The organism is Agrobacterium sp. ST15.16.055 (genome assembly GCF_027956555.1).
In the GTDB taxonomy this organism is placed as follows: Bacteria; Pseudomonadota; Alphaproteobacteria; order Rhizobiales; family Rhizobiaceae; genus Agrobacterium; species Agrobacterium salinitolerans.
Genome location: NZ_JAQKGN010000004.1, coordinates 286,025 through 343,695, shown reverse-complemented (window position 1 = coordinate 343,695; position 57,671 = coordinate 286,025). Strand labels below are relative to the sequence as shown.

Here is a 57,671-nt window from a genome sequence, read left to right as displayed (position 1 = left end):
GCTCACCGGCCTGTCGATCCCGTTTTGCCGCAGCGCCACGACGGTCGAGCCGGAGGCCGGACGTTGCAGCCAGTGGAGCGGAAGCGGGTCGACGCTGTCACTTTCGACCGCGCGCGGCGAAAGCGGCTTAGGCGCTTCCCCGGCGTAGGCGGCGGAAATACCTTCCAGCAGGATTTGCGGCGAGAGGACTTCGCCGAGTAGGCCGTGGACCAGAAAAGCCAGCAGGATTTCTCCCTCGCTTAAAAGCACGACGGCCTGAAACGGCGGATCGGTTTCGGCATCGAAGGGCCTTGCCTGCAGGTCGTGCAGCAAGGTCAGGGCCTCGCCCGCCGATGGAACATGCAGCAGTTGCACCATGGATGCGGACGGGGCTTCGATGCTCTTCGCCAGAGTGCCATCCTCGCCGAAGGCAAAGCGTGCACGAAGCTCGGGCCAGACCTCGCAAACCGTCTTCAGCGCCGAGGTCAGACGCAGCAGATCGCACTCTTCACCGATGCGATAGGCGAGAAGGGCGCGGAAGACCTGATCGGGATCCTGAAACTGCTCGAACCAGACCCGTTCTTCGTATTGGCTCGGCGGGTTTGCCTCCCCCCTGTCGAAACTCTCTTCGATGCGACGTGCGAGCATACGCGTATTGTCTGCTGCCATGGTCCTCTCCTTGGAATATACGGGAATCGCGCTCCGGCGCGAAACGTGCTGTGTCGTGGGATCAACGTCCCGCGCGCGACCGTTCGATGAGCGCCTGCCATGCGGCAAGCGTGGGCCGCCGGGTCAGATCCTCATAATCGAGCCGTGTTCCGGCAAGCTGTGAAAGCGGCGACATCAGCCGCATGAGGGCAAGCGAATGAAGCCCGCGACCGAACAGGTTGTCCCCCGGTTCGATGTCGCGCACCTCATCGTCGAGAACGCTGGCGATAAGGGCCTTGAGTTCCGTCATCATCGTTTCCGCCTCCGGCATGGCGTCAGCCGCGATTACCGGTTCATTCATCGAAATGATCGTGAACGCCGCTGGCGCCGCGCCGCCAGTAACCGGAAGCGCGGGTCCATTTTGGGTTGGCGCCGAATTCTTCAACCAGAAGGGCGCGAACCTCCTTTGCAGCCTTCGATTCGCAGGCGACCCAGCTGAAGAAATCGCCCTTCGGCAGGTCAAGCTTGCGCAGAGCGCCCGCCAGCGCGTCGTGGTCGGTTCCGTTCTCCGTCTTTTGTGTCACCCAGACGATAGACGCATCCGCCTTCGTCGTGAGCTCCAGCCGGTCGGCATCCGTCTCGACCTCGATCAGCGCCACGACGCGGGTGCCTTCAGGCATTTCCTCCAGCCGCCGCGCCAGCGCCGGAAGGCCGGTATCGTCGGCGATCAGCAAGTGCCAGTCATAGGTGAAGGGAACGGTGAAAGAGCCGCGCGGACCGGCGATCCACGCTTTGTCACCCGCTTTGGCGGCTTTCGCCCAATTGCTGGCGGGGCCGTCGTGATGGGTGGCGAAATCGATGGCGAGTTCGCCCTTTTCGGCGTCGAAGCTGCGCGGCGTGTAGTCACGCGCCAGCGGGCGCGGCGCGCCTTGCGGGAACTCAATGCCGTTCGGGCCGATCACCGGCAGGCTCGGTTGGGTTTCACCGGGCTGGGCAAAGAACATCTTGACGTGGTCGTCAAAACCGAGGCTCACAAAGCCCTCCAGTTCCGGCCCGGTCAGGACGATGCGGACCATGGACCGGCTGAGCTTTTCGACGCGCGCGACATTGAGTGCGCGCAGCGCGACGGCGTGGCGATGGCGTTTTGGCGTGCGGTCCGGTGCTGCGGAACCTATCGTTTCTGGCATGCTCATGCTGTTGTCTTTCCTGGGATATTGCCGATGGGGTCGGCGGTGTCGCTGTCCCGGGTCGGCGGGCCGGACGATCGCGCGTTGGAATTTTCCGGCGAGCGATCCGGCCTTGTTGCGTCAAGATACGCGAACCATAACAGGCGGTTTCCGCTGTCGCAATATAACTTTCTCTAAAAACTCAAGTTTATATCGCCCCAGGTTTTTGCTGAATTGCCGCTGGCCGATCAGCGGCGGCTGGCCCAGCTTTCCACTTCATCCAATGTGTGCAGGGCGCTCGGAATGGAAGGCGTCGTGACCCTGGTGGAATCGAGGAAAACGATCCTTTTCTCGCGCGCGGGTTTTACGAAACGCTCCCAGCCGGGAATGATCTTTTCGAGGGCGGCGCGCGTTCCGGCCTCACCGCGGGCGGGGCTGGTATAGCTGTTCATCACCACCAGCAGGTCGGGATTGAGCTTGCCGAAGGCATCGGCGCTGAGCGGCATCATCAGGGTCGAGCCCATTCCGCCCGAAGAGGCGGCGTTGTCGATCTTCAGGCGGGTATATCCCAGATCCTCCAGCGCCTGCACCGCGCCGGACATGTCACCCACCGCATTGATCTGGTCGGTCAGCAGGATCGCGAGATAGGTCTTGCCCTTGATATCGTCGCCCAGCGTCTTTTTGACCGTGGCAAGCTTCGTGTCATAGGTCTTCCGGCGCTCGGCAAAGACATCGCTTCGCCCGACCAGACCGGCAAGATCCTCCTCCACGCTGAAGCCATAGGCTTTGCCGGCGCTTGCCTTTTGCAGATAGACGGGTGCGACGGTGGAAAGCTGTTCGGCCTTGCCGCCATCCATTTCCGTGGCGACGATCAGGTCCGGTTGCAGCGCCCGCAGCTTCTCGAGATCGATCTGTCCGACAGCGCCGAAACCCTTCGGTTTCGTGCGGCCTTCACCGAGAACGGTGTCGACGAAATCGACGGCGGTGGCGAATTTGCCGTCGCTGTTGCGGCCATAGGCGCCAACCACATTGGCGCCGAGATCCATCAGCGGCACGCCGAGCAGCGGCTCGTGCATGACGACGATACGCTGCGGCTTTTCCGGAACGGAGACGGTGCGGCCGGCGGCATCGGTCACGCTGCGCTCGGCGGCGAGACTCGTTCCGGCGGCCAGAAGTGCGGCGATGAGGATGGCAATTCGCATGGCATTCCCTTTATTCGATGTCTTCAGTGGCTATCGGTTCTGCGCAGCGCCTGTAGGCGCAGCGTGAGGATGAAAAGCGGCACGCCGATCAGCGTCAGCGCAAGGCCGATCGGCATCGGTGTATCGGCGACAAGCCCGCGCGACAGCGTATCGGCGGTGACGACCAGAATGCCGCCGGTCAGCCCCGACAGGAAAAGCCTGGCGCGGCCGACGGCGGGCGAAACGAAAGTGGCGAGATGCGGGGCGATGACACCGAGAAAGGTCAGCGGGCCAACCGCTGTAACGGAGGAAGCGCTGAGGATCACCGCAAAAACAATGACGAGCGGACGCGAGTGCCTGACCGTTTCCCCGAGTGCCATGGCCATTTCATTTCCGAGATCGAAGACGGCAAGTGCGCGCCCGATGAGGAAAATGCCGGCAAGGCTTGCGGCAAAGAGCGGCGCGAAAACGGTGATGGTCGGCCAGCTTGCCTGAAACAGCGAACCCGCCATCCAGTCGGCCAGCGACAGCGAGGTTTCCGCCGGCGTATAGAGCAGAAGCACCGAGGAGACGGAGGAGAGCGCCGATTCAATTGCAATGCCCATCAGCAATATGGCAAGGCCGCTTGAGCGTTCCCGCCCGACGAGCGCGATGAGAAGGAAGGCGACAGCCAGACCGCCCCCGACCGCCGCAAGCGCCACCAGCGTCTTGGGGGCCGTCGGCACCAGCACCAGAAGCAGCATGATGGTGGTCATCGACCCCTGGCTCAGACCGAACAGGCCGGGATCGGCGAGCGGATTGCGGGCGACGGATTGCAGCATCGCGCCCGCCAGCGCCACGCTCCAGCCGGCCATGAAACCGATGAGGATCCGCGGCAGCCGCACCGTCCACAGCGCATAGGCCTGATCGTCGCCGAGATGCCCGCCTACCAATCCGCGCAGGAGATCGGCGAGGCCCGTTTCGGTATTGCCGAGGCTGACGGACAGGGCGGCCAGCGCCAGTGCCAGCACCATCAGCGCAAGGCCGACTTTCAGATTGCCGATCCTGATCTGCAGGCCACTCGGCAGCCGCAGCACCGCTTTGCCGTCGGTGGCGAAATGCCGTTTCATGACAGCCCCCTTGCCGAAGGCGACAGATAGAAGCGCTTGACGATGACGATGAAGACGAGGCCGCCGAGCAGGTCCATGAACAGCCCGGTATTGACCACATAGGGTGCAAAAAGGGTTTGCGCGCCAAGATCGGCCAGCATGCAGAGGCCCGCGCCGACAAGCGCGGAGGCCGGCAGGGCAAGCGTGAAATTCACGCCGACCAGCGGCCGGATCATATGCGGCACGATGAGGCCGACGAAACCGATGGGGCCGCAGATCGCCACCGCCGAACCCGAGGCCAGCATGGTGGCGAAGAGCGCGACCCGGGAAATGCGCGTGACATTCACACCGGCGGAAGCGGCCTTTTCGGTGCCCAGCAGAACCAGCGTCAGCGGCCGGGCGATCGCCCACAACATGACGAGCGCAATCGCACCGACCCACCAGAAATCGGTGAGCCGCTCGGCATAGACGTGGTTGATATTGCCGCCTACCCAGCTCAGGAATTCGGCACGGCGTGTGGGGTTGGAAAGAAGAAGGGCGTTGGTCACGCCGATCAGCAGCATGGAAACCAGCGCGCCGGAAAGTATGAGCGACAGGCCGCGCGGATCGTTTGCCCGCCCGGCGAGACGCGCGACGACGAAGCAGGCGGCAAAACCGAAGCCGGCGCCAACGAGCGCCGCAAGGCCCTGTATTTCCGGAGAGACATCGAACACCAGCGCGCCGGCAATCACAAAGAGCGTCGCGCCGGCATTCAGTCCCAAGGTAGAGGGCGAGGCGAGGGGATTGCGTGCAAGCCCCTGCAGCACACAGCCGCTGACGGCCGTCGTCGCCCCCACATAGATCGCAATCAACGAGCGTGGGATCTGCTGATAGAGAAGCACCGACTGCTCATAGGTATCGGCCTCGCCGCGCCAGAGCGTCGCCACGATTTCGGCCGGCGGCATGTCGCCAGACATGACCAGCAGATTGATGGCGAGGATGGCGGCCAGCAGCAGCGCGGCGGCGAAAATCAGCGTTATTTTCGGGGTCATGCCGGAATGGCCTGTTCCTGCCGCTCCAGCCGGGGCACGCAGATGAGCCGCCCCTGCCGGGAGAAGATATCGGCTTCGAGATCGAAGACCTCGGCGACATTTTCGGGCGTGACCGTTCTTTCCACCGGCCCGGACGCCACAACCCGCCCGGCTTTCAGCATGATGACATCGTCGGCGAAAGTGGCGGCGAGGTTGAGATCGTGCAGCACGACGATGACGGTCTTGCCATGCCTGTCCGACAGTTCGCGCACGAGGCCGAGAACGGCATATTGATATTTCATGTCGAGATGATTGACCGGCTCGTCCATCAGGATCACGTCCGTATCCTGCGCCAGCACCATGGCGATGAAGGCGCGCTGGCGCTGGCCGCCGGACAGCGTGTTGACCTGCGCTTTCGCCTTGTCTTCCAGCCCGACGGTCTTCAGCGCCTCGGCAAAAAGCGCGCGGTCGCGTTCGGTCGGTCCGCCCGCAAGCCCGTAACGGGCGTAACCGGCAAGCTCGATCAGCTCACCGAGCGTCATATAGTCAGGGCAATGGCACTCCTGCGGCAGATAGGCGACGCGCCGCGCCAGTTTCCGGCGTCCGATCTCGCCGATCGAGCGCTCGCCAAGTCTTATTGCCCCCGACGACAAAGGCACGAAACCCATGATGGTCTTCAACAGCGTCGACTTGCCGCAGCCATTGGGGCCGACCAGCGCGGTGACGCGGCCTGCTCTGAAACGGGCGGAAAGCCCCCGCAGGACGGGAACATGTCCATAGCTGGCGTGAAGGTCCGTGGCGTCAAGCACCGGATACAACTCCTGTTATTCATGCGCCCATGCGTCGAGACGCCGCACGGTCGTTATAAGTATTTGAATTTCAATATCGAACTCGTGGAAAAAGCATGTCTTTCCAGCGGGCGCGACGGTGTGGTCTTGAAGCGACACTAAACTATAGTAAAACTCTCCACAAATCGAAATTTGCCGATTCAACGCGCGGATTTCCTGCCGGTTATTTCAGTCGAGGTGCATCATGTCAGTCACAGCCAAGCTTCATGTCGGCATGTCGCTGGCCCCAACATGGCTCAGCGGCGAAGCCTGGCGGCGCGCGGACAGCGATATAAGCGGGGTGTTTTCCAGCGATTATTTTGTGGATCTGGCGCAGCGCGCGGAAGCCGCGCATGTGGATTTCGTGTTTCGGCCGGATACGCTTTTTCTGCGCACCGAGGGGCTGGAGACCGGCGGCGGATTTGCCAGCATGGACCCGACCATGCTTCTTGCGGCCATTGCACGGGAAACCAGCCATGTCGGGTTGTTGTCCACCGTTTCGACCACATTTCTGCCGCCCTATGTGGTCGCCCGCCAGATCCAGTCGCTGAACTGGCTGAGCAATGGCAGGGCGGGGTGGAATATCGTCACGGCGCTTGACGGGCACGAAAATTTCGGTCTGACAGAGATGCCTTCGCCGCAGGAGCGTTACGAGCGCGCCGCCGAATTCACGCAGGTGGTGAAAGCGCTATGGGCGAGTTTTCCGAACGAAGCTCTCAAACTCGACCGGGAAAGCGGGCGGTTCGCCGATTCTTCGCTGGTGCATCCGGTGGCGCATGAGGGCAGGCATTTCAGCGTCAAAGGCCCGCTCAACCTGCCGGCCCATGCCAGCCGTATTCCGCTCGTGCAGGCGGGCGCCTCTCCCGAGGGCCGCGATTTCGCTTCGTCGGTGGCCGATGCTGTCTTTGCCTCCACACCGGACATGCAGGCGGCCATCGAACTCAGGGCGGATTTGCGGCGGCGTGCCGAGGGCCACGGCCGCAACCCCGACGGGGTGAAGATGATGCCGGGCCTCAGCCTCTATCTGGCGGAGACCGGCAGGGAGGCGCTGGAACTCTTTACGGAGACCCACGCCCGCGCCAACCGCTCCCGCGCCTTTGCCTCCATTCGCGATATGACGGGTCTTGATCTCACGGACTGGCCGCTCACGCGGATCGTTACCGCCTCCGACCTGCCGCCGCCGCCCGAGACACCGCGAAGCCGCACCCATGCCGGCCTGCTGCGCCGGCTGATCGAGCGGGAGACGCTGAGTGTTGCGGAATTATTGCGGCGTCCGGAAGTGATGGGGTCGGGCCATTGGCAGATCATCGGCACCGTTGAAGATGCCTTTGAGGCCATCCGTGAATGGGCGGCTGCCGGGGCGATCGACGGTTTCGTCGCGGTGCCCGGAGGTTCGGTGGCGTCCATGCGGCTGGTGCTGGAGCGGCTGTTGCCGAAGCTCGCCGATGCCGGGCTTTTCCGCACGGCCTATTCCGGCCGCACCTTTGCGGAACATCTGGCCGAATAGGCTTACGCGCCGCCGGATTCGGCCGTCGCCTGTCCGGCGGCTTCGATCAGCCGGGAAAAATGCCGTTCGGTCTCAGCGGTTGCGACAAAGGATACGGTGGTGACGACACAACAGAGTTCGCCCTGTGCGTCGAAAACCGGCGCGGCCTTGCCCGTCAGGGCGGAGAACAGATGTTCATTGAGTTCCGCGCCACCCGCTTCGCGGATGGTTTCCAGAATGCCGGCATCGGGACGGGAGCCGCGAAAAGCGGCCGGTTGCAACCTGCGCACGGCGGCGATCCTGTCCGGCGGCAGGTAGGCCTGGAAAACCAGCCCGCAGGCGCTGTTGTCGAGCGGCAAAACATCGCCGAGCGCCACGGTGCTGATGGAAAAGCTAGCGCTTCTGGCCCATCGCACCACGGTCGGGCCGCGTTCGGTCCAGATCGCCACGCCGCAGCTGGCGCCGATCCTGGAGGCAAGCGCATTCATCTGGCGGCCGGCGGTTTCGACCGGATTGATTCGCCTGAGCGCGCTGATGCCTATTCCGAGCGCCGCGGGTCCGAGATCGTAACTACCGCTTGCGGGATCCTGTATCACTAGTCCTTCCCGCACGAGGCTCTGCATATAGCGATGTGCGGTGGAGCGGCCGGTGCCGGCGCGTTTGGCCAGTTCGCCCAGGGCAAGCGCCGTATCCGATCTGGCAAGCAGATTGAGAAAACGCGCCGCGATCGACACTGACTGAATGAGGGCCGAGCGCTTTTCGCCCTCGTTTTCCGGCAGATTGTCCGTATCGTCATCCATGGCGTTCAAGCCCGTTCCCCCGTTTTGTTGAGCATGCCTAACGCATCGGGCCGGAAATCGGAATCGATTTCTGCGGACGGAATTATGCTGTTCCCTTTCGAAACGCTGCGGGTGCACAAGCGGCGGCGGGTAAACTTTGTTGTAAATATGGCACATCCCGTTACGGAAGCCTTTTTGTCCGCAATACAGAACGCATTCTCTATTGCGAAACGGATAACGCTTCCGTTACTTGAAGATGACTTTAATACTCATGTTTATTAGGGGTTTGTGATGGGGTTCAGTTCTAACGGTCGTTTGATGAGCGGGGTCAGCGCTCTGACGCTGGCGACATTATTTGTGACGCCGGTTCTCGGTCAGGATCAGCAGGCTGATGCGGCGGGCACCACCGTCTTGAAGCCGATCGTGGTGACCGGTGAAAAAGTGGCGCGCGACATGAAGAACACGGCGTCGTCCGTCTCTGTCAAATCCGCCGAGGAAATCAGAAAAGAAAAGACCGGCGACCCGACCGTATCGGAAGCGATCAAGGATATTCCGAACGTCGTCTACACCGACAATGTCAGCGCCCCGATCATTCGCGGTCTGGATACGCAGGGCCCGAATACGGGCGCGACGGCATTTTTCGCCGGCACCGTGCCACGCGCCACCATCAATGTGGACGGCCACTATCTCGGTTATAACGAATTCATCTATGGCGCGACTTCCATCTGGGACGTTGAAAGCATCGAAGTTTTCCGCGGCCCGCAGACCACCTCGCAGGGCGCCAACGCCATTGCCGGCGCGATCGTCGTCAACACGAAGGATCCGACATTCACGCCGGAAGCCTCCTATCAGGCGGAAATCGGGAATTACCACCAGAAGCGGGCCTCATTTGCGCTTTCGGGTCCGCTCGTCGAGGATCAGCTGGCGGCGCGTCTGGCGGTTGATTATTCCGGCCGCGACACTTTCATCGACTATATCAATTCGGGATTCGCGCATGCGGGCACGGATCAGGACTTCAAGGAGTTCAACGCGCGTTTCAAGCTTCTGTGGGAACCGCCGGAGATTCCCGGGCTGACGACCAAGCTTACCTATTCCTATAATGCCGCCAACCGACCGAGCCAGGAAGCGGCGTCGCGTCCTTTCGAGGATCTCAATCACGTCACCACCACCATGCCAAGCTGGAGCCAGAACACCCACACCGGTATTCTCGACATCAATTATGATTTCGAGAACGGCGTGAAACTCTTCAACCAGACGCAGTTCTCCGCTTCGGACGCCAGACGCCGGGTTGGTGTCGTGAACAACGGCGATGCGGATATCGACCAGACGAACGCTTCTCACGAAACACGCGTGACTTTCGGTGACCAGGAAGACGTGCTGAGCGGTGTCGCGGGTATTTATTACGCGCATAGTCAGGCTGACGAGCTTCTTCGACTTACAGGGCGATTTAACAATAGTCTTTCGACGTTCGACGACACCAAGGACAATCTCGGCATCTTCAGCGAGCTGAGCTATCGTCTTACGGACCAGTGGACGCTGACCGGCGGCCTGCGTTACCAGACCGACCGCATCCAGCGTTCGGGTCGCTCGGTTTATTCAGCCCGTGCGGTGGATTTTGACGAGACCTTTTCCGAACTGCTGCCCAAGGCATCTCTCGCTTATGCGATCAATGACGACTGGACCGTCGGCGGCATGATCAGCCGTGGTTATAATCCCGGCGGTATTTCGCTGAACATCTCGTCGGGACAATGGTTGCCGTTCGAGAAGGAAACCATATGGAATTACGAGCTTTATACACGTGCGAAAATGCTGGATGACCGGCTGACGCTCAACGGCAACCTGTTCTACATGGACTACAAGAACGCCCAGTACAATATCCCGGTCGTCATCTCATCCGGCATCACCCAGTCCTACACCATCAATGCGCAGAAGGCGCATGCTTATGGTCTGGAACTCGGCGCCGACTATCAGGTTCTCGACAATCTGACGCTGAAGGCGAGCGCGGGCGTGCTGAAGACCGAGATTGATGAGATTTCCAGCAATAACAGCTATGCCGGAAATGAATTCGCGAAATCGCCCGGCTTCATGTTCAGCGTCGGCGCGAGTTGGGATGTGACAGACAAGTTCACCGTCTCGGGACAGGTGCGCCATATTGACGGCTATTATTCCGACACGGCCAATACGGCTGCCTATGCCATCGATCCCTATACGATCGCCGATGTGCGCGCGAGCTACAGGTTCCAGGAAGAGATGGAGGTTTATGCCTATGTCAAGAACATCTTCGACGAGCGTGCGCCCACCTATATGCAGCAGAACCGCGGCATTGGCGGCATCGAGGCCAGCATGACTGAACCGCGCATGTTCGGCGTCGGTATTCGCGGCACGTTCTGAGCGATTGCCGGATTTGAAAAGCAAAAGGCCTTCGAAGTGATCTTCGAAGGCCTTTTTTTGATGAAACGACGCGGAGAAAGCCTTAGAAAAACGCCTGAATGCCCGTCTGCGCCCGGCCGAGGATCAGCGCGTGGACGTCATGGGTCCCCTCATAGGTGTTGACCGTCTCTAGGTTCTGGGCGTGGCGCATGACGTGATATTCGATCTGGATGCCGTTGCCGCCATGCATGTCGCGCGCCTGGCGGGCGATATCCAGCGCCTTGCCGCAATTGTTGCGCTTGACGATGGAGATCATTTCCGGCGCCATCTTGTGTTCGTCCATCAGTTGGCCGACGCGCAGCGACGCCTGAAGGCCGAGCGCGATCTCGGTCTGCATGTCGGCGAGCTTCTTCTGGTAAAGCTGCATGCCGGCGAGCGGCTTGCCGAACTGCTTGCGGTCGAGACCATATTGCCGGGCGCGGAACCAGCAATCTTCCGCCGCACCCATGACACCCCAGGAAATGCCGTAACGCGCACGGTTGAGGCAGCCGAACGGGCCTTTCAGGCCAGAAACATTGGGCAGCAGCGCGTCTTCGCCCACTTCCACGCCGTCCAGAACGATCTCGCCGGTGATGGAGGCGCGCAGCGACAACTTGCCGCCGATCTTGGGCGCGGAGAGGCCCTTCATGCCCTTTTCGAGCACGAAGCCCCTGATCTGATTGTCGTGGGCTTCCGATTTCGCCCAGACGACGAAGACATCGGCGATTGGCGCGTTGGAAATCCACATTTTCGAACCGCGCAGGCGATAGCCACCGGCAATCTTTTCAGCGCGGGTCTTCATGCCACCGGGATCGGAGCCGACATCCGGCTCGGTGAGGCCGAAACAGCCGATCAGCTCGCCGGAGACGAGGCCGGGCAGATATTTCTTCTTCTGCTCGTCCGAGCCATAGGCGAAGATCGGATGGATGACGAGCGAGGACTGCACGCTCATCATAGAGCGGTATCCGCTGTCGATCCGCTCAACTTCACGGGCGACGAGACCGTAAGCCACGTAACTTGCATTGGCCGCGCCGTATTCTTCCGGCAGGGTGACGCCGAGAAGGCCGGTGCGGCCCATCAGGCGGAACAGTTCCGGTTCGGTGGTCTCGGAAAGATAGGCTTCGGAGACACGCGGCAAGAGTTCTGATTTGCCGAAGGCGGCCGCGGCGTCGCGGATCATCCGCTCGTCGTCGTTCAGTTGGTCTTCGAGCAGAAAAGGGTCCTGCCAATTGAATGCTGCGTGTTCGCTCACGTGATGCCTCCGGATTTGCTGGCCGGATTATTGGTATTCGAGCCAGTCGGCACAAGCCATGTTTACTCATTTTTGCATTACATATAGTAATGGCTCATGACGTCTCTCAGCCGTAAACTCCTGCCCTCCACCAGCGCGCTCGCCGCCTTCGATTCCGTGGCCCGGCTCGGCAGCTTTTCCGCCGCCGCCGATGAGCTTGCCCTGACGCAAGGGGCGATCAGCCGGCAGGTTATGTCACTGGAAGAACAGCTTGGCGTGCGCCTGTTCGAACGCGGCGCACGCGGGGTTGCACTGACGACCGAGGGCCGCGCCTACGCAAAATCGATTGCCGCAGCCCTTGGCGAGATACGCTCCGCATCGTTGCACATCATGACCAAAACGCATGGCAATACGCTGAATCTTGCCATGCTGCCCACTTTCGGCACCCGCTGGCTTTTGCCGCGTATCCCGGATTTCGTGACGAGCCACCCCGAAATCACCATCAATTTCGCCACACGCATCGGCCAGTTCGACTTCGAGCGCGAGCAGCTGGATATGGCGATCCATATCGGTCAGGCCGACTGGCCGGGGGCGGAAAGCACCTTTCTGATGCATGAAATGGTCGCACCGGTGTGCAGCCCGCAATTCCTCAGCGCCCATCCCGTGGAAAAGGGAGAGGATATCGCCGCCCTGCCGCTTTTGCACATGGCCTCGCGGCCGGGCGCATGGGGCCACTGGTTCGAAAGCCTCGGCCTGTCACTCGCCTTGCCGCAGGGCATGCGGTTCGAACAGTTTTCCAGCGTGGCGCAGGCCTGTATCGCCGGACTGGGCGTGGCGCTGATGCCGCTTTTCCTGATCGATAACGAGCTGAAATCGAAACAACTGGTGAAAGCCTTCGATCATCAGGCCAGAAGCCCCAGCTCCTATTATGCGGTGGCGCCGCTTTCGCGCGCCAATCACGTTCCGGTCGTGCTGTTTCGTGACTGGCTGGTGCGGCAGGTGGAAGCTTACCGCATGGCGAATAGCGACGACCCACAAAAATAATCGCACTTTTTTCGGGCAGTTAGACTTTATGCCCGGGTTTTCGCCGATTTTGTCCTCCACCGGACTCGACAGGGCGGCCTTGCTCTATTATCGTGATTAAACGTTTAATCAGCCTTTCCGGAACATTATGGCGTCGTCACGGCCTGCCACCAATCTGAGCGCGATAGCAGCGGCACTCGGCGTGTCGGCGGCAACCGTGTCCAATGCGCTGTCGGGCAAGGGCCGCGTTTCGCCGGAGTTGGTGGAGCGCATTCGCAAGACGGCAAGCGAGCTGGGCTACGTGCCGAGTTCAGCGGGCAGGGCGCTTCGCACCGGCAAAAGCGGTGTTCTGGGGCTGGTGCTGCCGGATATTGCCAATCCTCTCTTTCCGCAGATCGCGCAGGCCATCGAAAAGGCGGCCGTCACTGCCGGTTACGGTGTGCTGATCGCCGACTCGCGCGGTGAAATCGCCATGCAGACGGATGCGATCAACCGGCTGGTCGAACGCGGTGTGGATGGCATGGTTATCGTTCCCCGCCGCGGCACCCGCATTGCCGATGTCGATTGCCCCGTCGCGGTGATCGACAGCCCCTCGACGCCCGGCAACACGGTCGCCGCCGACCATTGGGATGGCGGCCGGCACGTCGGCGACTATCTGGCCGGGCTTGGCCATCGCAAGGTGGTGCTGGTGGGCAAGAACCGCGATTCCAACGTGCAGAACGACCGTCTCGGCGGCATTCGCGATGGTCTTGGCAAGGCTTGCGTGACGCAGACGCTCTGGGTGGACGCTATTGAAAAGGCTGACGGTGCGGGTTGCCGGCTTGGTCTTGCAAAGAAGGTTGCCGAAGGGTTCACCGCCTTTGCCGCCGTCTCCGATCTGCATGCGCTGCGCGCGCTCACCGAATTGCAGCGCGAGGGCATCGAGGTGCCGGAAGAGGCCAGTGTCACCGGCTTCGACGATCTCATCTTTTCCGCCGTTGTCACCCCGCCGCTCACGACCATGCGCATGGATATGGGCCGCATCGCCGATCTCGCTGTCGGCGCGCTGCTGCGCGCGATCGACGGCGCGGGCGAAAACGGCGTCGCCGTCGATGTGGCGGCGGACATGTCGAAAGTACCGATGGCGCTGATCATGCGCGGCTCCACCGGCAAGGCAAAGCATGATGCGATTGAAGCCAAAAAAACGACAGCAGGAGAACTCACACCATGAAAAAGATCATTTTTGCATCGGGCGCCGCCCTGATGTTTACGATGGGCGCCGCGCAGGCGCAGGACAAGACGCTGACGATTTCCGTCTACGCCTTCGCGCAGGACGAATTCAAGGAACTGGTCTATACGCCGTTCGAAAAGCAATGCGGCTGCAAGCTGGTCGTCGAGACCGGCAACAGCGTCGAGCGTCTGGCCAAGATGGAGGCCAACAAGGCCAATCCGGTGGTCGATCTCGCCATCGTTTCCATGGCGGATGCGCTGTCGGCCGCCCGCAAGGACCTGATCCAGAAGATCGACGCGTCCAAGGTTCCGAATATCGAAAAGCTCTATGACATCGCCAAGGATCCGAATGGCGACGGCATGAGCGTCGGCGTCAATTTCTACGCCACGTCAATCGTTTACCGCACCGACAAGATGAAGATCGACAGCTGGGCCGATCTTTTGAAGGACGGTATCGTCGACCACGTCGCTTTCCCGAATGTCACCACCAACCAGGGCCCGCCGGCGCTCTATATGCTCGGCAAGGCCATCGGCAAGGATACGGCCGATCTTTCCGGCGCTATCGAGGCCGTGGGTGAAAAGAAGGACGATATCGTCACCTTCTACGTCAAGTCGTCGCAGCTCGTGCAGCTGATGCAGCAGGAAGAAATCTGGGCAGCCCCCATCGGCCGCTTCTCCTGGGCGCCTTTCACCAAGCTCGATCTGCCGCTTGCCTGGGCAACACCCAAGGAAGGCCAGACCGGCGGCATGAATGTGCTCGTGGTGCCGAAGGGCACGAAGAACGAAGATTTAGCGTTGCAGTTCATGGATTTCTGGCTCTCGACCGATATTCAGAAGGCGCTGGCCGAAAAGCTGGTGGACAGCCCGACCAACAGGGAAGTCAAGGTTTCCGAAGAGGTGGCGAACAACATCACCTATGGCGACGAAACCGCAAAAAGCCTGCAGCTCATTCCTTCCGACGTAACGCTCGATAACCGCGACAAGTGGCTGTCGGAGTGGAACGCGAAGGTCGGTCAGTAAGGCCTTCACCGTTTGGAATGGGGCATCGTCCGGAAGGGCGGCTCCATTCCCGGAAAAGCGGTTCGGTCGTCCCCTGACCGCTTTTCCACCTTCCAATTTCTCAGGCCGGTGCGTCCGGCTGCCGTAACAACCGGCTTTGAGGCCGTTCAGGGAATAAACCAATGTTTCAGAACCGGGCCGAAGCGCTGGCGCTTGCCTTGCCCGCCGCAATTTTCGCGGCGGCGGTCTTTCTCGTGCCGGTCTTCATCCTGCTGTCGGAGGGGTTTCGCACCACTGACGGCTGGACATTGTCGGCCTATGCCGCCTTCTTTTCCGATCCGCTGAACCAGACGGTTTTCCTGCGCACGCTGAAGCTCGGCGCGCTTGTCACCGTCGTGTCGGCGGTGGTGGGTTATGCGGCGGCTTTTGCCATCGTCAACCTGTCGTCGGGCAAGAAGGGCCATGTGGTCAATCTCGTCGTGCTGCCGCTGATGATCTCGCCGGTCGCCCGCACCTATGCCTGGATCGTCATTCTCGGCAGAACCGGCATCGTCAATCAGGCGCTGCAGGCGGTGGGGCTGAGCGATGCGCCGATCCGCATCCTGTTTTCCGAAACGGCTGTCTTCATCGGCCTTCTGCAACTCTTCCTGCCGTTGATGATCATCTCGCTCATCAGCGCGCTGGAGAATATGCCGAAGGATACGATCGCGGCCGCCCGCGTTCTCGGTGCGAACTGGTTTCAGGTGTTCTGGAAGGTTATCCTGCCCCTCACCAAGGAAGGGCTGGTCGTTGGCGGTACGCTGGTCTTTACCGGTTCGCTGACGGCCTATATCACGCCCGCCATTCTCGGCGGTTCCAAGGTGCTGATGCTGGAGACCCTGCTTTACCAGCAGGTGACGGTCTCCAACAATTTCGTTGCCGCCAGCGTCATCGCCTTCATCCTGATCGTCATGAGCTTTGCCGCCAATATCCTCTTGAAGCGCATCGCCACCGCGAGGAACAAGAAATGACCCGGCAGCTCTTCATTCCGCTCACGCTCCTTCTTGTCGTCGGTTTCCTGATCGGGCCGTTTCTCATCATCGTTGCGGCCTCGTTTTCGGCCGGCGATACGCTCGCCTTTCCGCCGCAGGGCTTTTCGCTGAAATGGATCGCCAAGGTCTTCACCGTCGAAAGCTTCCGCGAAAGTTTCGCCATGTCGATGTTCCTTGCCATCGGCGGCACCTTTGCGGCGCTCATCCTCGGCATTCCCGCCTCCTACGCCATGTCGCGCTACAAGCTGCCTTTTGCTGAAACCGTGCGCACCATCGTTTCCGCGCCCATCATCGTGCCCGGCATCATCGTTGGTCTGGCGCTGCTGCGTTATTTCGTCGTGCCCTTCGGCATCGGCATCACGCTTGCCCTGTTTCTCGCCCACACAGCGCTCATCCTGCCTTATGCGGTGCGGGTGGTATCGGCCAGCCTCAACAATCTGCGCTCCGATATAGAGGAGGCGGCGGTGCTGCTTGGCTCGTCGCGGCTCGGAGCATTTTTCCGGGTGGTGCTGCCGAATATCCGCGGTGGTATCCTGTCGGCTTTCATCCTCGGTTTCGTGACGAGTTTCAATCAGGTGCCGGTGTCGCTGTTCCTGTCGGGTCCCGGTGTGCGCACGCTGCCCATCGACATGCTCGGTTACATGGAAATCGTCTTCGATCCTTCGGTGGCCGCACTCTCCTCGCTGCTCGCCTTCCTTTCCATCGGCATCGTCTTCATGGCCGAACGTTTTCTGGGGTTCTCCCGTTATGTCTGACGCAAATTACCTTTCGCTCCAAAAAGTCTCGCTCGCCTATGGCGGCAATGTCGCCGTCAAGGACCTCGATCTCGATATCCGCAAGGGCGAGCTGCTCGCGCTTCTGGGACCTTCCGGCTGCGGCAAGACCACGACGATGCGCGCCATTGCCGGGCTGATGCCGGTGGCCGGCGGACGCATCGATCTCGATGGCGCCGATATCACTCGCGTTGCCGCAAACAAGCGCGCCGTCGGGCTGGTGTTTCAGTCCTATGCGCTCTTCCCGCATCTGACGGTTTACGAAAACGTCGCCTTCGGCCTGAAACTCAAGGGCATGAGCGGCAAGGCGCTGGAAGACAAGGTCGCCTCCGGCCTGAAATCGGTGGGCTTGTCCAGCTTCGCGTCGCGCAAGCCGGCGGAGCTTTCCGGTGGCCAGCAGCAGCGCGTTGCGCTGGCGCGCTCCATGGTCATGGAACCAAAGGTGCTTCTGCTCGATGAGCCGCTCTCCAACCTCGATGCCCGCCTGCGCCTTGAAATGCGCACCGAATTGCAGCGCGTGCAGAAGGAAACCGGCGTGACGATGATCTTCGTCACCCATGACCAGATCGAGGCGCTCGCGCTTGCCGACCGTATTGTCGTCATGAAGGGCGGCAAGATTGAGCAGATCGGCACGCCGGAAGAGATTTATAACGCGCCGGTTTCGTCCTTCGTGGCGGATTTCGTCGGCTTTGAAAACATCTTCGCGCTTGATGGCGGCGCGTTGAAAACCGCAAACGGCACAACACCGCTTACCGGACCAGTCCCTTCAGCATCTGGACTGGCCTGGCGGCCGCGCATGGTCACCCTCGGTTCAGGTCCTTTCCAGGGAACCGTGCGCGGCACCTCCTTTGCCGGCAACAGCCGCGAATATCTGCTCGATACGCCGCTCGGCCCCATCAAGGCGGAAACGGACGCCGCCTTGGCCGCCCACGCCATCGGCGATACGCTCGCCTTCGACCTGCCGGTTGACAAGGCGGCGAGCCTCAAGGTGTTCAGCTGACCATGGGTGTGTGGATCGATACCGATATGGGCTTTGACGACATCGCTGCCATCATGGTGGTGCAGTCGGCAGGTCTTGCCATCGACGGCATCTCGCTGGTCTTCGGCAATGCCACGCTGGAAGCGGTCTCCGGCAATGCCGCGGGTGCGGTTGCGGCCTTCGGCTGGTCGATGCCGTTCCATCAGGGCCGCGCCATGCCGGTTCTGGGTGCGCTGGAAACAGCGCAATCGATCCTGGGCGAAAGCGGCATTCCGACCGTCGGGCAAAGCCTGCCGGAGGCGCCGGCTCTGCCGAAAAGCGATGCCTTTGCAGCACTCTGCGGCTGGCTGGAGGGGACAGGCGAGAAGCGTATTCTCGCGCTTGGCCCGCTCACCAATATCGCCGCCCTGTGCCTTGCCCGGCCGGATCTTGCCGCCAGAATTTCCGAACTCACCTGGATGGGCGGCGGCGTGACGAGCGGCAACCACACGGCCTCGGCCGAATTCAACGCCTTTGCCGATCCGGAAGCGCTGGCCATCGTTCTTTCGCACGGCCTGCCGTTGCGCATGGTCGATCTGGACGCCTGTCGCAAAGTCACCGCGGGAGCGGCCGATGTAGCGCCGATCCGTAACGCCGGCGGTAAGAATGCCGGGCTGATCGCCGATTTGCTGGAAGGTTTCATCGGCATCGCCGCCAGCCGTGGCAGAGCCGCCATGGCGCTTTACGATCCCGTGGCCGCCGTCGGCTTTACCTCCGGTCTCATCGGTTGGCGTCATGCGCGGATTGATGTCGAGCTTCAGGCGACGCTGACGCGCGGGCGAACCGTGGTCGAGACGCGCGCTCAGAAAGCTCAGGCCTTCAACGCGCATTTCGCCGAGACGGTGGATGCCGAAGGTACGAAGACGGCGGTTCTCGAGGCGCTGCGCCGGGAGGCCGCCCGATGAGTGCGAACTCTTTGACAACCGAGCCTGCCGATCTCAACGACGACACGCTGCGCGCCCGTGCGGTCGCCGCCGCACGCGGTGATGCGCCTTTCGACATTCTCGTCACCGGTGGAACTCTGGTGGATGTGGTGACGGGAGAGCTTCGCGCCGCCGATATCGGCATAGTCGGCCCGCTGATCGCCAGCGTGCACGAGCGGGCAAGCCGGAGCGATGCCGCACGGATCATCGATGCGGCAGGCGCCTATGTCTCGCCCGGCCTCATCGACACACATATGCACATCGAAAGCTCGATGATCACGCCGGCCGCCTATGCGGCGGCGGTTGTCGCCCGCGGCGTTACCACCATCGTCTGGGACCCACATGAATTTGGCAATGTGCATGGTGTCGATGGCGTGCGCTGGGCGGTGAAATCAATCGAGAACCTGCCGCTGCGCGCCATTCTGCTTGCCCCGTCTTCAGTGCCGTCTGCGCCCGGTCTGGAATGTAGCGGGGCGGATTTCGATGCTGCCATTCTTGCCGATATCCTGACATGGCCGCAGGTCGGCGGTGTCGCGGAAATCATGAACATGCGCGGTGTCATCGAGCGCGATCCGCGCATGAGCGGCATCGTGCAGGCCGGGCTTGTCTCGCAAAAGCTGCTCTGCGGCCATGCGCGTGGCCTGAAAGATGCGGATCTCAACGCCTTCATGGCGGCGGGCGTCTCCTCCGATCACGAGCTTGTCTCCGCTGAAGACCTTCTGGCGAAGCTGCGGGCAGGGCTGACTATCGAGCTGCGTGGCTCGCACGATCACCTGCTTCCGGAATTCGTGGAAGCGTTGAATGCGCTCGGCCATCTTCCGCAGACGGTGACGCTCTGCACCGACGATGTTTTCCCTGACGATCTGCTGAAGGGCGGCGGGCTTGATGATGTGGTGCGCCGCCTTGTCGGTTACGGGCTGAGGCCTGAATGGGCGCTGCGTGCCGCCAGCCTCAATGCCGCCCAACGGCTCGGCCGCCCCGATCTCGGCCTCATCGCCGCCGGTCGCCGTGCCGATATCGCCGTCTTTGAGGATTTGAGCGGCTTTTCAGCCCGTCATGTTCTCGCCAATGGCCAAGCAGTTGCGGCAGGTGGCCACATGCTCGCCGATGTCCAGGCCTGCGATGCGACAGCCCTCAAAGGTTCGATGAAGCTGCTGCTGCGCAAGGCCGATGATTTCCGGGTCGCCTCGGAAGGGGCAAAGGTGCGCCTCGCCACCATCGACCGCCCGCGCTTTACGCAGTGGGGCGAGGCGGATGCCGAAGTGAAGGACGGTTTCATCGTTCCGCCCGAAGGCGCGACGATGATTTCCGTCACCCATCGCCACGGCATGGCCGAGCCGATCACCAGAACCGGCTTCCTCACCGGCTGGGGAAACTGGAACGGTGCCTTCGCCACCACCGTCTCGCATGACAGCCACAACCTCACCGTTTTCGGCGGCAATGCCGATGACATGGCGCTCGCCGCCAATGCGGTGATAACGGCAGGTGGCGGCATGGCTGTCGCTTCCGAAGGCAAGGTCACCGCAGTTCTCCCGTTGCCGCTTTCAGGCCTCGTTTCCGACGCCCCGCTTGAAGACGTGGCAAAGGCTTTCGAAGTATTGCGCGAAGCCGTCGGCAGGGTCGTGGAATGGCAGCCACCCTATCTTGTCTTCAAGGCCTGCTTCGGCGCCACGCTCGCCTGCAATATCGGCCCGCACCAGACGGATATGGGCATTGCCGATGTGTTGACGGGCAGGGTGATGGAGAGTCCGGTGATACGGGTGCGATGACCTTTTGGCTGTTCGAGTTAGATTTCAAAGCTGATTTTGGAGCCTAATCAACTACAAGTGCCAAATCATCGGATGTCAAAACGTTATGGCTTTGAGCGGCGTCTTTAATCCTCTGTCGTAGCGACGGAGCGATACTCCCATGATGTCGCTCTTCATCTAACAGTGCTCCACTCACCAGCGTCGAACGGATTGTCAACAGATTCGTTGTGTCAACAAACGAGGTGTGATTCAGAAAATGCGCTTCGAAATTCGTAATAGATACGGCGAGTTCGCGCGCTTTGCGGAATTGAGGCGGTTCACTATTTACAAAATAAAACCGGTTCGTTGCCGGACAAATGCATATGCAAAACTTATCATGGGGATTGGGTATAAAATCGCAATATATACGTAAAACGTCCCATTTCTGCATATCTCAACCTGTGCAACTCGAAGTTGCAATCAGGTGTTTTTTTGCGATTTCTGGATTGTCTAGGTCGTTTAGCCAGATTTCCACATTCATCTCGTTCGCTGCTGTGCCGACCCGTTCCCAAGCCTCGATATATGCGGGATCTTCGTGTGAAATTTCTTTAAGCTCGCCAAAAGACAGATGGCCGTATTTGTTGACTGCATCGGCAAGATATTCACGATCACTTCCAGATAGTAGAGGTGACGGCTCTGTTCCTTTAGGATACACATGCTGCTTGTTGCCATTTACTTCAATGACGACTCGCTCTTCTAGGCGATCTGCAACTTCATCTGGATATTCGCCATTCAATAGATTACGCACGGCAGATGGAACGGGACCGTGTTCCATCGCTACGTATCTGTCCCCAGTTATGGGACGTCCATAATCCATGATGTGTTCGCGATCTGCAAAAAACAGAAGCTTGCCGATGTAATATTGCGTCATTCCTGGCTTTTGCTGGGCCAGAAACTCAATTGCATCAACTGTTTTTTGCCAGTCGAAATTAAAACGTATCATTTTTCCACCTGATAACGCAGATCATGCGCCAGGCCGATTATTATATGAAATTTGTGACCAAAGCACGAACTTTCCAGCAATGTATTCGTGACGAATGGTACGGTCTAGAAGACGTGAGAGAATTTCAACAAATCTCACTCCGCCGCCAGTTCCTGCTCCACCAGCGTCGCCCAGAACGCCACGCCCGGCACGATGGCCGCATCGTTGAAGTCGTAGGAAGTGTTGTGGTGCAGCGCGCCGTCCACGGCCGGGCCATTGCCGAGCCAGACGTAGCAGCCAGGGGCTTCGCCCGCGAAAAAGGCGAAGTCGTCGCCGGCGGTCGAAGGCGGGAAGGCGGTGCGGGTCTTGTTGCCGAAGACGGTTTTTGCGGCGCGCAGCGCCCGTTTCGTCGCGTCCGCCTCGTTGATGACGGGTGGAATACGGCGGATGAATTCGTAATGCGCCTCGATGCCGAACATTGCCGCCGTGCCCTTTGCCAGCCGGCCGATTTCCGCTTCGAGCTGGTCGCGCACATCAGCCGCATAAGCACGCGCGGTGCCGCCGATTTCGACGAGATCGGGAATGACGTTGAGCGCCTTCGGGTCACCCGCCTGCACCGAACAGGCGCTGACGACGGCCGGCTGCAGCGGATCGACGACGCGGCCGACGATGGTTTGCAGCGAGGCGAGGAAGGCGCCGGCCGCCGTTACCGGGTCGCGGCCGAGATGCGGCTTGGCGCCGTGGGTGCCGATGCCCTTGAAGGTGACGCGCCAGCTATCGGAAGAGGCGAGCTGCGGGCCTTCCACCACGGCCATTTCGTCAACGCCCAGCCCCGGCATGTTGTGCAGGCCATAGACCGCATCGCAGGGAAACAGGGTGAAAAGCCCGTCCTCCACCATCTTCTTCGCGCCGCCGCGGCCTTCTTCGGCGGGCTGGAAAATGAAATGCACGGCGCCGGAAAAATCACGGGTCTTTGCGAGGTAACGCGCCGCACCCAGCAGCATGGCGGTGTGGCCGTCATGCCCGCAGGCGTGCATCTTGCCGGGAAATTTCGATTTGTAGGGCCGGTTGGGAACTTCCGGCATGGCAAGGGCATCCATGTCGGCGCGCAGGCCGATGCTGCGGGTGCCGTTGCCCACCTGCAATGTGCCGACCACGCCGGTACCGCCAAGACCGCGATGCACCTTCAACCCGGCCCTTTCGAGAAGATCGGCGACGATTGCGCTGGTTCTTTCCTCTTCGAAGCCCAGTTCCGGGTGCGCGTGCAGGTCGTGGCGAAGCTCCGTCAGGAATGGCAGGTCCTCGCCGATGCGGTCCAGCAGTCTCATGGGCGGCTTGTCCTTGAATATGGGAAAAACCCGCGTCATAGGTGGGTTCGTCCGAATGCCTGTTGCTTTGTTTCCTTCTAGCTGAAAAAGCCAATGAAATGAACCCGCAGCATGTTGCGGTTGTTAAAATGCCTGATGTGAAGAACCGGGTTGGCGTGGCTGAAAAATGTGAGCGCTTTTCGCCGCCCCGCTCCTGAAAGGAAAAGAACGATGCCGTCATCCGCATCGCCCGTCGTCCCATCCCCCGCCGCGCCTCATGAGTTCTGGCAGGATATACTTCCGCCCGCCACCGTCGATACGGCCGGTCCGCATTCCACCTTCTTTCCGGCGGAGCTGGATGACGGCCGGCAGATCTGCCTGCCGATAAGGCCGCTGGCGGATGGCGAGCATGCGCTTGCCTCGCTCATCGTCAATCAGGCTTCTTTTGAGGTGCTGGAGGTGCTGGCGGCCGATCTGGCTGCAAAACTTCTTCCCTTCAAGCCCGATGTCGTCATCGGCCTGCCGACGCTGGGGCTGACGCTTGCCGCCGCTGTCGCCAGGCATCTTGGCCATTCCCGTTACGTGCCGCTCGGCACCTCGCGCAAATTCTGGTATCTGGAGGAACTGTCGGTGCCCATGTCCTCCATCACCACAAGGCAGGAAAAACGGCTCTATATCGATCCGCGCATGCTGCCGCTCATCGAGAACCGGCGCGTGGCGCTGGTGGATGACGTGATCTCCAGCGGCAGTTCCATCATATCGGGTCTTTCGCTTCTCGCCGCCTCCGGCATTCGGCCTGCCGTCATTGGCGCAGCCATGCTGCAATCGGATCGCTGGCGGGAAAAAATCGCCGCTTTCGGGCCGGAGTGGCCGGAGCGGGTGAGGGGTGTTTTTTCAACGCCGCTGCTCACCAAAGCGGAAGGCGGCTGGCGCGCCTGACGAAACGCAAATTCCGCCAAAAGGCAAGTGGTGATAATTTCACCGCTGCCTAATTTGTGTCTTGCGAAGCTTTGTGAGATCGGCCTAAGATTACCGCCGACAGACAATAGCGGTCGGCGAATGGTGCGTCGGTTTGCTTTCGCTCGGTGTCATCCCGGCGTCTGCCCGCTCCCTTTGTTCTTGCCGGTTACTGGAATTTCTTCCCATGCATGCAGTGTTCGACGGTCATAATGATGTGCTGCTTCGGTTGTGGCGCAACAGCAAGGCCGGCGCCGATCCGGTGGCCGAATTCAAGAACGGAACACGCGAAGGCCATATAGACGGTCCGCGTGCAAGGGCAGGCGGTCTTGGCGGCGGCATCTGCGCCATCTATATCCCCTCCGGCGATCTCATTCTTCAGGAACCGGACGACAGCGGCCATTACAACACGCCGCTCGCTTCACCGCTGGAGCGCCAGCCCTCACTCGATATCGCCATGGAAAAGGCGGCGATTGCGCTGAGGCTGGACCGCGCCGGCGCCTGGCGGCTTTGTCGCTCCACGGCTGATATCCGCAAGGCCTTTGCCGACGATATTTTCGCTGCCGTGCTGCATATGGAGGGCTGCGAGGCTATCGGGGCCGATCTCGACGCGCTGGAGGTTTTTTACGCCGCCGGCCTGCGTTCGCTCGGCCCGGTCTGGAGCCGGCACAATATATTCGGCCACGGTGTCCCTTTCTCTTATCCCATGTCGCCCGATACCGCGCCCGGTCTCACCGATGCCGGTTTCGCGCTGGTGAAGGAATGTAACAGGCTCGGCATTCTCATCGATCTCGCGCATATCACCGAAAAAGGCTTCTGGGATGTGGCGAAGACCACCAACCAGCCTTTGATCGCCAGCCACTCCAACGCACATGCGCTCACTCCCGTCGCCCGCAATCTCACCGACAGGCAGATGGACGCTATCAGGGAAAGCGGCGGTCTGGTCGGCCTCAACTATGCCGTGACAATGCTCAGGCCCGATGGGCGTGACATTGCCGATACGCCGCTCTCCGACATGGTGCGCCATATCGATTACATGGTGGAACGTATGGGCATCGACTGCGTCGCGCTTGGATCGGACTTCGACGGCGCGACTGTACCCGTTGGTATTGCGGATGCCAGCGGCAACCACAATCTGGTTGCGGCGCTGAAATCGGCGGGCTACGGTGATGGAGAACTTGCTAAAATATGCCGGGAAAACTGGCTGCGTGTTTTGTCTGAGGCCTGGCGCGAGGCGGCCTGAGAACAGTTTTAAGCGAACCAAATCAATCTTATAACAAAAGGGGAGATCCTATGATCAAATCGCTCAACAAATCCATGCGTATTCTCAGCACCAGTGCCGCCTTGTCGCTGATGATGCTGTCTGCACCGCATGCCTTTGCCGCCACGCCGGCCGATACGCTGGTCGAAGGTTTTGCCATCGACGACATCATCACGCTCGATCCGGGTGAGGCTTTCGAACTCTCCGCCGCCGAAGTCACCGGCAATACCTACAGCAAGCTGGTTTCCATCGATATAAATGACACATCCAAGGTTGTCGGCGATCTGGCCGAAAGCTGGACGACATCCGACGATGGCCTGACCTATACGTTCAAGCTGAAATCCGACCTGAAATTCGCCTCCGGCAATCCGGTCACTGCCGATGATGTGGCTTTCTCTTTCGAACGCGCCGTGAAGCTCGACAAGTCGCCGGCATTCCTACTGACGCAGTTCGGCCTCAGCGGTGATAACGTCACCGAGAAGGCGAAAGCTGCAGATGCGAATACCTTCGTTCTGACGGTCGACAAGCCCTATGCGCCGAGCTTCGTGCTGAACGTGCTGACCGCGACCGTCGCTTCGGTGGTCGATAAGAAACTGGTCATGGAGAAGGCGAAATCCGTAACCCCGAGCGCCGATTACAAATATGATACGGATTTTGGCAACGACTACCTGAAGACCGGTTATGCCGGTTCCGGCCCTTACAAGATCCTCGGCTGGAAGGCCAATGAGGCCGTGATCATGGAAGCCAATCCGAATTATTACGGTGAAAAGCCGAAGCTCAAGCGTGTCGTCTACCGCCATATGAAGGAAAGCTCCGGCCAGCGTCTGGCGCTTGAAAACGGCGATATCGACGTGGCCCGCAACCTTGAGCCAGGCGACATGGAAGCCGTCTCCAAGAAGGAAGGGCTTGCCGTCACCTCCGCACCCAAAGGCACCGTCTATTATTTCAGCCTCAACCAGAAAAACGAAAACCTGAAGAAACCCGAGGTCATCGAAGCCTTCAAATATCTGGTCGATTACGACGCCATCGGCGCGACGATCATCAAGGGCATCGGCGAAATTCATCAGACCTTCCTGCCGAAGGGGCAGTTGGGTGCGCTTGACGAGAACCCCTACAAGCTCGACGTCGCCAAGGCAAAGGAGCTTCTCGCCAAGGCCGGCCTGAAGGATGGTTTCACCGTTACCATGGATGTGCGCAACACCCAGCCGGTGACGGGCATTGCCGAAAGCGTGCAGCAGACGCTGGCGCAGGCCGGCATCAAGCTCGAAATCATTCCCGGCGACGGCAAGCAGACGCTGACCAAATACCGCGCCCGCACGCATGATATCTATATCGGTCAGTGGGGTTCGGACTATTTCGACCCGAACTCGAATGCTGAAACCTTCACCATCAACTACGACAATTCGGATGAAGGCAAGAACAAGACGCTTGCCTGGCGTAATGCATGGGACGTTCCGGAGCTGACCAAGGAAACGCAATCGGCGCTTTTGGAGAAGGACAGTGCCAAACGCGCGGCGATCTACCAGAACCTGCAGAAAGAAGTCCTGGCGAAGGGTCCCTTCGTCATCATCTTCCAGCAGACGGAAGTTGCCGGTTATTCCGCAAAGCTCAAAGGCCTGAAGCTCGGTCCGAGCTTCGACACCAACTATGTCTACAACATCTCCAAGGAATGATCCGGAAGGATCGGGCTCTTGAGCATCGTTGAAGCAAACAGCCGGGCGAGGCAGGGCAAACGCCGTGCCAACGCCCGCGTGAAAGCCGTTCTCGGCTTCGCCGTCACCGTCATCACCACCTTCCTGGGGTTGATGGCGGTCACATTTTTCATTGGCCGTGTGGTGCCGATCGATCCCGCGCTGGCGATCGTCGGCGACCGTGCTCCCGCGCATGTGGTCGAGCGCGTGCGTGAGCAGCTCGGCCTCAACCTGCCGCTCTGGCAGCAGTTCTTCCTTTATCTGAAGCAGGCGTTGTCCGGTGATTTCGGCACCTCTGTCCTCACCACCAATCCTGTCATGGAGGACATCAAGCGGGTGTTCCCGGCGACGATAGAGCTTGCCACCATCGGCACGATCATCGGCGCCGTCTTCGGTATTCCGCTTGGCGTGCTTGCCGCCGTGAAACGCGGCAGCTTTGCCGATCAGGTGGTGCGCGTCATCGGCCTTATCGGTTATTCCGTGCCGATCTTCTGGCTTGGCCTTCTGGCGCTGTTGGTGTTTTACGCCCGGCTGCAATGGGTGGCTTATCCCGGGCGAATGGACATTGTCTATGAATTCACCTTCACGCCGGTCACGGGCTTCTTCCTGATCGACGCCATCTGGCAGCGGCAATGGGACGTGTTGTGGGATCTCTTCCGCCACATCATCCTGCCGGCCTCTCTGCTCGGTTATTTCTCGCTGGCCTACATAAGCCGCATGACGCGTTCCTTCATGCTGAACGAGCTTGCCCAGGAATATATCGTCGCGGCACGCGCCAAGGGGCTTTCGGAAACGCGCATCATCTGGTTCCACGCGCTGCGCAATGCCGCCGTTCCGCTGGTGACGGTGATTGCGCTCTCCTATGCCGGTCTGCTGGAAGGTTCGGTGCTGACCGAAACCATCTTCGCCTGGCCGGGGCTCGGCCTCTACATCACCAATTCTCTGCAGAATGCGGATATGAATGCTGTTCTCGGCGGCACGATCGTGATCGGCGCCATCTTCGTCGGCATCAATCTCTTCTCCGATCTGCTTTACCGGACGCTCGATCCAAGGACGCGCAGCCGATGACCCTTTCGACCGATACGATCAAACCCTATAGCCGCGAATGGCTGCTCTCTGACCGGCCGGCCTCGCGCAGGCAGGCGCGGCTTGGGCGCGCCTATGTCATCTGGCGGCGCTTTTCAGAAAACCGGCTGGCGCTGCTCGGGCTCGGCATCATCATCGCGCTGCTATTCGTGGCGCTGTTTGCCGATGTTCTGGCCCCGCATAACCCGGTGCAGGGGGACCTGCGTAATTCCCGGCTTCTGCCACCCGGCACGGCCGGTTATCTGCTTGGCACCGATGATCAGGGGCGTGATATTCTTTCGCGCCTCATCCACGGTTCGCGGCTGACCCTGTTCGTTGTGCTCTTGGTTGCCATCATCGCCGCTCCTATCGGACTGATCGTCGGCACCGTTTCGGGTTATGCCGGGGGATGGGTGGATGCGGTTCTGATGCGCATCACCGATATTTTCCTCGCCTTCCCGAAGCTCGTTCTGGCGCTGGCGCTGGTCGCGGCCCTCGGGCCGGGCATTGAAAATGCGGTGCTCGCCATCGCGGTCACCTCATGGCCGCCCTATGCGCGCATCGCGCGCGCCGAAACCATGACCTTCCGCAATTCCGATTTCATCGCGGCGGTCAAACTCATGGGCGCGTCGCCGTTCCGTATCGTGCTAAAACATGTCATGCCGCTGTGCATGTCGTCGCTGATCGTGCGCGTGACACTGGATATGGCCGGCATCATCCTCACCGCAGCCGGTCTCGGCTTCCTTGGCCTCGGTGCCCAGCCGCCGTTGCCGGAATGGGGCGCGATGATCGCCGCCGGCCGCCGGTTCATTCTCGATCAATGGTGGGTTGCTGCCATGCCGGGTATCGCGATCCTCATCGTCAGCCTCGGTTTCAACCTTCTGGGCGACGGCCTGCGCGATGCGCTGGATCCCAAGGAGGCGAACCAATGAGCGCGCCGCTTCTGACCGTTGAGAACCTGCGCGTATCCTTCCCCACCCGCACCGGGCTGGTGGAGGCTGTGCGCGGGGTTTCCTTCACGCTCGGCCGCGAGCGTCTCGGCATCGTCGGCGAATCCGGCTCGGGCAAATCGCAGACCGGCCGCGCCATCATGGGGTTGACCCCGAAAAACGCGCGTATCGAGGCGGACGCCCTTCGCTTCGGCGATATCGATCTGCTCAAGGCCTCTGCAAAAGAGCGAAGGATCATGCGCGGCAAGCGCATGGCCATGATCCTGCAAGACCCGAAATATTCGCTGAACCCGGTCATGACCATTGGTCGCCAGATCATGGAAACGCTGCGCACCCACGAAAAGATCGGCGGCAGCGAGGCGCGCCAGCGCACGCTTGCCATGCTCGAAGCGGTGCAGATACGCGATCCCGAGCGCGTCTTCGATCTTTACCCGCACGAGGTTTCCGGCGGCATGGGCCAGCGTGTCATGATCGCCATGATGCTGGTCTGTGGCCCGGAGCTTCTGATCGCCGACGAACCCACGTCGGCGCTGGACGTAACGGTGCAGCTGGAAGTGCTCGATATCCTTGACAAACTGGTGCGGGATCGCGGCATGGGACTGATTTTCGTCAGCCACGATCTGCGCCTCGTCTCTTCGTTCTGCGACCGTGTTCTCGTCATGTATGCCGGCAAGGTTGTGGAAGAACTGTCCTCCGCCAATCTGAAGGAAGCGAAACATCCCTATACGCAGGGCCTGCTGAACTGCCTGCCGGAAATTGGCGGTCACCGGCATCCGCTGCCGGTTCTGGAACGTAAGCCGGAGTGGCGCGCATGAGCACGGTTCTTTCTATCAGAGACATGGTGGTCGATTTCGACGGTTACATCGCGCTCGACAGCGTCAGCATCGATGTGGCCGAGGGTGAATCCTTCGGCATCGTCGGCGAGTCCGGCTCCGGCAAGTCGACCCTGCTGCGCGCCATTGCCGGCCTAAACCATTTCGACGAAGGCTCGCTGATGGTGGCAGGGCGCTCCTATGCCGGCAAGCACCGCGACAAGAGCTTTTATAGCGATGTGCAGATGGTATTCCAGGACCCCTATGGTTCGCTGCACCCGCGCCAGACGGTGGATGCGCTGCTGCTCGAACCGCTGGTCATCCACGGTCTCGACAATCGCGAACAGCGCATTGCCCGCGCACTGGACGAGGTGGGGCTCGGTTCCGGCTTCCGCTTTCGGTATTCGCACCAGCTTTCCGGCGGCCAGCGCCAGCGCATCGCCATTGCGCGTGCGCTGATCGTCGAGCCGAAAATCCTGCTTTTGGACGAGCCGACTTCGGCGCTCGACGCCTCCATTCAGGCGGAAATTCTTAACCTGTTGGAACAGGCCCGCAAGGACCGCAATCTCACCTTCGTCATGGTCAGCCACGATCTCGGCGTCATCAGCCACATGTGCGATCGCCTTGCTGTGATGAAAAGTGGCAAGGTGGTGGAAATGCTGGAGGCTGAGGCGCTGGAAAGCCGGGAATTCAGCGCGGATTATACCCGCCAGCTGCTTGTGGCGAGCGAGGGTTTCAAGCGCGTTTGATTGGCGAGGCGTTGCCTCCCTTTCTTCTCCCCGCCCGGGGAGAAAATGCCCCGAAGGGGCAGATGAGGGGGCCAGCTCTCTGCATCTCTCTGCCGTCGCCCCCTCATCCGGCGCTACGCGCCACCTTCTCCCCGGCGGGGAGAAGAAACGACCTGCAACCTCTCGCTTCTTATGCGCCGTCAACGTCCCGGCCGATGTATTCTCTCTCCCCGCCGCGGTGGTATGCTGGCCGCCAACGCCGACCCACCCGAAAAAGGTACCCACCCCATGCAATTGCGCGCACTGATGTATTTCGACGAACTGGTCCGCACCAATTCCATGCGCGCCGCGGCGGAAAACCTGAATGTGGCGCCGACAGCGGTGAGCCGGCAGATAGAGAACCTCGAATATTATTTCGGCTCGCCTCTGGTGGAGCGTTCCAGCCGTGGCGTGAAGCTGACCGCTGCGGGGGAGCTGCTCGCCGCCCGCGCCGGCAAGACGCTGCGGGAACTCGACCATGTGCACCAACTGATAGACGATCTGAAAGGCCTGCAACGCGGCCGGGTCACGGTCTATGCCAATGGTGCGACGGTGGCGAACCTTCTGGCGCCGGTGCTGGCGCAGTTCAGCCTGAAATATCCGAAGCTGCGCTTCGAGGTGCATATTACCAGCGCCCGCCAGGCAATGGAGGCGCTGGGGGCGGCGGAAGCGGACCTGGTCGTCAGCCTGTTCGCGCCGAAAGTCTCCGGTGTGAAAGTGCGCTCGCGCACCCGTATCAGCTATGACGCGATCTTTCCCGCCGGTCATGCGCTTGCCGGGCAGGCGGAAGTTTCGCTCAAAGAGCTGGTCGGGCTGCCGCTCGCCCTGCCGGACAAGAGTTTCGCTGCGCGTCAGGCCTTCGACACGATGTTTGCCGATGCCGGCATCGAGCTTGATCCCGTCTTCATCACCAGCTCTTTGGAAATGCTGAAGGAACTGGTGCTGGGCCACGCCGCCGCCACGCTTTTGCCGGCGCTTTCGGTGGCGCGTGAAATCCGCAGCGGACAGATGGTCGCCGTTCCGCTCTCCGGCAAGAAAGGTATCCACACCCAGATCGATCTCTGTGTTGCGCCGGACCGGCAATTGTCCTTCGCCGCCTCCAAGCTTGCGGACTTCATTGAGCGCTTCATGCGCGAGGCGACGGCAGGGTAGTTTCTTCTCCCCGCCGGGGAGAGGAATTAGCCAGCATGGAGAATTGCCCACCAAGGTTGATTTCCATCCGCATTTGCGTGTAGCCATTTCAGCTACACGGAGCACACAAAAATCGAGATTGTGTGTGCGCCTGCAACATGACACTCTTTTTGCAACGGGCGGTCTTCGGAAGGGCAAAAATGCCCCGGCCGCCAGACAGGGGACAATGATGCCACGCACTTATCTTTCGCAGGCGGCAACGCTTTCGCGCCGCGCCGCGCTGACCCTCGCATTAGGCACGGCGCTCTGGCTGCCGCTTTCGGTAACGGTGGCCGAAGCCGCGCCAAAAACCACGCTGACGCTTGGCATGGCCGTCGAGCCGGCCGGCCTCGATCCGACCACCGCCGCGCCCGTGGCCATCGGCCAGGTCACCTGGCAGAATGTCTTTGAAGGTCTGGTGAAGATCGACCGCGAAGGCAAGGTGAGGCCTCAGCTTGCCGAAAGCTGGGAAATTTCCCCTGATGGCAAGACCTATACGTTCAAGCTGCGCAAGGGCGTTACCTTCCATGATGGCGAGGCTTTCGATTCCTCTGTCGCGAAATTTTCACTGGATCGGGCGCGTGGCGAAAGCTCGGTCAATCCGCAGAAACGCTTCTTCGCTGCCATTGACAGTATCGAGACGCCGGATGCCGCAACGCTGGTGCTGAAGCTGAAGCAGCCGGCCGGTAGCCTTCTCTACTGGCTCGGCTGGCCGGCCTCCGTGATGGTGGCGCCGAAAAGCGCCGAGAATAACCGCACCACGCCGGTCGGCACCGGCCCGTTCAAATTCGTGAACTGGGCCAAGGGCGACAAGGTCGAGTTGCAGAAGAACGACGCCTATTGGGACAAGGCCGTGGCGGTGAAGCTGGAGAAAGCGACCTTCCGTTTCGTCTCCGACCCGCAGGCGCAGGCCGCGGCACTGAAGTCCGGCGATATCGATGCCTTCCCGGAATTCGGCGCACCGGAACTGATGACCTCCTTCGATGGCGATGCGCGCCTTGGCACCTTCGTCGGCAATACCGAACTCAAGGTCGTGGCGGGCATGAACAATGCCCGCAAGCCGTTCGACGACAAGCGCGTGCGTCAGGCGCTGATGATGGCGGTGGATCGCGGCACGGTGATCGAAGGCGCCTGGTCCGGCTTCGGCACTGCCATCGGCAGCCATTACACGCCGAATGATCGCGGCTATATCGATACGACCGGGGTACATCCCTACGATATCGACAAGGCCAGGGCGTTGCTTGCCGAAGCCGGTTATCCGGATGGCTTCAACTTCACCATCAAGGCGCCGCAAATGGCCTATGCCCAGCGCACCTCGCAGATCCTGCAGGCTATGTTTGCCGAAATCGGCGTGACCATGACCATCGAGACCACCGAATTTCCGGCGAAATGGGTTGCGGATGTTCTCAAAGGCGCGGATTACGACATGACCATTGTTGCCCATGCGGAGCCGATGGATATCGATATCTACGCGCGCGACCCGTACTACTTCAATTACAAGAACCCGGGCTTCAATGAGGTCGTGGCGAATGTCGAAAAGACGGCGGATGCCGGCGAGCAGGAGAAGCTCTATGGCGAAGCCCAGAAAATCCTCGCGGAAGATGTACCCGCTCTTTTTCTTTTCGTCATGCCGAAACTCGGCGTCTGGGACAAGAAGGTGAAGGGGCTTTGGGAAAACGAGCCGATTCCCTCGAATGTGCTGACGGATGTGCATTGGGAAGAGTGACTTTTGTCGTGAATGGCGGGGCGCACTCCTCTCCTCCACCTCATTCCTGTGCTCGTCACAGGAATCCAGCCAGCCCAAGTCCTTGGGCTGAGGTGAGTTTTTCCGCCGCGCGGACGCGCGTCGACTGTATCCCTGTGACATCCTCGGGCATGTTCCGGGGAACAGGGATGAGGGAAGAATGCGCGAGATGACAGCAAATCTCTCCACGATATCCGGCTACAAAACCAAGCAAGGAGAAGATGCCAGATGTTAGCCGTCCTCATCCGGCGTCTTTTAAGCCTCGTCATCACGCTGTTTGCCGTTTCCCTCATCATCTATATCGTCATGGGCCTGCTGCCGGGCGATCCGGCGGCCATCATGCTCGGAACCTCGGCGAGCCCCGATACGCTCGCGGCGCTGCAGAAGCAGATGGGCCTCGATCAGCCGCTGCCGCTGCGTTATCTCCACTGGCTGGCCGGCGTGTTTCATGGCGATCTCGGGCAATCCTATACCTATGGCGTGCCGGTTGCGGGGCTGATCCTGGAGCGACTGGCCGTTACCCTGCCGCTTGCGCTGCTGGCCGTCTGCCTTTCGGTGGCCATCGCCATTCCGCTCGGCGTGGCGGCGGCGAGGAGCCGCAACGGGGCGCTGGATTTTGCGGCCGGGCTATTTTCGCATGTGGGCATTGCCGTGCCCGGTTTCTGGGTCGGGCTGCTGCTCATCATCGTCTTTTCCACCACGCTCGGCTGGATGCCGGCCGGCGGTTTTCCCGGCTGGACGCCGAACTTTTCAGCGGGTCTCACGGCGCTCATCCTTCCGGCGGTCGCGCTGGCGCTGTCGCAGGCCGGGGTTCTCACCCGTGTGTGCCGCTCCGCCGTGCTGGAAGTGATGAATGAGGATTTCGTGCGCACCGCACGCGCCAAGGGCCTGAGCGAGCGGGTGGCGCTGTGGCGGCATGCGGTGCCGAATGCAATGATCCCTGTCGTCACCATGATCGGCCTGCAATTCACCTTCCTCATTGCCGGCGCGGTGCTGGTGGAGAATGTCTTCAACCTGCCGGGCCTCGGGCGGCTTGCCTATCAGGCGCTGACCCAGCGCGACATCGTCGTCATGCAATCCGTCGTGCTGTTCTTCTCGGCGTTGGTGATCGTCATGAATTTCGTGGTCGATATCGCCTATCTCTTCATCGATCCGAGACTGCGGGCAGGTGCGCGATGATGCGATTGATCCGCCGCCGCCCCGCCTTTGCCGTCGGCATCGCCGTCACGGTCTTTCTGGTCGCAGTCGCCCTGCTGTCGCTGGTCTGGACGCCGGTGTCCCCCACAAAGATGCAGATCGTTCAGAAGCTGAAATCGCCCTTCGTTTATGGGGGGCTCGGCACGGATCATTTCGGCCGCGACGTGTTGTCGATGCTGATGGCCGGTGCGTGGAACTCGCTGTCCACCTCCATCGCCGCCGTCGCCATCGGCGCATTTATCGGCACGACCATCGGCGTTGCGGTTGCGGCGCTGCGCGGTTTCACCGAAACCGTGGTCATGCGCATCTGCGACATCATCTTCGCCGTGCCGCCCATCCTGTCGGCGATGATGCTCGGCGCTTTCATCGGCACGGGCCGTTTCACCGCCATCATCGCCATCGCCACCTTCATGGTGCCTGTGTTTGCCCGGCTGACGCTGGGGGCGGCGTTGCAGATATGGTCGCGGGAATATGTCACCGCCGCCACCAGCATCGGCCAGAACCGCGCCAAGATCACGCTTTTCCATATCGTGCCAAATATTTCCAACCAGATCATCGTGCAGGTGACGATCCAGCTCGGTCTTGCGATATTGACGGAAGCCGGCCTTTCTTTCCTCGGTCTCGGCATGCCGCCGCCCGCCGCTACCTGGGGGAGGATGCTGGCCGATGCCCAGACCTATCTCGGAACAGCACCCTGGCTTGCCATCATGCCCGGCCTTGCGATTGCGCTCGCCGTCTTCGGCCTCAATCTTCTCGGCGATGGCCTGCGCGACCTGCTGGACCCGCGCGATACAAGCTGACCGTTTCAAGCCGATATCGCCCCTATTTCCTGTTTTCTGACGAGACGATGCCATGACCGATCTCATAGACCTCAACACGCTCGAAATCCTGGCGCTTTACTCGGATAAGAAGCTTTCGCCATCCGAATATTGGCAGGCGGTGGAAGCGCGTATCGATGCTTTCGAACCGGTGGTGAACGCGCTTTACGCCTATGATCCAGAGGATGCACGAAGGCAGGCGCTGGCCTCGACGGAGCGCTGGCAAAAGGGCGAAACGCTCGGGGCCCTCGATGGCATTCCGGTCTCGCTCAAGGAATTGATCGCCACGAAAGGCCATCCCGTGCCGCTTGGCACCAAAGCGGTGGAACTGGTGCCGGCGGTTGAGGACGCGCCGGTGGCCGCCCGCTGCCGTGAGGATGGCGCGATTATTTACGCCAAGACGACCTGCCCGGATTACGGCATGCTTTCCTCCGGCCTTTCCAGTTTCCACAAGCTCAGCCGCAATCCGTGGGACCCCACCCAGAACCCCGGCGGTTCCAGCGCCGGTGCGGCCTCGGCCGGGGCTGCGGGGTACGGCACGCTGCATATCGGCACGGATATTGGCGGCTCGGTGCGGCTGCCGGCGGGGTGGACCGGCCTCTTCGGTTTCAAGCCGAGCCAGGGCCGTATCCCGGTCGATCCCTTTTATACCGGCCGCTGCGCCGGGCCGATGACCCGCAGCGTTGCCGACGCCGCCTACGCCATGGCGACGCTTTCGCGGCCCGACTGGCGCGACGGCACGGCGCTGCCGCCCAACGATATCGACTGGATGAACCTCGATATTAATGTGAAGGGCCGGAAAATCGGCCTGATGCTGGATGCCGGCTGCGGCCTGCCGCTGGAAAATGAGGTGCGCGACGCCGTGCTTTCCGCCGCGAAACTGTTCGAGGCGGCGGGCGCCATCGTCATCCCGGTCGAGCCGGTGCTGACACGCGAGATGCTGGACGGGCTGGACGATTTCTGGCGGGCGAAGTTCTGGGGCGACATGGCGGCGCTGAGCGCCGACCGTCGCGCCGCTATCCTTCCCTATATTCATGAATGGGCGCAGAAGGGCGCGGATGTCTCCGGCGCGCGCGCCGTTTTCGGTTTCAACCAGACCATGGAAATGCGTAAGGCGTGCGGGCGGTTGATGCAGCAGGTGGATGCGGTGATTTCACCGGTCAATCCTATTGTGTCCTATCCGGCCGACTGGGCCTCGCCCACCAACGATCCCCAACGGCCCTTCGAACATATCGCCTTCACGGTCCCGTGGAACATGTCGGAACAGCCGGCATCCTCGATCAATTGCGGCTTCTCCAGATCGGGCATGCCCATCGGCTTGCAGATCGTCGGGCCGCGTTACGAGGATTTGTTCGTGCTGAAGCTTTCAAAAGCCTTCGAGAATTGGGGCGGCGGCGTGCGGCGCTGGCCACAGCCGCCGCAGGTCCGCTGATCCCAGCTTTATCGGTCCTGTAGTATTGCCATAATACCCACATCTCGATCCCGCCTGTTAGGGTGCTCAAAGGCATTCGAAAACGGGAGGAAAAGACATGCCGAAGAAGATTTTGATGATCGCCGGCGATTTCGCCGAGGATTATGAGACGATGGTTCCGTTCCAGACGCTGCTGGCGGTCGGCCACACGGTGCACGCCGTCTGCCCCGGCAAGAAGGCGGGCCAGACCATCGCCACGGCCATCCATGATTTCGAGGGCGACCAGACCTATTCGGAAAAACGCGGCCATAATTTTGCGCTCAACGCCACCTTCGCCGATATCAAGGTTGCGGATTACGATGCGCTGGTCATTCCGGGCGGCCGTGCGCCGGAATATCTGCGGCTCAATGCGGATGTGCTTTCGGCGGTGAAACATTTCTTCGAGGCCGACAAGCCGGTGGCCGCCGTCTGCCATGGCGCGCAATTGCTCGCGGCCGCCGACGTCCTGAAGGGCCGCACCTGTTCGGCCTATCCCGCCTGCCGCCCCGAAGTGGAACTGGCGGGCGGCACCTATGCCGATATCGCCATCGATGCGGCCGTTACCGACGGCAAACTGGTGACGGCGCCCGCATGGCCGGCGCATCCGGCCTGGCTTTCGCAATTCATGGCCGTGCTTGGCAAATGAGAACGGGGAGACGGGGCTTTTTCCGGTCCCGTTTTCCGCCTATCTTTCAAGCGTTGTGAGGGAGGAAACCATGTGTAAGCTTTTCATCAAGGCAGACCCGGCGCTTTGGGAGAGCCATACGCGGTCGCTCAGGATCGATGGCATGGTCACCAGCGTGCGGCTCGAGAATTTCTTCTGGGCGACGCTGGACGAGATCGCGCGGCGTGACGACATGAACAGCGTGCAGCTCATCGCCAAGCTTTATAATGAATCGATCGATGCCGGGCACGATCTCGGCAACTTCACCTCGTTCCTGCGGGTCTGCTGCGGGCGTTATCTGGCGCTTCAGCTTTCCGGCGATATTCCGGCACGGACAGATGTTCCGATTGCGGCACTGGATGCCGACAGCATCCTTGAGGCGGAGCAGGTGAATTATCACTAGTTGGTCACAGTACACTCGACGTCATCCTCGGGCTTGTCCCGAGGATCTGCCGACGTATCGTTTTTTTCGACGTGATTAGATCCTCGGGACAAGCCCGAGGATGACGTGGTAATGGTTAGACGATTCCCCTCAGCTCTTCAGCGAGCGCGGGTCGAGCGCATCGCGCACCGCATCACCGATATAGTTGACACTCAGAACAGTCAGCGAAATCGCCAGGCCCGGCCACAGCACGCGCGAGGGCGTCAATTGCAGGAAGTTCGCGCCATCGAATAGCAGCCGTCCCCAGGTCGGGAAATCGGAGGGGAAGCCGAGGCCGAGGAAGGACAGCGCCGATTCCGTGATGATGGCGGCGGCAATGCCGAGCGTGGCCGAGACCATGATCGAACTCAGCACATTCGGCAATATATGCCTGAGAATGATGCGGTATTCGCGCATGCCGCTCGATTTCGCCGCGATGATGAATTCCTGGCTTTTGATCGTCAGCACATCGCCGCGCACGATACGGGCCGTATGCATCCAGCTGGTTATCCCGATCACGAACACGATCAGGATGAAGATGCCTGTTTCCGGCCCGAAGGCCGCGCGCAGCGTATCGCGAAACAGCATCAGGATGACAAGCAGCAGCGGCAAAAGCGGCAGGGCCAGGAACAGGTCGGTCAGCCGCATCAAGGGGCCGTCCAGCCTGCGGAAGTAACCCGATAGAACACCTACCAGCGTGCCGAGGAACAGCGCCAGCAGCATGGCGGTGATGCCGACGGCAAGCGAGATACGCCCGCCGGCCAGAACCTGCGCCAGCATGTCCTTGCCGAGATTATCGGTGCCGAAAGGATGTGCGAGCGACGGCCACTGGTTGCGCGCCTTCACATTGATGGCGTTGGGCGCAACGGTGTGGATATAGGGGCCGACATAGACCGCCAGCAGGATGAAGATGAAGACGAAGAGGCCCGCCACCCCGCCCTTGTGAACGCGGAACTGTTTCCACATGTCGGCAAGGGCGGATTGTGTGGGGGTGGCCGCAACCGTCGGGCCTTCTATAGTGGCGTCAGTCATAGCGGATCCTCGGGTCGAGAATGCCGTACAGCACGTCGGCAATCAGGTTGAAGAGCACGATCAGCACCGCGAAAATGAAGGTCAGCGTTTGCACCAGCGGAATATCTGCGCCCTGAACCGCGGTGATCAGCAACTGGCCAAGCCCGTTCACGCGAAATATCTGCTCGGTGATGATGGCGCCCGAAAAAATGGTCGGCACACCGAGCGCAATCACCGTCACAACCGGAATCAGGCTGTTGCGCAGCACGTGGATGAGCAGCACGGATTTTTCCTTCACGCCCTTGGCGCGTGCGGTGCGCACATAATCCTGATGCAGATTGTCGAGCATGGAGGCGCGCACGAAGCGGCTGATCTGCGAGACATTATAGAGCGTCAGCACCAGCACCGGCAGGAACATCTGCTTCACCTGTGCCACGAAGCTCGCCCAGTCCCTGACTTGCAGATTGGTGTCGTAGACCGACGGGAACCATTGCAGGTAGGAGCTGAAGATGACGACCAGCAGCACGCCGGTAAAGAAGGTCGGCACCGAATAACCGACCATGGAAACGAAGGTGCCGATCTGGTCGAAGATCGAATATTGCTTGTAGGCGGAGACGACGCCGATCGGGATCGCCAGCAGCGCACCGAAAAGATAGGCGAGGCCCACCACCCACAGCGTCTGCGGCATGCGCTGAATGACGAGATCGACCACCGGGCTGCGTGTCGCCCAGGAGAGCACCCGCATGCGGCTGCCATCGCCGATCTGCCAGCCGGTCAGCTTTTCCAGGAGGTTCAGCGGTTCGTTGATGAAGAATTGCTGCAGCCACATCAGATAGCGGATGAAGAAAGGCTGATCGAGGCCGAGCGAGGCGCGGATCTGTTCGCGCACTTCCGGCGGGATGGTGAGCGGCAGGTCGCCGGTCGGATCGTTCGGCGCAAGATCGAGTAGCGCGAAGATGACGAAGCTGATGACAAGCAGCGTCGGGACGGCAAAGGCCAGCCGCCGGAGCGTAAAGGTAAACATCTGAAACTCTCCAGACCCAGAGCGCGGCGCGACGAAAACCGGGATCGTTTTCGCCATGAACGCGGCAAATGTGTCTTCAGATCATGGTCCTGGGGCATGCAGAAGGCCGGCCTCTCCCGGGGGAGAAGCCGGCGCATCCGCGTGTTACTTCTTGCGGGACCAGTCCGCGACGTTCCAGAGTTCCGAGTCCCAGGCATTCATGCGAACGCCTTCCAGCGTCAGCGAATGCGAGGAAACGCTGCCGCGGTGAATGAGCGGAATATGCGCGCCTTCTTCCGTCAGCATGTCGTTCAGCTGCTTGGAAAGCTCGGCGCGCTTGTCAAGCTCGGCGGTCTTGGAGAGTTCGCCCACCAGCTTGTCGAATTCCGGGTTGCAATAACGCGGAATATTCTGGCCCTGCCAGCCGTTTTCCGGGGCCGGGATCTTGTCGCACAGCCATTCCGCCAGATATTTTTCCGGGTCCGTGCCGTCGAAATTGTTGGTGTACATTTCGACATCGGCATAAAATTTTTGGAAGGTGTCCGGGCTTGCCGGGTCACCGCCGAAGAAGACCGAGGCGCTGACATTGCGCAGTTCCGCAGCGACGCCGATCTGCGACCACATATCCTTCACCAGTTCCTGCGTGGCCTGGCGAACCGAGTTGGTGGAGGTCTGGTAGAGGAAAGAAAGCTTCACGCCATCCTTGGCGCGGATGCCGTCTGCGCCCTTTACCCAGCCGGCGTCGTCGAGCAGCTTGTTTGCGCCTTCCACATCCTGCTTCAGGCACCAGCTGTCATTCTTGGTGGAAGCGACGGCTTCCGGAGCCGGTACGATGTTGCAGGTCGGCTTGCCCGCTTCGCCATAACCCGCTTCGTCGATGATATCGCGGTCGATGGCGAGCGAAAGCGCACGGCGCACGGCGGGATCGGAAAGGGCTGGGTGCGGGCCGGCCTGCTTGGTGGAGCGCTTGTCGCCCAGCGAAGGATCGGCATTGTACCAGTTGAGATTGATACGCTCGACCTGGGTGCCGAAGGCGGTCTCCAGCTTGCCCTTGCCGGCGGCCACCATGGTGGCGAGGATTTCCGGCTCCACCTGCATGTTCCAGGCATAATCGAATTCGCCGGTTTCAAGCACGGCGCGTGCGGCGGAAGCGGCGTCACCGCCGCCCTTCAGGGTCGCTGTGGCGAAGGCGGGCTTGGCGGGGTCGCGGTAATTGGTGTTGGCGACGAAGCTGATCACGTCATTCGGCTTGAAATCCTTGACCACGAAGGGTCCGGTGCCGATGGGGCCGAAATTGGCGGATGTGCAGCCGGGGGCTGCGGCGCCGACGCAGTTTTCGAACTGCTTTTTCTGGATGACCGGCGACTGCGCGCCCACGAATGCGGAGTAGGGGTAAGGTTTCGGTTCGGTGAAGCTGACCTTGACGGTGTGGTCGTCGACGGCCTCGACATTCTTCACGCCCTCATATTGCGCCGCCTGCGCGCAGCCGCCATCCGGTGCGGTGCAATATTTCCAGGTGAAAATGACGTCCTCGGCGGTGAACGGCGTGCCATCCGACCATTTCACATCGCTCTTCAGCTTCCAGGTCATGCTGAGCAGATCCTTCGCGACGCCGCCATTTTCGATCGTCGGAATTTCGGTGACCAGCATCGGCACCAGCTCGCCCTTTTCGTCGTAACGCGCCAGCGGCTCAATCACCATGGACGAGCTGTAGACTTCCTTCGTGCCACCGGAAAGATAAGGGTTAAGTGTCGATACGGCCTGCCAGAACAGGATTTTCAGTTCGCCGTCACTGCCGCGCTCGGCATGGGCGACAGAGCCTGCAAAGGCCATGGCCACCACCGTGCTGGCAAAGAGAACGCTGCGCTTCTTCATTGTGGTTTTCCCCTTTTTGGATTTTATCTGTTTGAATGTTTGACGCTTTTCCCGTCGTCGCACGCAAGGTCTGTTTTTCTAACTATTTGACTTTGCTAAGGAATATTCCTCCATTCCCGACGATGCTATTGTCAGTTTTTTTGAAATGCAAGTCCCAATGTCTCTTTGGTGAACAAATTTTGAGCCATTCAGTTTTGGGCCTATTTTTCGCTCATGCAGCAAATTTCATGCTTGCAAAACGAGAAATTCCAAACGCAATATGGCGTCCGACAACCCGGCGGGGAACAAAAAAAGGGAAAAAGAGAATGCCGATATTGAACCGTGTGGCTGAAATGCAGGAAGAAGTTGCCGGCTGGAGGCGCCATCTGCATGAACACCCGGAACTCCTCTACGATGTCTTCGAAACATCGAAATTCGTGGCGGAAAAGCTGAAATCCTTCGGCTGCGACGTGGTCGAGACCGGCATCGGCCAGACCGGCGTGGTCGGCATCATCAAGGGCCGGCACGGGGATGGCCCGACCATCGGTTTCCGCTCCGACATGGACGCACTGCCGATCCTCGAGACGAGCGGAAAGCCCTGGGCTTCGAAGACGCCCGGCAAGGCCCATTCCTGCGGTCATGACGGGCATACCGCCATGCTTTTGGGTGCGGCGCAATATCTGGCAGAGACCCGCAATTTCAAGGGCTCCGTGGCGGTGATCTTCCAGCCGGCGGAAGAGGGCGGCGCGGGCGCGCTCGCCATGCTGAACGACGGAATGATGGAGAAATTCGGCATTTCGCAGGTCTATGGCATGCATAACGAGCCGGGCATTCCGGTCGGGCAATTCGCCATCCGCAAGGGGTCGACCATGGCGGCGGCGGATAGTTTCGAAATCGTCATCACCGGCAAGGGCAGCCATGCGGCCGCGCCGCATCTTTCCATCGATCCGGTTTTGACCTCGGCGCATGTCATCATCGCCCTGCAATCCATCGTTTCGCGGGAGACGGACCCTTTGAAATCGCTGGTCGTCACCGTCGCCACCACCCATGGCGGCACGGCCGTCAATGTCATTCCAGGCGCCGTTACGTTGACGGGAACGGTGCGCACGCTGTTGCCGGAAACCCGCGATTTCGCCGAAAAGCGCCTGAAGGAAGTGGCGACCGCCACCGCCATGGCACATGGCGCGACCGTCGAAGTGAAATATCATCGCGGTTATCCCGTCACCTTCAACCACAGTGACGAAACCGAATTCGCGACCGGCGTGGCGATGGGCGTGGCCGGTGCGAACGCCGTCAACACCAACCCCAACCCGCATATGGGGGCGGAGGATTTTTCCTACATGCTGGAAGCGCGTCCTGGCGCCTTCATCTTCATCGGCAACGGCGATACCGCCGGGCTGCACAATGCGGCCTATGATTTCAACGACGATGCGCTGCCTTACGGCATCAGCTACTGGGTTTCGATGGCCGAAACCGCGCTTGCTGCGTAAGACACCCGGCGGCCTTCATGGCCGCCTTCTGCTTTTCAGGAGATTGGCATGCTTTTGGCGGCGACGTCCATGGAACAGACCGGCGGTTCGGTAAGCCCGGTTTTATCGGTTCAAAATCTCACCACATCCTTCCGCGTCGATGGCGGCTGGAAATCGGTGGTCCGCAACATGAGTTTCGAGATCGCGCCGCGCGAAACGGTGGCGATCGTCGGCGAGAGCGGGTCGGGCAAAAGCGTCACTTCGCTCTCCATCATGCGGCTCCTCGATAAAAAGACGAGCCGTATCGAAGGCAACGTCATGCTCGGCGGGCGCGACCTGCTGGCGCTGCCGGAAGAGGAGATGCGCAAGGTTCGCGGCAAGGACATCTCAATGATCTTCCAGGAGCCGATGACCAGCCTCAACCCGATCTTCCCGATCGGCAAGCAGATCGCCGAGGCGCTGACCGTGCATCAGGATATTTCCTCATCCGCTGCGAAGGCAGAGGTCATCCGCCTGCTGGAGAAGGTCCGTATTCCCAATGCGAAGAACCGTTTCGACGATTATCCGCACCAGTTTTCCGGCGGCATGCGGCAACGCGTGATGATCGCCATGGCGCTCGCCTCCAAACCGAAGCTGCTGATCGCCGACGAGCCGACAACGGCGCTCGATGTGACAATTCAGGGCCAGATTCTCGACCTGATCAAGCAATTGCAGGAAGAGGAGGGCATGTCCGTCCTCTTCATCACCCATGATATGGGTGTTGTGGCGGAAGTTTCGGACCGCACCATCGTCATGTTCCGCGGCGATGTGGTGGAAACCGGCGCCACCGACGACATCTTCCATCGCGGCCGCCACCCTTATACGCGGGCGCTGCTTTCGGCGGTGCCGAAGCTCGGCTCGATGAAGGAGCGCGTGCTGCCGGCCCGGTTCCCGATCATCGATATCAAGACCGGCGAAAGCCAGCCTGTCGCTGAGGTGAAGGACACGGTCTCCGGAGGCCGCACGCCCATTCTTTCGGTCAAGGACCTCACCACCCGTTTCGATATTCGATCCGGCCTTTTCGGCCGCAAATCCGGCGCCGTGCATGCGGTGGAAAAGGTATCCTTCGATCTCGCCGAGGGCGAAACTCTTTCTCTCGTGGGCGAATCGGGGTGCGGCAAGTCCACCACGGGCCGCTCCATCACCCGGCTGATCGAGCCGACATCCGGCAATGTCATGCTCGACGGCTACGAGGTGCTGAAGCTAGACAAGACAACGTTGCGCACCATGCGCCGCAGCGTGCAGATGATCTTCCAGGACCCTTTCGCCTCGCTCGATCCGCGCATGAGCATCGGCACGGCGATCATGGAGCCCTTTATCGAGCATCGCCTTGGAAGCAAGCAGCAGGCCCGTGAAAAGGCGGCCGATCTTCTGGAAAAGGTGGGCTTGAGCCCGGATATGATGCGGCGCTTCCCGCATGAATTTTCAGGCGGCCAGCGCCAGCGCATCGCTATTGCCCGCTCGCTGATGCTCGACCCCAAGGTCATCGTCGCCGACGAGGCGGTCTCGGCGCTCGATGTTTCGATCAAGGCGCAGGTCTGCAATCTGCTGCTCGACCTGCAACAGAGCCTCAACCTCGCGTTCCTGTTCATCAGCCATGACATGGCGGTGGTGGAGCGCGTCAGCCATCGTGTGGCGGTGATGTATCTCGGGGAGATCGTCGAAATCGGGCCGCGTGCGGCGGTTTTCGACAATCCGCAGCATCCCTACACGAAAAAGCTCATGTCCGCCGTTCCGGTGCCGGATCCGGCGCGCCGGCAGATCCGGCGCAACATGTCGACGGACGAGATCAAAAGCCCGATCCGGCCGGTGGACTATGTCCCGCCTGAGCGGCGTTACCGCGAGGTTTCGGCGGGGCATCTGGTGCAGGAAGCGGCTTGATCGAGCAATGTCGGCTTCAGGCTGAGGGCTGATGCGGAGCGAGCGGTTGCCCCTTGTTGTCTTCTACCCTTCGGGGAAAAGGCGGCCCGAAGGGTCGGGTGAGGGGGGCTGCTCGCGATCTGCCTGAATGGCGAGGACAATTCGGCGCCGCCCCGCCTTCCTTTTCAGTTACTTCCGAAAAAATACTTCCTCTCTCATCCTCATCACCGCATTTTGGCCGCATCATTCCTCCCGCAACCGGAACGGAAGGGCGATACGCGCGGCGCCTTTCGCGAACCGGAGGCCGGCATCGACAAGCATGGTTCTGGCAGACCGTGTTTTTGAAAGGCGTTCCGCCGGGCCAGAGGCGGGAAGGACCGATCAGATAGGTGCCGTGAAAAGGCTGTAACCTATGGGCTGCTCTGGCTGCCCTGACGATACGGCCCGGTGAATGCAACAACCTCCGCCATCTCCAATCTCCCACCCGCATTCGCCGGGTCGATGCCTTGCGCCGCCGGCAAACCGCTGCGGCGGCAATCCCCCATGCAAAGCGCTTTGAACTTGTAAGTGGCCTGTCCTGAAACGTTGTAGATTCCTGCCGCCCACGACTGTACCTGCCGGCCGACATGGTCTAAACCGCTGCTGATCTTTTCAAGCTCGACGGACAGAGAAGGGCCTCGCAGATGACCGATCCCAAAATGCTAGCCGCCCGTTTCCCCGGCGATTTCCTGTTCGGCGTCGCGACCGCCTCGTTCCAGATCGAAGGCGCCACCCGGGCGGACGGCCGCAAGCCATCCATATGGGATGCCTTCTGCAACATGCCGGGTCACGTCTTCGGGCGGCACAATGGCGATATTGCCTGCGACCACTATAATCGCTGGGAAGAGGACCTCGATCTCATCAAGGAAATGGGTGTCGAAGCCTATCGTTTCTCCATCGCCTGGCCGCGCATCATCCCCGATGGTTTCGGGCCGATCAACGAGAAGGGGCTGGATTTCTACGACCGCCTCGTGGATGGCTGCAAGGCGCGCGGCATCAAGACCTATGCGACGCTTTACCACTGGGATTTGCCGCTGACTCTGATGGGCGATGGCGGCTGGGCCTCGCGCTCCACCGCGCACGCCTTCCAGCGATATGCCAAGACCGTCATGGCCCGCCTCGGCGACCGGCTGGATGCGGTGGCGACCTTCAACGAACCCTGGTGCGCGGTGTGGCTCAGCCATCTGTATGGCATTCATGCGCCGGGTGAGCGCAACATGGAGGCGGCCCTTGCCGCCATGCATCACATCAATCTCGCCCATGGTTTCGGCGTGGAAGCCTCCCGCCATGTCGCACCGAAGGTGCCAGTGGGGCTGGTGCTGAATGCCCATTCCGTCATCCCGGCTACCGACAGCGAGGCCGATCTCAAGGCCGCCGAACGGGCCTTCCAGTTCCACAATGGCGCGTTTTTCGATCCGGTCTTCAAGGGTGAATATCCGGTCGAGATGATGGAAGCCCTGGGTGATCGTATGCCCGTCGTGGAGGCGGAAGACCTTTCCATCATCAGCCAGAAGCTGGACTGGTGGGGCCTGAATTATTACACGCCGATGCGCGTCGCCGACGATGCGTCACCAGGCGCAGAATTCCCCGCCACTGCACCCGCCCCGGCCGTCAGCGATGTGAAGACCGATATCGGCTGGGAGGTCTATGCCCCGGCGCTCCAGTCGCTGGTGGAAACGCTCTATAAACGTTACGACCTGCCGGAATGCTACATCACCGAAAACGGTGCCTGCTATAATATGGGCGTCGAAAACGGCGAGGTGGATGACCAGCCGCGTCTCGATTATTACGCCGAACATCTCGGCATCGTCGCCGATCTCATCCGCGACGGTTATCCGATGCGCGGTTATTTCGCCTGGAGCCTGATGGATAATTTCGAATGGGCCGAGGGCTATCGCATGCGCTTCGGTCTTGTGCATGTGGATTATGATACGCAGGTGCGCACGCTGAAGAACAGCGGCAAATGGTACAGCGCGCTGGCTTCGGGCTTTCCCACGGGCAATCACGGTTTGGTGAAGGGGTGATACCTCTCCACCGTCATCCTCGGGCTTGTCCCGAGGATCTGCAACCGATTGATTTTATTCGACGTGATTAGATCCTCGGCACAGGGCCGAGGATGACGTTGAGAGGATGCACGGCGGTCACACAATAAAGTTCTCCCACCTTATTATCAGTTTTCCAAACTTTTTTGTCGGTTACCCCGTGGTGCCTGCTTGCGCCCGCTGTGCCGCCCCCTATGTCAGACGGGCTACGAAGCGTAGCGCCCATTCTGCCGTCAAGGGGCAGGGCGGGTTGGTCCTCCCAGGGAAAACGAACATGCTTATCGAAAAACTCAACTGGCGTTACGCCACCAAGAAAATGGACCCTTCCAAGACGGTGTCCGAAGACAAGGTCGAGCGCATTGTCGAGGCGGCGCGGCTTGCCCCCACCTCCAGCGGTCTTCAGCCCTTTGAAGTCATCGTCGTCACCGATCCTGAAGTCCGTGCAAAAATTCAGGAGATCGCCTGGAACCAGGCGCAGGTGACCGAAGGCTCGCATCTTTTGGTCTTTGCGGCGTGGGACAATTACACCGAAGAGCGGATCAACCACATGTTCGATCTTGTCAACGAGGAACGCGGCATCAAGAATGAAGGCTGGGAAGCCTATCGCCAGATGTTGCTTTCCACCTATCCGCAGCGCGATCAGCAGGTGAATTTTGAGCACGCCGCCCGTCAGGCCTATATCGGCTTCGGCATGGCCGTGGCGCAGGCCGCTTTCGAGGGCGTGGATTCCACCCCGATGGAAGGTTTCGATCCGGCAAAGCTCGATGAAATCCTCGGCCTGCGCGAGAAGGGCCTACGCTCGGTCACCATCCTGCCGCTTGGCTATCGCCAGCCGGAAGGCGACTGGCTGGTGAACCTGAAGAAGGTGCGCCGTCCGGCGGAAGAATTCGTCAGCCGCGTCTGATTTTCATATCGTCGCGAAATCTTGACTGCCGCAGGGCCGCCGTGGCGGCTTTGCGGTAGATTTTTTCTCTCTTTTCAGATAATTGAAAAAACATCCCTGTTAAAAGGTGGCGTGTGCGGGCAAGTATGCGCCATCGAATTGCCGATACCCGGCATTTCTGAGTGAAAGCCTGACGAAATGACCCGGAAAATCAGCTGTCATCGAATGTGCCCGAAGGCTGCATGAAGAGAGCGGTTCAGCACCGCAACAGGATTTTTTGAGACCCGATCCGTCACGCATTCCCAGAGTTTACAATGAGTTTTCCATCCAGTGCGGCATCCCCCGCACGCCAAGAACAGGCGGTCCCTGAAGGGTCGGCAAAGGAGCCTATGGTCACGTTTGAAGGCGTGACCAAGACCTTTGGCGGCACGGGCGGCAAGCCCGGCTTCGCAGCCCTTGCCGGTATCGACTACGCCGTGCCGAAAGGCTCCATCACCGGCATCATCGGCCGCTCCGGCGCCGGCAAGTCCACGCTCATCCGCCTCGCCAACGGCCTTGAAAAGCCCTCGACCGGCCGTGTGGTCGTCGACGGCGTCGATGTCGCGGCGCTCGATGAAAAGAGCCTGCGCACGCTGCGCCGTTCCGTCGGCATGATCTTCCAGCACTTCAATCTTTTGTCGTCGCGCACCGCTTTCGACAATGTGGCTCTGCCGCTCGAAATATCAGGCATGGGCAAAAAGGAGATCGAAAGCCGCGTTGCGCCGCTGCTCGATCTCGTCGGCCTTTCCGACAAGGCGAAGCGTTATCCGGCGGAACTCTCCGGCGGCCAGAAGCAGCGTGTCGGCATTGCCCGTGCGCTCGCCACCCAGCCGAAGCTGCTCCTTTCCGACGAGGCGACATCGGCGCTCGATCCGGAAACGACGCAATCCATTCTCGAATTGTTGAAGCGCATCAATGCCGAACTGGGCCTGACCGTGCTGCTCATCACCCATGAGATGGAAGTGGTGAAGACCATCGCCTCGCAGGTGGCCGTCATCGACAGGGGGCTGATCGTTGAGGAAGGCACGACGTTCGATATCTTCACTGCGCCGAAACACGAGACGACCCGCAGCCTGCTGTCATCCTCTGTTGGTGTGAAGCTGCCGCATTGGGTCACTTCGGGCCTGAAACCGCAGGCGGCGGAAGGCGACCGTGTCCTGGTGCGTCTCGTGTTTTTCGGCGAGACGGCCTTCCAGCCGCTGACGGCTCGTCTCGTCGCTGAAATCGGCCCGGACGTGAACATCCTTGCCGGCACAATCGAGGAAATCTCCGGCCAGCCCTTCGGCTCGCTGGTCGTCTCCTATCCGGCGTCTGCGGATGTCACCGCCCGCGCCAATCGCTTTTATGCTGAGACCGGTCTTCACACGGAGGTGCTCGGTTATGTCGCCTGATATGATCTTCAACCTTCTGCTGAAGGGCCTGCTGCAAACCCTTCACATGGTCGCCGTTGCCGGTATCGTCGGTTCGCTGATCGGCGTGCCAATGGGCGTTTTCCTTGCCACCAGCGGCAAGGGCGAGCTGTTTTCCGCGCCGATGACCAACCGCATTCTCGGCCTCGTTGTGAACGCCGCGCGCTCCACGCCCTTCATCATTCTGGTGGTGGCGATCATTCCCTTCACCCGCCTCGTCGCCGGCACCTCCATCGGCACCAGCGCGGCGATCGTGCCGCTGACGGTCGCCACCGTTCCCTTCATCGCAAGGCTGGTGGAAGCGGCGATCCGCGAAGTGGACAAGGGGCTGATCGAGGCTGCCCGCGCCATGGGCGCCACGCCGTTGCAGATCGTCACGAAAGTTCTGCTGGCGGAGGCGAAGCCCGGCATCACGCTGGCGCTCACGCTCACGCTGGTCAGCCTCATCGGTTATTCGGCCATGGTCGGCGCGGTCGGCGGCGGCGGGTTGGGCGATCTCGGCATCCGTTACGGTTACCAGCGCTTCATGCCGGATGTGATGCTGGCCGTGGTTCTGGTGCTCATCGTGCTGGTGCAGCTGGTGCAGAGCGCGGGCGACAGGCTGGCCCGCAGCTTCGACAAACGGACCCGCAAGAATTAACTGCCTTTATAATAACAACCCAAGGAGACACCCATGAAGAAACTCATTCTCGCGGCTTCGCTCGCCGCTCTCTTCACCGCCGGTCAGGCGCTGGCCGAGACCATCAAGATCGGCGTCACCCCTGCCGAGCATGCGCAGATCATGGAACAGGTGAAGAAGATCGCGGCCGCCAAGGGTCTTGATATCGATATCGTCGAGTTCTCCGACTATGTCGTGCCGAACCAGGCGCTGGCCGATGGCGAGCTGCAGGCCAACTCCTTCCAGCACCAGCCTTATCTCGACAACCAGATCGCTGACCGCAAGTTCGATCTCGTCAGCGTCGGCACCACCATCACCACCCCGATGGGTGTTTATTCGAAGAAGGTGAAGAACCTTGACGAGCTGAAGGACGGCGCAACCGTCGGCATTCCGAACGACCCGACCAATGGCGGCCGCGCGCTGCTGGTTCTCGCTTCCAAAGGCGTGATCAAGGTCAAGGAAGAGGCCGGCCTCAAAGTGACTCCTGCCGACATCACCGAAAACCCGAAGAACATCCAGATCGTCGAACTCGACGCCGCCCAGCTGCCGCGCTCGCTTGACGACACCGACGCGTCTGTCATCAACACCAACTATGCGACGGCTGCCGGCCTCAACCCGAAGAAGGACGCCATCGCCATCGAAAGCGAAAAATCCCCTTACGCGAACGTCATTGCCGTTCGTACGCAGGACAAGGACAAGCCGTGGGTAAAGACGCTGGTTGAATCCTACCAGAGCCCGGAAGTGAAGGCCTTCATTCTGGAAAAGTACAACGGCACGGTCATCCCGTCCTGGTAAGAGACCGCCATATGGCGAAAATAACGACCTCTCCCGCTCGCGGGGGAGGTTTTTTGTTTTGAAGGCGGGCGCATCCGCCTTTCCTGAAAAACCCCAGGCGTTTTCGGGAAGAATTTTTCAGGACCTTTGTCAGACTGTCGTTTTATACCCGTGGTTTTTTGGGGTAAGGCCACAAGGCGGCTTAACGGCTTCTGAATGTTTCCTGCGGAAGATGATGCTTTCGAAGGGGATTTTATGCGGATTGCGCCGCGCAACATTGGGGACTATTTGCCGGTCGGGCGCAGAACCGCCGTGGGCGTGGTCTTGTCCACCTTCGCGCTGGTGCTTGTCATCGTCACCGCGCTGGTTTTGTCCGCCTTGAGCCAGGTCCGCGAAAAGGCGAACCTGCTCGACAACGCCCGTTCGCGCGAGACGACGGCGGGCGCCCTTGTCACTTTTCGAGAACAGCTTGGCGCGACCCTGAACGACTACGCCGCCTGGGACGACGCTGCCGAATATGTTTATGCCCCTGATCGTTTTGACTGGGTGGCAAGCAATTATGGTGAGATGACAGTCAATAACGATCTCTTCGATACGGCCGTGGTCATCGATGAGGATGGCAACGTCCGCATGGCCTATCAGGACGGCAAGCCTGTAAAGTGGAAGCCGGAGGCCTATTTTGCCGGCGGTCTCAGGGAAATGATCGAGCGCGTGCGGTCCATGCGCCCGGGCATCACTTCGCAGGTGACCGGTTTTGCCAAAACCGCCGATGGTATCGCCGCCGCGGGTGTCGCGCTCGTGCGGATGAAATCCGGCGCACTGCCGCCGGTCGGTGAGGAGCGGCGTTACCTGGTTTTTGCCCGCCATCTCAAGCAGGCGACGGTTGACAAGCTTGCCCGCAATTACGTCATCGATGGTCTCGAGCTGCAATATGGCGACACGCCTGCGGCCAACCATGTGGATATCGTCAATCCGATGGGGGAGGTGCTGGCCCGGCTTGTCTGGCGCTCGCACCTGCCGGGAGACGTCAGCTTTCATGAGGCGCGGCCGGTGGTCTTCACCGCGCTCGGTATCGCCGGCATGTTTTTTCTGGTGCTGCTCATCATCGGTTCGGCCACGCTCGACCGCCTGAAGGCGGATGAGGCGGCCGCGCGGGAGGAGGCGCTGCGCGACCGTCTGAGCGGGCTCAGCAACCGCGCCGGGCTCTTCGCCAGACTGAACCGCATGGTCGAAAGAGGCCGCCATGACAAGACGGATATCAAGCTGCTCTATCTCGATCTCGACGGTTTCAAGGAAATCAACGATTCCTACGGCCACGCCGCCGGCGACCGGCTGATCAAGGGCGTCGCAGCAGCGCTCCGGGTGCTGGCGCCGGAAGGCGCTGTTCTGGCGCGGCTCGGCGGTGACGAATTTGCTATCGCCATTCAGGGCAATGACGTATGGGCCGAAGGCCGCAAGCTCTGTCTGGCGCTGCTGGAACTCTTTACCGAGCCTTTCAGCATCGGTGAAAGGGTGGCGAGCATCGGTTGCAGCATCGGCACTTCTGTTTCCCGCGCCGGCGACATCAGTGGCGAGGAGCTCCTGCGGCGCGCCGATATGGCCATGTATCAGGCCAAGGAAAACGGACGCGGGCGTTACGTGTCCTATGAACTGAAGATGGATGAATTGCGCGAGGAAAAGCTGCAACTCGAAGCCGATCTTCGCTCCGCCATCGTGAACGATGAGATACAGGTGGTTTATCAGCCGGTCGTCAGCGCCGCCACACGATGTATTACCGGGGTGGAGGCGCTGGCCCGCTGGCAGCGGCCGGGATATGGCTTTGTGCCGCCGGATATCTTCATTGCGGCTGCCGAAACCAGCGGCCTAATCGACCGGCTAGGCCTTCTCGTCCTGCACAAGGCCTGCGAGACGGCCCAGCAATGGCCGTCCATCAAGCTCTCGGTGAATATCTCACCCGTGCAGTTCCGCAACCCGGCCTTCTCCGGCTATGTGGCGGATATTCTCGAGATGACGCAGACGCCGCCTGAAAGGCTGCGGCTGGAAATGACGGAAGGTTATTTCATCCAGCATCCGGAACGGGCGAGTGCGGCCATCGACAAGCTGAAACAGCTTGGCCTGCACATAGCGCTCGACGATTTCGGCGCCGGTTTCGCCAGCGTCGGGTATCTGCGCCGTTTCGGTTTCGACCGCATGAAGATCGACCGTTCGCTGATCATCGCGCTCGATAAGGGCGGCCGGTCGCTGGAAATGCTGCAGGCCACCGTGGCGCTGGCAAAATCGCTCGATATTCCGGTGACGGCCGAAGGCGTGGAAACGGAAGAGCAGGCGGCCATCCTGCATCTGTGCGGCTGCGATGAATTGCAGGGTTACCTGTTCTCGAAACCGGTCGCGGCGGAAGAGATCACCGCCCTGCTGGACGGGCAGGACGCGCCGCTTTTTGCGTTGCGGGCAGGGGCGTGAGGCTGATTACTTCCACCCATTCTTGATCACCTGAAGGTGCGGCCCATTTCTTCTCCCCGCCGGGGAGAAGGTGGCCCGAAGGGTCGGATGAGGGGGCACCGTTGCCGTATCTCACCGCCCTTGCCCCCTCACCCCGCTGCCGCGGACTTCTCCCCGGCGGGGAGAAGAAACACGCGGCACCCGCTCAAACAAACCCCAACCGTTATGCAGTCCGATAGCCGGCCGGTATTACCGCCCCAGATGCCGCTCGCCGCGCTTCTTTGCCAGTTCGATCTGCTGCTGCCGGTCGCGAAACCGTTGGCGGTCCTCTTCGCTGCGCTCGTCGTAACAGCTCGGGCAGGACACGCCTTCCTCGAATTTAGGAGACAGGCGCACTTCCGGTGTAATCGGGTTGCGGCAGGCGTGGCAGAGTTGGTGGTCGCCTTCGGCAAGGCCGTGCACCACGGAGACGCGCTCATCGAACACGAAACAGGCGCCTTCCCACAGGCTCTCTTCTTCCGGGACCTCTTCCAGATATTTCAGGATGCCGCCCTTGAGGTGATAGACCTCGTCGAAACCCTGTTCCTTCATGAAGGCGGTGGCCTTTTCGCAGCGAATGCCGCCGGTGCAATACATGGCGATCTTCGGCTTGTTGTGCAGGCCGGGATTGTTCTTCACCCAGTCGGGAAATTCGCGGAAGGTTTTCGTCTGCGGATCGACTGCACCCTTGAAGACGCCGATGGCCGTCTCGTAATCGTTGCGGGTGTCGATGACGATTGTATCCGGATCGGAGATCAGCTCGTTCCAGTCGCGCGCCTCGACATAGGTGCCGACGATGCGGTTCGGGTCGATATCCGGCACGCCCATGGTGACGATCTCTTTCTTGAGCTTCACCTTCAGGCGTACGAAAGGCATGTGCGAGGCACGGCTTTCCTTGTGCTCCAGCGCGGTAAATTCCGGCTGGGCGCGCAGGAAGGAGAGCACGGCGTGAATGCCTGCATCCGGCCCGGCAATGGTGCCGTTGATGCCTTCGGCGGCCAGAAGCAGCGTGCCCTTGACCCCGTTTTCCTGGCAGAGCGCGAACAACGGCTCGCGCAGGCTCTCGAACCGCGGCAGGCGGGCGAAATGATAAAGCGCGGCCACAAGGAAATCACCAGAGACTTCCGGGCGGGGGAGAATGGTCGTGTCGGTCATGGGCGCTGAAATACAGGGACGGCGGTCGCAAAGCAATATTTATCGGCGGTTCCGTGTATTTTGCAAATCGTCAAATATCTGACAGAAGGGCGCAAAAGGCGAAGAGGTTCGTGCTACAAAACCGGCCTTGGCGCGACCGCAAGACCTTTCTTTCGTCATCCCACCTATTTCGCCGCCTGCCGCCACAACAGGTCGACGATGCGGCTTTCGGTTCGAGCGGATTCGGAAAATACCTCGTTTGCCAGCGCAAGGGCTTCGGCACGCAGCGCCTGCTGCCTTTCGATAATGGCGTCGAGCAGCAGGGCCAGCCGCTCGCCATTGCCGAAACGGTCCGGCTCGCGGTCGGCGACGGCGGCGAGAACCGATAGATCGTGCTCGTGGCCGAGAATATCCACCAGCCGCTTGGTATCGGCGCGCTTGGCGCGCATGGCGGAAGGCCAGAGCCGGCGCATCAGGCCAAGATGCATCCAATAGGCCTGCCCGGACTTGCGCAATTCATGGAAATGTTCGACGTCGGCCTGCTCGTGGCAATCGGCGAGCGCCTTGCGCGCCCTTTTTCTCTGTTTCGCCCAGGCGCTTTTCAGCAGCCGCGCCGTGTCCTTCAACGCATCCGGCAGCGACAGGGTCTCAAGCGCCCTGCGCGCTTCCCCGCAGCCGGTAATGGCGGCGGCAATGGCCTCATCGAGACCGGCCTCGTGTTCTATGGCGTCGTCGCGGCGCGCGCGCAGCATCGCGGTGATCGACCGCAGCGCTTCTCCCTGCACATCGGAACGGGCGAAGGCCTCGAGATATTCCGCCGTCTCCACAAGCGCCGTTGCATCCCGCGCAAAGGCGAGGGAGCGGGCGATATCGCGAATACGGGCGTTTTCCCCGCGGCCGAAATCCGGCACCGCCTGGCGGATGAGGCGATAGAGGGCGCGCAACCGCTTGAACCGCTTGCGGGCGTCGTGCACGGCCTCGTGCGATCCGGACGGCTGGTCGCGAAGGATTGTGACTGTATCGTCGATCAGCTCCAGCCCGGCCCGGCGGATTTCATCGTCGAAGGGCTTTTTCGGGTCAATTCTGAAGGGCATCCGACAGGTCTCCGCTCGGACAGTCCATGGCGAGTGACTGGTTGGAGAAGCGCTTGTCTCCGGTGACTTCCCGACCCAGCCAAGACGGCAGATCGGGGTCGGCATTTTCGTCGTTCATTTCCACTTCCGCCACCACCAGCCCGTGATATTTCCCTTCGAAAACATCCACTTCCCAGGTGAAGCCGCCATGATCGACGGTGTGGCGGGTTTTTTCGATGACCACGCCCGGCGCGCTTGCCATCAGCTCTTCAGCGTCCTTGAGGGGTATGGAATATTCATATTCGTCGCGGACAAGCGCGCTTGCGCCGATCTTGATGGTCAGGGTCGCATCGCGCTCATCGACGATCCTGACCCGGACCGAGCGGTTTTCCATCGAGGCGACATATGCCTGCCGGAAAGCCATGCTATGCGTGACCTCATTGCGCCATTCACCGCCTGCAACAAGAAACTTCCGTTCGATTTCCTTGGCCATGCTGTCTCCGCGAACTGGGGCGCTAGAGTATCGCAATATGATAGTGTGATGAAGCGAATTGATTGAAGTATCTGGATAAAAATGCGGCTGGCGCGCCTCGACATAAATGCCGAGGCAGGCTAATCGGTAGACGGAATTTCAATCGTTTCAATTGCGCAAAGGAGGCTCATCTTGGCCCAGGACTCCGAAAAACTGCTCTCCATCCTCAAGCTCCAGCCGGTCGTACCGGTGCTGATCGTGGATGATGCCGCTTCCGCCGTGCCGCTTGCGCGCGCTTTGGTCGCAGGCGGCCTGAAGGCGATTGAGATCACCATGCGCACGCCGGCAGCTCTCGATGCCATCCGCGCCGTTGCTGCGGAAGTCGAAGGCGCCAATGTCGGCGCCGGCACCATTCTCAATGCCAAGGATTTCGAAGCGGCGGCGGAAGCCGGCTCCACCTTCATCGTCAGCCCCGGCATCAACAAAAGCGTGCTGGAAGCCGCGCGCGGTTCAAAGGTGCCGCTGCTTCCGGGTGCTGCCACCGCCAGTGAAGTCATGGCGCTGCGTGACGAGGGTTACAAGGTGCTGAAGTTCTTCCCCGCCGAACAGGCCGGCGGCGCACCCTATCTCAAGGCGCTGTCCTCGCCGCTCGCCGGCACCGTCTTCTGCCCGACGGGCAGCGTGTCGCTCAAGAACGCCAATGATTACCTTTCCCTGCCGAACGTGGTTTGCGTCGGCGGCTCTTGGGTCGCCCCGCGCGAGCTGGTGGCGACCGGCGACTGGGCGGGTATCACCAGGCTTGCGGCCGAAGCCGCCGCATTGCGCGCCTGATTTGCAATCTGTCAAACCCGTTCACGAAGGCGTGAGCGGGTTTGACATTTGTATTCGGGTCACGGCTCCCTATCTCCCCTGTAGATTTGACCTCTACAGGAGATTTTGATGTTCGACGCCAAGAAGCTTCTTGAACAATTCCTCGGCTCGCAGGTGCCAGGCCTTTCGGGAAGCGTCCGTGACAGAGCCGGGCAGGCCGCCGATATCGCCAGGAACAATCCCCTGAAAGCCGGTGCGCTCGCCGCCGCCATTCTGGGCACCAAGACCGGCCGCAAGCTCGCCGGCAATGTCGCCACCATCGGCGGCGTGGCCGCCATCGCCGGTCTCGGGTACCTTGCCTACAAGAATTACAAGTCCGGCCAGGCGCCTGAAGTCGCGCCGAAACCCGAGCCGGAGCTGCTCGCACCGCCCGCCGATTCCGCCTTCCATCCGCAATCTCCCGCCCTTTCCAATGATTTTGCGCTGAAGCTCATCCAGGCGATGATCGCCGCCGCCAAGGCTGACGGTCATATCGATGAGAAGGAGCGCGCCAATATCATGGACAAGGTGCAGGTCTCCGGCCTCGATAGCGAAGCCGAGCGGTTCCTCGAAAAGGAACTGGCCGATCCTCTCGACATCGACGCGCTGGTGGCAGCCGCCCGCACGGAAGAGCAGAAAGTGGAGCTTTACACCGCCTCGCGGCTTGCCATCGAGGCCGACACGCGGGCGGAGCGGGGCTATCTCGATCTTCTTGCCGGGCGGCTTGGGTTGCCGGATGCGCTGGTGGATCATATCGAGGCGACGGTGGTGGCGGCGAAGGTTTGAGGTAAGCGTTTGGCCTCGGCCGGCGCGGTTCACCCC

General features: G+C 60.7%; 51 protein-coding genes (1 of these 51 cut by a window edge). 34 read left to right on the top strand and 17 right to left on the bottom strand.

Annotated elements, in window-relative coordinates; translation table 11 throughout:
* The 7 genes from PL599_RS09700 to PL599_RS09670 form a co-directional block, all read right to left on the bottom strand.
* Positions 1-648: the 5' end (the start) of a condensation domain-containing protein gene (locus PL599_RS09700; RefSeq protein ID WP_271359041.1), read on the bottom strand. 2,190 nt of this gene lie to the left of the window's left edge; 648 of the gene's 2,838 nt are visible here — the first part of the coding sequence; its start codon is at positions 646-648; its stop codon lies beyond the left edge, outside the window.
* 61 nt (positions 649-709) lie between these two features.
* Positions 710-988, bottom strand: a complete 279-nt coding sequence (locus tag PL599_RS09695; protein ID WP_269824829.1) for a phosphopantetheine-binding protein — start codon at positions 986-988, stop codon at positions 710-712.
* Positions 981-1,820: a siderophore-interacting protein gene (locus PL599_RS09690; RefSeq protein ID WP_269824830.1), complete on the bottom strand. Its 840-nt coding sequence runs from the start codon at positions 1,818-1,820 to the stop codon at positions 981-983. The genes PL599_RS09695 and PL599_RS09690 overlap by 8 nt, the downstream gene beginning before the upstream one ends.
* A gap of 221 nt (positions 1,821-2,041) precedes the next feature.
* Positions 2,042-2,995, bottom strand: a complete 954-nt coding sequence (locus PL599_RS09685; protein WP_077984103.1) for an ABC transporter substrate-binding protein — start codon at positions 2,993-2,995, stop codon at positions 2,042-2,044.
* A 23-nt stretch (positions 2,996-3,018) separates the two neighbouring features.
* Positions 3,019-4,083 carry a FecCD family ABC transporter permease gene (locus PL599_RS09680; RefSeq protein WP_142913209.1) on the bottom strand — a complete coding sequence of 355 codons (1,065 nt, stop codon included), beginning with the start codon at positions 4,081-4,083 and terminating at the stop codon, positions 3,019-3,021.
* Positions 4,080-5,093: a FecCD family ABC transporter permease gene (locus tag PL599_RS09675; RefSeq protein WP_142913207.1), complete on the bottom strand. Its 1,014-nt coding sequence runs from the start codon at positions 5,091-5,093 to the stop codon at positions 4,080-4,082. Before PL599_RS09675 ends, PL599_RS09680 begins: the two co-directional genes overlap by 4 nt.
* On the bottom strand, positions 5,090-5,890 hold the full coding sequence (locus PL599_RS09670) for an ABC transporter ATP-binding protein (RefSeq protein ID WP_269824831.1): 801 nt from the start codon (positions 5,888-5,890) through the stop codon (positions 5,090-5,092). Before PL599_RS09670 ends, PL599_RS09675 begins: the two co-directional genes overlap by 4 nt.
* A 214-nt stretch (positions 5,891-6,104) precedes the next feature.
* Between PL599_RS09670 and PL599_RS09665 the strand changes: the two genes are divergently transcribed.
* On the top strand, positions 6,105-7,406 hold the full coding sequence (locus PL599_RS09665; protein WP_142913203.1) for an NtaA/DmoA family FMN-dependent monooxygenase: 1,302 nt from the start codon (positions 6,105-6,107) through the stop codon (positions 7,404-7,406).
* 2 nt (positions 7,407-7,408) lie between these two features.
* Here PL599_RS09665 and PL599_RS09660 read toward each other — a convergent pair whose 3' ends face one another.
* Complete coding sequence (locus tag PL599_RS09660; RefSeq protein WP_077984098.1) at positions 7,409-8,185, bottom strand: IclR family transcriptional regulator; 777 nt, start codon at positions 8,183-8,185, stop codon at positions 7,409-7,411.
* 270 nt (positions 8,186-8,455) lie between these two features.
* Between PL599_RS09660 and PL599_RS09655 the strand changes: the two genes are divergently transcribed.
* The gene (locus PL599_RS09655; RefSeq protein WP_269824832.1) at positions 8,456-10,555 is read left to right on the top strand and encodes a TonB-dependent receptor; all 2,100 of its coding nucleotides are present in this window, start codon (positions 8,456-8,458) and stop codon (positions 10,553-10,555) included.
* Positions 10,556-10,637: 82 nt separating this feature from the next.
* Here PL599_RS09655 and PL599_RS09650 read toward each other — a convergent pair whose 3' ends face one another.
* Positions 10,638-11,753, bottom strand: coding sequence for an acyl-CoA dehydrogenase (locus PL599_RS09650; RefSeq protein ID WP_332909361.1), 1,116 nt, complete (start codon positions 11,751-11,753; stop codon positions 10,638-10,640).
* Positions 11,754-11,921: 168 nt separating this feature from the next.
* On the opposite strand from PL599_RS09650, the gene PL599_RS09645 reads away from it, so the two are divergent.
* The 8 genes from PL599_RS09645 to PL599_RS09610 all read left to right on the top strand — a co-directional run bounded on the left by PL599_RS09645 (position 11,922) and on the right by PL599_RS09610 (position 20,549).
* Complete coding sequence (locus PL599_RS09645; RefSeq protein WP_077984095.1) at positions 11,922-12,848, top strand: LysR family transcriptional regulator; 927 nt, start codon at positions 11,922-11,924, stop codon at positions 12,846-12,848.
* A gap of 127 nt (positions 12,849-12,975) precedes the next feature.
* Positions 12,976-14,037 (top strand): LacI family DNA-binding transcriptional regulator, encoded by a 1,062-nt coding sequence (locus PL599_RS09640; RefSeq protein WP_269824834.1) that lies wholly within the window; start codon positions 12,976-12,978, stop codon positions 14,035-14,037.
* Complete coding sequence (locus tag PL599_RS09635) at positions 14,034-15,056, top strand: ABC transporter substrate-binding protein (RefSeq protein ID WP_137411938.1); 1,023 nt, start codon at positions 14,034-14,036, stop codon at positions 15,054-15,056. The genes PL599_RS09640 and PL599_RS09635 overlap by 4 nt, the downstream gene beginning before the upstream one ends.
* Positions 15,057-15,217: 161 nt before the next feature.
* Complete coding sequence (locus tag PL599_RS09630; protein WP_149148288.1) at positions 15,218-16,045, top strand: ABC transporter permease; 828 nt, start codon at positions 15,218-15,220, stop codon at positions 16,043-16,045.
* Complete coding sequence (locus PL599_RS09625) at positions 16,042-16,821, top strand: ABC transporter permease (RefSeq protein WP_003499009.1); 780 nt, start codon at positions 16,042-16,044, stop codon at positions 16,819-16,821. Before PL599_RS09630 ends, PL599_RS09625 begins: the two co-directional genes overlap by 4 nt.
* The gene (locus PL599_RS09620; RefSeq protein ID WP_142913196.1) at positions 16,814-17,839 is read left to right on the top strand and encodes an ABC transporter ATP-binding protein; all 1,026 of its coding nucleotides are present in this window, start codon (positions 16,814-16,816) and stop codon (positions 17,837-17,839) included. Before PL599_RS09625 ends, PL599_RS09620 begins: the two co-directional genes overlap by 8 nt.
* Positions 17,840-17,841: 2 nt before the next feature.
* Positions 17,842-18,762 (top strand): nucleoside hydrolase, encoded by a 921-nt coding sequence (locus tag PL599_RS09615; protein WP_269824835.1) that lies wholly within the window; start codon positions 17,842-17,844, stop codon positions 18,760-18,762.
* Positions 18,759-20,549 (top strand): adenine deaminase, encoded by a 1,791-nt coding sequence (locus tag PL599_RS09610; RefSeq protein WP_269824836.1) that lies wholly within the window; start codon positions 18,759-18,761, stop codon positions 20,547-20,549. Before PL599_RS09615 ends, PL599_RS09610 begins: the two co-directional genes overlap by 4 nt.
* A 412-nt stretch (positions 20,550-20,961) precedes the next feature.
* Here PL599_RS09610 and PL599_RS09605 read toward each other — a convergent pair whose 3' ends face one another.
* Positions 20,962-21,510, bottom strand: coding sequence for a Panacea domain-containing protein (locus PL599_RS09605; protein ID WP_269824837.1), 549 nt, complete (start codon positions 21,508-21,510; stop codon positions 20,962-20,964).
* 134 nt (positions 21,511-21,644) lie between these two features.
* Positions 21,645-22,817: a M20 aminoacylase family protein gene (locus tag PL599_RS09600; RefSeq protein ID WP_269824838.1), complete on the bottom strand. Its 1,173-nt coding sequence runs from the start codon at positions 22,815-22,817 to the stop codon at positions 21,645-21,647.
* A 210-nt stretch (positions 22,818-23,027) separates the two neighbouring features.
* On the opposite strand from PL599_RS09600, the gene PL599_RS09595 reads away from it, so the two are divergent.
* The 14 genes from PL599_RS09595 to PL599_RS09530 all read left to right on the top strand — a co-directional run bounded on the left by PL599_RS09595 (position 23,028) and on the right by PL599_RS09530 (position 37,745).
* On the top strand, positions 23,028-23,735 hold the full coding sequence (locus PL599_RS09595) for a phosphoribosyltransferase (RefSeq protein ID WP_269824839.1): 708 nt from the start codon (positions 23,028-23,030) through the stop codon (positions 23,733-23,735).
* 205 nt (positions 23,736-23,940) lie between these two features.
* Positions 23,941-24,996: a dipeptidase gene (locus PL599_RS09590; protein WP_077984085.1), complete on the top strand. Its 1,056-nt coding sequence runs from the start codon at positions 23,941-23,943 to the stop codon at positions 24,994-24,996.
* 50 nt (positions 24,997-25,046) lie between these two features.
* Positions 25,047-26,687: an ABC transporter substrate-binding protein gene (locus PL599_RS09585; RefSeq protein WP_269824840.1), complete on the top strand. Its 1,641-nt coding sequence runs from the start codon at positions 25,047-25,049 to the stop codon at positions 26,685-26,687.
* An 18-nt stretch (positions 26,688-26,705) separates the two neighbouring features.
* Positions 26,706-27,773, top strand: a complete 1,068-nt coding sequence (locus PL599_RS09580; RefSeq protein ID WP_077984083.1) for an ABC transporter permease — start codon at positions 26,706-26,708, stop codon at positions 27,771-27,773.
* Positions 27,770-28,702 carry an ABC transporter permease gene (locus PL599_RS09575; RefSeq protein WP_269824841.1) on the top strand — a complete coding sequence of 311 codons (933 nt, stop codon included), beginning with the start codon at positions 27,770-27,772 and terminating at the stop codon, positions 28,700-28,702. The genes PL599_RS09580 and PL599_RS09575 overlap by 4 nt, the downstream gene beginning before the upstream one ends.
* On the top strand, positions 28,699-29,535 hold the full coding sequence (locus PL599_RS09570) for an ABC transporter ATP-binding protein (protein WP_003523148.1): 837 nt from the start codon (positions 28,699-28,701) through the stop codon (positions 29,533-29,535). Before PL599_RS09575 ends, PL599_RS09570 begins: the two co-directional genes overlap by 4 nt.
* Complete coding sequence (locus PL599_RS09565) at positions 29,532-30,281, top strand: ABC transporter ATP-binding protein (RefSeq protein ID WP_077984147.1); 750 nt, start codon at positions 29,532-29,534, stop codon at positions 30,279-30,281. The genes PL599_RS09570 and PL599_RS09565 overlap by 4 nt, the downstream gene beginning before the upstream one ends.
* Before the next feature lie 267 nt (positions 30,282-30,548).
* Positions 30,549-31,451, top strand: coding sequence for a LysR family transcriptional regulator (locus PL599_RS09560; protein WP_077984146.1), 903 nt, complete (start codon positions 30,549-30,551; stop codon positions 31,449-31,451).
* Between the two features lie 208 nt (positions 31,452-31,659).
* On the top strand, positions 31,660-33,195 hold the full coding sequence (locus tag PL599_RS09555) for an ABC transporter substrate-binding protein (RefSeq protein WP_269824842.1): 1,536 nt from the start codon (positions 31,660-31,662) through the stop codon (positions 33,193-33,195).
* Positions 33,196-33,441: 246 nt separating this feature from the next.
* Positions 33,442-34,392, top strand: a complete 951-nt coding sequence (locus tag PL599_RS09550) for an ABC transporter permease (RefSeq protein ID WP_173991512.1) — start codon at positions 33,442-33,444, stop codon at positions 34,390-34,392.
* On the top strand, positions 34,389-35,210 hold the full coding sequence (locus PL599_RS09545; RefSeq protein WP_003499034.1) for an ABC transporter permease: 822 nt from the start codon (positions 34,389-34,391) through the stop codon (positions 35,208-35,210). The genes PL599_RS09550 and PL599_RS09545 overlap by 4 nt, the downstream gene beginning before the upstream one ends.
* A 52-nt stretch (positions 35,211-35,262) precedes the next feature.
* Positions 35,263-36,660: an amidase gene (locus PL599_RS09540; RefSeq protein WP_142913173.1), complete on the top strand. Its 1,398-nt coding sequence runs from the start codon at positions 35,263-35,265 to the stop codon at positions 36,658-36,660.
* A 97-nt stretch (positions 36,661-36,757) separates the two neighbouring features.
* Complete coding sequence (locus tag PL599_RS09535; protein ID WP_269824843.1) at positions 36,758-37,324, top strand: DJ-1/PfpI family protein; 567 nt, start codon at positions 36,758-36,760, stop codon at positions 37,322-37,324.
* 70 nt (positions 37,325-37,394) lie between these two features.
* Entirely contained in the window at positions 37,395-37,745 is a 351-nt protein-coding gene (locus PL599_RS09530) for a ribbon-helix-helix domain-containing protein (protein WP_077984142.1), read from the top strand.
* 129 nt (positions 37,746-37,874) lie between these two features.
* Here PL599_RS09530 and PL599_RS09525 read toward each other — a convergent pair whose 3' ends face one another.
* From PL599_RS09525 to PL599_RS09515, 3 genes are all read right to left on the bottom strand, one after another.
* Entirely contained in the window at positions 37,875-38,795 is a 921-nt protein-coding gene (locus PL599_RS09525) for an ABC transporter permease (RefSeq protein WP_077984078.1), read from the bottom strand.
* Positions 38,788-39,798 carry an ABC transporter permease gene (locus PL599_RS09520; protein WP_077984077.1) on the bottom strand — a complete coding sequence of 337 codons (1,011 nt, stop codon included), beginning with the start codon at positions 39,796-39,798 and terminating at the stop codon, positions 38,788-38,790. Before PL599_RS09520 ends, PL599_RS09525 begins: the two co-directional genes overlap by 8 nt.
* A gap of 144 nt (positions 39,799-39,942) precedes the next feature.
* Positions 39,943-41,652 carry a peptide ABC transporter substrate-binding protein gene (locus PL599_RS09515; RefSeq protein WP_269824844.1) on the bottom strand — a complete coding sequence of 570 codons (1,710 nt, stop codon included), beginning with the start codon at positions 41,650-41,652 and terminating at the stop codon, positions 39,943-39,945.
* Between the two features lie 305 nt (positions 41,653-41,957).
* Between PL599_RS09515 and PL599_RS09510 the strand changes: the two genes are divergently transcribed.
* The 8 genes from PL599_RS09510 to PL599_RS09475 all read left to right on the top strand — a co-directional run bounded on the left by PL599_RS09510 (position 41,958) and on the right by PL599_RS09475 (position 53,303).
* Positions 41,958-43,121 carry a M20 aminoacylase family protein gene (locus tag PL599_RS09510; protein ID WP_077984141.1) on the top strand — a complete coding sequence of 388 codons (1,164 nt, stop codon included), beginning with the start codon at positions 41,958-41,960 and terminating at the stop codon, positions 43,119-43,121.
* A 48-nt stretch (positions 43,122-43,169) separates the two neighbouring features.
* Positions 43,170-45,020 carry an ABC transporter ATP-binding protein gene (locus tag PL599_RS09505; RefSeq protein ID WP_269824845.1) on the top strand — a complete coding sequence of 617 codons (1,851 nt, stop codon included), beginning with the start codon at positions 43,170-43,172 and terminating at the stop codon, positions 45,018-45,020.
* Between the two features lie 662 nt (positions 45,021-45,682).
* Positions 45,683-47,062: a GH1 family beta-glucosidase gene (locus PL599_RS09500; protein ID WP_269824846.1), complete on the top strand. Its 1,380-nt coding sequence runs from the start codon at positions 45,683-45,685 to the stop codon at positions 47,060-47,062.
* A gap of 292 nt (positions 47,063-47,354) precedes the next feature.
* Positions 47,355-47,984, top strand: coding sequence for an NAD(P)H-dependent oxidoreductase (locus PL599_RS09495; RefSeq protein WP_077984072.1), 630 nt, complete (start codon positions 47,355-47,357; stop codon positions 47,982-47,984).
* Positions 47,985-48,352: 368 nt separating this feature from the next.
* Positions 48,353-49,393, top strand: coding sequence for a methionine ABC transporter ATP-binding protein (locus PL599_RS09490; RefSeq protein WP_077984071.1), 1,041 nt, complete (start codon positions 48,353-48,355; stop codon positions 49,391-49,393).
* Positions 49,383-50,051: a methionine ABC transporter permease gene (locus tag PL599_RS09485; RefSeq protein WP_077984070.1), complete on the top strand. Its 669-nt coding sequence runs from the start codon at positions 49,383-49,385 to the stop codon at positions 50,049-50,051. Before PL599_RS09490 ends, PL599_RS09485 begins: the two co-directional genes overlap by 11 nt.
* Positions 50,052-50,084: 33 nt before the next feature.
* A complete protein-coding gene (locus tag PL599_RS09480) occupies positions 50,085-50,864 on the top strand; it encodes a MetQ/NlpA family ABC transporter substrate-binding protein (RefSeq protein ID WP_077984069.1) in 780 nt (259 codons plus the stop codon).
* Between the two features lie 195 nt (positions 50,865-51,059).
* Positions 51,060-53,303, top strand: coding sequence for a bifunctional diguanylate cyclase/phosphodiesterase (locus tag PL599_RS09475; RefSeq protein WP_162520522.1), 2,244 nt, complete (start codon positions 51,060-51,062; stop codon positions 53,301-53,303).
* A 228-nt stretch (positions 53,304-53,531) separates the two neighbouring features.
* On the opposite strand, the gene trhO is transcribed toward PL599_RS09475, so the two are convergent.
* The 3 genes from trhO to PL599_RS09460 all read right to left on the bottom strand — a co-directional run bounded on the left by trhO (position 53,532) and on the right by PL599_RS09460 (position 56,021).
* The gene (trhO, locus tag PL599_RS09470) at positions 53,532-54,476 is read right to left on the bottom strand and encodes an oxygen-dependent tRNA uridine(34) hydroxylase TrhO (RefSeq protein WP_077984068.1); all 945 of its coding nucleotides are present in this window, start codon (positions 54,474-54,476) and stop codon (positions 53,532-53,534) included.
* Between the two features lie 164 nt (positions 54,477-54,640).
* Positions 54,641-55,549 carry a CHAD domain-containing protein gene (locus PL599_RS09465; RefSeq protein WP_269824847.1) on the bottom strand — a complete coding sequence of 303 codons (909 nt, stop codon included), beginning with the start codon at positions 55,547-55,549 and terminating at the stop codon, positions 54,641-54,643.
* Entirely contained in the window at positions 55,533-56,021 is a 489-nt protein-coding gene (locus PL599_RS09460) for a CYTH domain-containing protein (protein ID WP_077984066.1), read from the bottom strand. The genes PL599_RS09465 and PL599_RS09460 overlap by 17 nt, the downstream gene beginning before the upstream one ends.
* A 171-nt stretch (positions 56,022-56,192) precedes the next feature.
* Between PL599_RS09460 and PL599_RS09455 the strand changes: the two genes are divergently transcribed.
* Together PL599_RS09455 and PL599_RS09450 are read left to right on the top strand one after the other, a co-directional pair.
* On the top strand, positions 56,193-56,831 hold the full coding sequence (locus PL599_RS09455) for a 2-dehydro-3-deoxy-phosphogluconate aldolase (protein ID WP_077984065.1): 639 nt from the start codon (positions 56,193-56,195) through the stop codon (positions 56,829-56,831).
* Between the two features lie 108 nt (positions 56,832-56,939).
* A complete protein-coding gene (locus tag PL599_RS09450; RefSeq protein WP_077984064.1) occupies positions 56,940-57,635 on the top strand; it encodes a tellurite resistance TerB family protein in 696 nt (231 codons plus the stop codon).
* Positions 57,636-57,671 lie beyond the last annotated feature (36 nt).

Coding starts and splice junctions, on each gene's coding strand:
- PL599_RS09695 (WP_269824829.1), bottom strand. CDS start 988: ATGAATGAACCGGTAATCGCGGCTGACGCCATGCCGGAGGCGGAAACG.
- PL599_RS09690 (WP_269824830.1), bottom strand. CDS start 1,820: ATGAGCATGCCAGAAACGATAGGTTCCGCAGCACCGGACCGCACGCCA.
- PL599_RS09685 (WP_077984103.1), bottom strand. CDS start 2,995: ATGCGAATTGCCATCCTCATCGCCGCACTTCTGGCCGCCGGAACGAGT.
- PL599_RS09680 (WP_142913209.1), bottom strand. CDS start 4,083: ATGAAACGGCATTTCGCCACCGACGGCAAAGCGGTGCTGCGGCTGCCG.
- PL599_RS09675 (WP_142913207.1), bottom strand. CDS start 5,093: ATGACCCCGAAAATAACGCTGATTTTCGCCGCCGCGCTGCTGCTGGCC.
- PL599_RS09665 (WP_142913203.1), top strand. CDS start 6,105: ATGTCAGTCACAGCCAAGCTTCATGTCGGCATGTCGCTGGCCCCAACA.
- PL599_RS09660 (WP_077984098.1), bottom strand. CDS start 8,185: ATGGATGACGATACGGACAATCTGCCGGAAAACGAGGGCGAAAAGCGC.
- PL599_RS09655 (WP_269824832.1), top strand. CDS start 8,456: ATGGGGTTCAGTTCTAACGGTCGTTTGATGAGCGGGGTCAGCGCTCTG.
- PL599_RS09650 (WP_332909361.1), bottom strand. CDS start 11,753: ATGATCCGCGACGCCGCGGCCGCCTTCGGCAAATCAGAACTCTTGCCG.
- PL599_RS09645 (WP_077984095.1), top strand. CDS start 11,922: ATGACGTCTCTCAGCCGTAAACTCCTGCCCTCCACCAGCGCGCTCGCC.
- PL599_RS09640 (WP_269824834.1), top strand. CDS start 12,976: ATGGCGTCGTCACGGCCTGCCACCAATCTGAGCGCGATAGCAGCGGCA.
- PL599_RS09635 (WP_137411938.1), top strand. CDS start 14,034: ATGAAAAAGATCATTTTTGCATCGGGCGCCGCCCTGATGTTTACGATG.
- PL599_RS09630 (WP_149148288.1), top strand. CDS start 15,218: ATGTTTCAGAACCGGGCCGAAGCGCTGGCGCTTGCCTTGCCCGCCGCA.
- PL599_RS09625 (WP_003499009.1), top strand. CDS start 16,042: ATGACCCGGCAGCTCTTCATTCCGCTCACGCTCCTTCTTGTCGTCGGT.
- PL599_RS09620 (WP_142913196.1), top strand. CDS start 16,814: ATGTCTGACGCAAATTACCTTTCGCTCCAAAAAGTCTCGCTCGCCTAT.
- PL599_RS09615 (WP_269824835.1), top strand. CDS start 17,842: ATGGGTGTGTGGATCGATACCGATATGGGCTTTGACGACATCGCTGCC.
- PL599_RS09610 (WP_269824836.1), top strand. CDS start 18,759: ATGAGTGCGAACTCTTTGACAACCGAGCCTGCCGATCTCAACGACGAC.
- PL599_RS09605 (WP_269824837.1), bottom strand. CDS start 21,510: ATGATACGTTTTAATTTCGACTGGCAAAAAACAGTTGATGCAATTGAG.
- PL599_RS09600 (WP_269824838.1), bottom strand. CDS start 22,817: ATGAGACTGCTGGACCGCATCGGCGAGGACCTGCCATTCCTGACGGAG.
- PL599_RS09595 (WP_269824839.1), top strand. CDS start 23,028: ATGCCGTCATCCGCATCGCCCGTCGTCCCATCCCCCGCCGCGCCTCAT.
- PL599_RS09590 (WP_077984085.1), top strand. CDS start 23,941: ATGCATGCAGTGTTCGACGGTCATAATGATGTGCTGCTTCGGTTGTGG.
- PL599_RS09585 (WP_269824840.1), top strand. CDS start 25,047: ATGATCAAATCGCTCAACAAATCCATGCGTATTCTCAGCACCAGTGCC.
- PL599_RS09575 (WP_269824841.1), top strand. CDS start 27,770: ATGACCCTTTCGACCGATACGATCAAACCCTATAGCCGCGAATGGCTG.
- PL599_RS09570 (WP_003523148.1), top strand. CDS start 28,699: ATGAGCGCGCCGCTTCTGACCGTTGAGAACCTGCGCGTATCCTTCCCC.
- PL599_RS09565 (WP_077984147.1), top strand. CDS start 29,532: ATGAGCACGGTTCTTTCTATCAGAGACATGGTGGTCGATTTCGACGGT.
- PL599_RS09560 (WP_077984146.1), top strand. CDS start 30,549: ATGCAATTGCGCGCACTGATGTATTTCGACGAACTGGTCCGCACCAAT.
- PL599_RS09555 (WP_269824842.1), top strand. CDS start 31,660: ATGCCACGCACTTATCTTTCGCAGGCGGCAACGCTTTCGCGCCGCGCC.
- PL599_RS09550 (WP_173991512.1), top strand. CDS start 33,442: ATGTTAGCCGTCCTCATCCGGCGTCTTTTAAGCCTCGTCATCACGCTG.
- PL599_RS09545 (WP_003499034.1), top strand. CDS start 34,389: ATGATGCGATTGATCCGCCGCCGCCCCGCCTTTGCCGTCGGCATCGCC.
- PL599_RS09540 (WP_142913173.1), top strand. CDS start 35,263: ATGACCGATCTCATAGACCTCAACACGCTCGAAATCCTGGCGCTTTAC.
- PL599_RS09535 (WP_269824843.1), top strand. CDS start 36,758: ATGCCGAAGAAGATTTTGATGATCGCCGGCGATTTCGCCGAGGATTAT.
- PL599_RS09530 (WP_077984142.1), top strand. CDS start 37,395: ATGTGTAAGCTTTTCATCAAGGCAGACCCGGCGCTTTGGGAGAGCCAT.
- PL599_RS09525 (WP_077984078.1), bottom strand. CDS start 38,795: ATGACTGACGCCACTATAGAAGGCCCGACGGTTGCGGCCACCCCCACA.
- PL599_RS09520 (WP_077984077.1), bottom strand. CDS start 39,798: ATGTTTACCTTTACGCTCCGGCGGCTGGCCTTTGCCGTCCCGACGCTG.
- PL599_RS09515 (WP_269824844.1), bottom strand. CDS start 41,652: ATGAAGAAGCGCAGCGTTCTCTTTGCCAGCACGGTGGTGGCCATGGCC.
- PL599_RS09510 (WP_077984141.1), top strand. CDS start 41,958: ATGCCGATATTGAACCGTGTGGCTGAAATGCAGGAAGAAGTTGCCGGC.
- PL599_RS09505 (WP_269824845.1), top strand. CDS start 43,170: ATGCTTTTGGCGGCGACGTCCATGGAACAGACCGGCGGTTCGGTAAGC.
- PL599_RS09500 (WP_269824846.1), top strand. CDS start 45,683: ATGACCGATCCCAAAATGCTAGCCGCCCGTTTCCCCGGCGATTTCCTG.
- PL599_RS09495 (WP_077984072.1), top strand. CDS start 47,355: ATGCTTATCGAAAAACTCAACTGGCGTTACGCCACCAAGAAAATGGAC.
- PL599_RS09490 (WP_077984071.1), top strand. CDS start 48,353: ATGGTCACGTTTGAAGGCGTGACCAAGACCTTTGGCGGCACGGGCGGC.
- PL599_RS09485 (WP_077984070.1), top strand. CDS start 49,383: ATGTCGCCTGATATGATCTTCAACCTTCTGCTGAAGGGCCTGCTGCAA.
- PL599_RS09480 (WP_077984069.1), top strand. CDS start 50,085: ATGAAGAAACTCATTCTCGCGGCTTCGCTCGCCGCTCTCTTCACCGCC.
- PL599_RS09475 (WP_162520522.1), top strand. CDS start 51,060: ATGTTTCCTGCGGAAGATGATGCTTTCGAAGGGGATTTTATGCGGATT.
- trhO (WP_077984068.1), bottom strand. CDS start 54,476: ATGACCGACACGACCATTCTCCCCCGCCCGGAAGTCTCTGGTGATTTC.
- PL599_RS09465 (WP_269824847.1), bottom strand. CDS start 55,549: ATGCCCTTCAGAATTGACCCGAAAAAGCCCTTCGACGATGAAATCCGC.
- PL599_RS09460 (WP_077984066.1), bottom strand. CDS start 56,021: ATGGCCAAGGAAATCGAACGGAAGTTTCTTGTTGCAGGCGGTGAATGG.
- PL599_RS09450 (WP_077984064.1), top strand. CDS start 56,940: ATGTTCGACGCCAAGAAGCTTCTTGAACAATTCCTCGGCTCGCAGGTG.